This window comes from Marinibacterium sp. SX1, from assembly GCF_050389775.1.
Lineage (GTDB): Bacteria > Pseudomonadota > Alphaproteobacteria > Rhodobacterales > Rhodobacteraceae > Marinibacterium.
Genome location: NZ_CP177144.1, coordinates 4667819 through 4723727 on the forward strand (window position 1 = coordinate 4667819; position 55909 = coordinate 4723727).

The window sequence follows — 55909 nt, forward strand, 5'->3', positions numbered from 1 at the left end:
ACCTGGGCCACGGTCACGGTGCCGACGGTCTCGCGCGAGGGGTTCTTGGCGCCCGACTTCAGCTTGGCGGCCTTCTTCAGGTAATAAGACGCGGGGGGCGTCTTGATGTCCATCGTGAAGGACTTGTCCTGGTAATAGGTGATCACGGTCGGGCACGGAGCGCCGGGCTCCATGTCTGCGGTCTTGGCGTTGAACGCCTTGCAGAATTCCATGATGTTGATCCCGCGCTGACCGAGGGCGGGGCCCACCGGCGGCGAGGGGTTGGCCTGCCCGGCAGGCACCTGCAGCTTCATACTGCCGACGAGTTTCTTGGCCATCTGGCCTCTCCTTATCCAACTCCCGGAACAGCGCGCTGCCCGAGATTTTTCGGCGGAAAAATCTTGTCCGCCGGTTGACCGTGGTCCGGTGCCCGCACGCGTGCGCGCCGCCTCCCACGTCTGCGACTCGCCCCGGGGCGGACCCCGTTGCGATCCGGGGGCGATAGACCATCCCCCCGCGCGATGCAAGGCCCCGCGGCACCGCCCGGCCAATCCGCCTCCGCCCCCGCCCCGCTCTTGCGCCATGACCCGCCGTCGCGCGATCCGCACAGCGCGGACACCCGCCGCGACTGTCGCGCGCATGGGACAGATCGCCACACCCAGACGATCAAGGGGTTACAGCACCGCGTTAACCAGTTGTTAAGAAACCGCTTGTCAGCCAGCCGCTGCCGTTTCAGGGCAGGGCCAGCCATATTGCCGTCGCCCGTGCCCCGCACATCCTCTCACCCCCCGTCGCCGCGGGGCCCTGTTTCGTCATGCCACCTGCCGGCCCCGGCACGCCCTGCCCGCCCATCCACCGGCGCGCCCCGGGACGCAGCCGTGCCTTCCCACGATCCGGCCGCGCCCTGCGGCCCCTGCCGATACGAGTTCTCCCATGCCCCCGCTTCGCCGCCACCTCCTGATCATCCTCATGCTTGTCCTGCTGACCCTGGCCGGCCTGGGCCTGGCCTTCTGGGCCGTCAATTCCTCGTGGCTGGTCGGGCCCTCCGAGAGCGGCGTGACCAAGGTCCTGGCCCATCGCGGCCTGCATCAGGCCGATGCCGGGCACCAGACCGGGACGGACCCAGAGACCGAAGAATGCCGGGCGCGCAGGATCGCCCCGGTGACCCACGAGCACATCGCCAACACCCTGCCCTCGATCCGGGCAGCGGTGACGGCCGGGGCCGATGTCGTCGAACTGGATGTGCAGATGACGGCCGATGGCCATTTTGCGGTGTTCCACGACCTGATGCTTGATTGCCAGACCGACGGCACGGGCCGGATCCGGGCTGCGACCTTTGCCCAGCTGCGCCAGCTGGACCTGGGCCATGGCTTCACCAGCGATGGCGGGGGCAGCTATCCGTTGCGGGGCACCGGGCGCGGGTTGATGCCGTCGCTGACCGAGGTGCTGATGGCCGATCCGGCCGTGCCACTGCTGATCAACCTCAAGAGCGACGATCCGGCCGAGGGCCTGGCCCTGGCCGCCCTGCTGGAGAGGCCCGAATGGCGGGACCGGGTGCTGGGGGTCTTCGGCCCGGCGGGGTCGACCCAGGCCGCGCTTGGCGCCCTGCCCGGGCTGCGGGGCTATGATCGCCAGCAGGTTGTCGATTGCCTCAAGCCCTATGCGGCCATCGGCTGGCTGGGCCGGGTGCCCGAGGCCTGCCACGACACGCTGATCGTCGTGCCGATCAGCCATGTCCGCTGGCTGTGGGGCTGGCCGCACCGGTTCACCCGGCGAATGCATGCCCACGGCACCGAAGTCATCCTGCTGGGCCCCTGGGATAGCAGCGAGCAGGTTAGAGGCATCGACAGCGCCGAGGCGCTGGCCCGGGTGCCGGTCGGGTTCGACGGCTATGTCTGGACCGACCGGATCGACATCGTCGGGCCGCTGTTGGCCGCCCGGCGGTGAATGGTGCCGTGGGCAGGGACTGGCGGGAAAGGTCCCAGCGGCCACTGTCTACCGGTGACTGGGCACTGACCGGCGCTGACCGGCACTGACCGGCACCGACCGGCACTGACCGGCACCGACCGGCACTGACCGGCACTGACCGGCACTGACCGGCACTGACCGGCACTGACCGGCACTGACCGGCACTGACCGGCACTGACCGGCACTGACCGGCACTGACCGGCACTGACCGGCACTGACCGGCACTGACCGGCACTGACCGGCACTGACCGGCACTGACCGGGTCGGGACCATGGCGGCCGGCGAGGGGCAAGCCCCACCGGCCCACACGCCAGGAACGGGCCCGGGCCGCATGGCCCGCGCCCCCATGGTCACTCGGCAGCCATGCCGGCCATGACCTGGCGCCGCTCGGCCAGGGCCTGGCGAAAGATCTGGCTGGCAGAGGACAGGAACAGCCCGGCCATCAGCCCGGCCACGGCCAGGTCGGGCCAGCCCGTGCCGGTGTACCAGACGCCCACGGCGGCCAGCATGACGGCGATGTTGCCGATGGCATCGTTGCGCGAGCACAGCCAGACCGAACGCACGTTGGCATCCCCGTCCTTGTAGCGCATCAGCATGAGCACGCTGGCCAGGTTGGCCGCCAGGGCCAGCACGCCGATGCCGCCCATGATCTGGGCCTCGGGCATGCCCAGGACAAAGACCCGCCAGATCGTCGACCCAAACACCCAGAGCCCCATGAGAAGCAGGCTGGCGCCCTTCAGCATGGCCGCATTGGTGCGCACCCGGACCGACGCCCCGATGACGGCCAGCGACAGGCCATAGGTCATGGCATCGCCGAGAAAATCCAGGGCATCGGCCTGCAGCGCCTGCGAGCGGGCCGCGTGGCCGGCGGCCATCTCGACCAGGAACATGGCGCCGTTCAGGGCGATGACCGCCCAGAGCCTGCGCCGGTAATCCGCCGACATACCGTCGAAACGGGCGTTGTGATTGCAGCATCCGGCCATGGTGATCGGTCCCTTTCGTTCATGCTGCACCCGATGTAGGATCTCTAGCGACTAGAGGTTCAAGAGGAAAAATCGCGGATGTTGTCGATCGGGGAATTGTCGCGGAGGACCGGGGTCAAGGTGCCGACGATCCGCTACTACGAAGAGACCGGCCTGCTGGAGGCCGCGACCCGGACGGCGGGCAACCAGCGGCGCTATGGCCATGAACAGCTGGAAAAGCTGGCCTTCGTGCGCCATGCCCGCGACCTGGGGTTCTCGCTGGAGGCGATCCGGGCGCTGATCGAGCTACAGGACCACCCGGACCGGTCCTGCCAGGAGGCCAACGCCCTGGCCCGCGACCAGCTGGCCGGGGTGCGCGCCCGCATCCGGCGGCTGCAGGCGCTGGAAACCGAGCTGCAGCGCATTGCCGAGGGTTGTGACGGCGAAGGGCGGGCGGCCAGCTGTTACGTGCTGCGCTCACTGGCCGACCACCAGCATTGCGTGACCGATCACCAGCCCGAAGTCGGGCCGGGCCGGGGGTAACGGCAAAGTTTTCGCAAAGGGGCGGATCAGCCGTAGGATGGGTGCAAGCACCCATCCTACCGGGATCACGCGGCCCGGGTCAGCCCTGCTTGGTGACCTGGGTGTATTCCAGCTCGACCGGGGTTTCCCGGCCGAAGATCGAGACCGAGACCTTGAGGCGCTGGTTCTCGTCGTCGACCTCTTCGATCATGCCGTCGAAATCCTCGAACGGCCCGTCGTTGACCTTGACCTTCTCGCCAACCTCGAAATGGATCAGCGTGCGCGGGGCTTCCTCGCCTTCCTGGACCCGGTTCAGGATCTGGTTGACCTCGGCATCGCGCATGGGCATCGGCCGGCCCTGGGGGCCGAGAAAGCCGGTGACCCGGTTGATGTCATTGATCAGGTGATAGCCCCGGTCCGACATTTCCATGTGCACCAGCACGTAGCCCGGCATGAACCGCCGTTCGGTCGACACCTTCTTGCCGCGACGCACCTCGATGACCTCTTCGGTGGGCACCAGCACCTCGTCGATCTCGTCCTCGAGCCCGTTCTCGGCGACAGATGTGCGGATCTGTTCGGCGATCTTCTTTTCGAAATTCGAGAGCACGCTGACCGAATACCACCGTTTCGCCATGACCCGTCGCTTCCTCTTTCCTCCCCCGGGCCGTGAAAGGATGCCGCGGGGTTGTCGTTGTCTCTCTGATATCTGCCCCGGTCCGACCGGAACAAAAACGGGCGTGCAACCGAATCGCCGCACGCCTGCCTTCAATGCTGACCGCTGAAGTAGCCCGCCGGGGGAGATTGATCAAGGCCCGCCTGCGTCGGCTGGACGGCCGGGGCCGGATCCCATGGCAGGGCGCAGGACCGGGATAGCCGGGCGGGCGCACCGCACGATGGGCGCGGCAGAAGCACGGCGCGGACAGGGAACAGGGGCGGCAGGCAAAGGGCCCGGACAGGCGTCCGGGATGCACACCTGGGCGCCGGCCAGGCCGGCACCGGACGGGCTCAGCCGAAGTAGTTCAGCACGCCCTGCAGGCCGGTGCGGATCAGCAGATCGACCAGCGCAAAGAACACGGCCGTCAGGGCAGCCATGACAAAGACCATCAGCGTGGTCAGCAGCGTTTCGCGACGGGTCGGCCAGACGACCTTGGCGATCTCGGCGCGGGTCTGCTGGATGAACTGGATCGGGTTGGTGTTGGCCATGGGGCATCCCTGCTGTCGAATGGGCGGTACATAGCGGGGCCGGCCGGCGGTTTCAAGCCCGCCCCGGCGGCTGGACCTTGGCCCGCACCCACCTATACTTGGCCCTCCGCGCCCGCCCGGCGCGCCGCCTCGCCCTGCCCGCCCCCAGCAAGCCGGACCACCCCCCATGAGCCCCCGACGCGCCACCCGCCCGACGACCATCGCCGATCTCGCCGCCCGCCTGGGGCGGGCCCGGGCCGCCGGGGCCGGACGGCCGGCCGAAGACCGGGCCCGGCGGATGATGGCAGCCTACCTGCAGGCGGCCGAGGCCCATGCCCTGCCACTGGCCGAGGTGGTGCGCGAACTGGCCCGGGGGGTAACGGCCCGCCGGCTGGGCGATGCCAGCCGCGACGCGCTGATGCAGTCCCCGCCCCCGGCCGTGACCGACCGGGCCTGCCGCGACGGCTGTGCCTTCTGCTGCATCCTGCAGGGCGGCGACGGTGGCACGATCACCGAAGCCGAGGCCCGCTCGCTGCATGCCGCCCTGTCGCCGCTGGCCGGCGCACCCGATGGCCGCCAATGGCACCCGTCCGCCTGCCCGGCGCTCGACCCCGAGACCCGGTCATGCCGGGCCTATGACGCCCGGCCGACGATCTGCCGGTCGTTCCTGTCGACCGATGCCACGGCCTGCGAGGTCAATGCGGCGGGCGGTGCGGCGCGGGGCGCGGGGCTGCTGGGCAGTCACCTGGATTACCTGGCCACCCATGCCCTGGCCCGCGACCTGTTGCGCGGGATCACCCGGGTGTCGAGCTTTGCCCTGGCCCGCGTGGCCCGGGGCGCCGTCGAGGGCGAGCCCCTCGAAGACAGCCTGACCGCCGCGCGCCATGGTCCCAAGGCGCTGGAAACCGCCTGCCGCGACGCCGCCCGGGCAGCGGGGGGCTGAGCGCGGATCAGGGCGAATCGCGGGGGCGGGATGGCCGGTCGATCCTGCGCGGGCGACTGCCGGCATCATGGCAACAGCGGGGGCCTGTCGAAAAGGCAGCCCCGCGCGACCAGCATCGCAAAAGCGCACGACGTCACGGCAGGAGCCGGGGCGCAACGGCTGGTTTGGCCGGCGCGAACGCCTAGACGAGCGGCGCCCGGCATCTCGGCACCAGCGGGGGGGGGCATATCGGCCGGCACCCCGGGCGCATCAGCCGACACCGCGGGCACATGGGCCTACAACCTTGACGTGCGGGCGGCCTCGGGACAGCAGTGCAGGCAAGGCGGCAGGCACCTCTTCCCCACAAGCGCCTGAAACTGCGTCCACGGCCCGCATAACGGGGCGCACAAGCAGGCATGCGCATCACGGCGCGGCAGTATATCGACGTCAGGCACGAACCCTGGTCACTGAGCGAGTTTCCCGCCAATCCAGTCAAGGAAGACCGCAAGCCGCCGCAGCCCGGAAATACGCGTCAGGTACAGCGCGGTGATGTCCAGCGGCGCGGCAAGCAGGCGATCGGGGAACAGCGGCACCAAGCGGCCGGCGGCGATATCCTTGGCCACCATGAACTCGGACAGTCGCGCGACCCCCATGCCCCCCAGGATGAGGCTGCGCACCGCTTCTCCGTTCTCTGCCTGGACCGAGGCAGGCACGACGACCGGGGCATCAAGCCCTTCAAACTTCAGAACGTTGATGTGTTGAGGCGAAGTAAAGCGGACCTGATCCAGCCGGGACAGGTCCTGCGGCTGCTCCGGCCAGCCTTCCCGGTCGAGGTAGTCGGGCGTCGCGACCAGCCGCCATGGCGTCTGGCCGAGGGGGCGTTGCAGCAATTCGCTGTCGGACAGCGCGCCAAAGCGGATCGCGACATCGGCATGGCTGTCGATCAGGTCGACCGGCCTGTCGGTCATGTCGAGCGTGACCTCGACATCGGGATATAGCGCGTGGAACTCCGCCAGGTGCGGGGCGATGACATGCAGCGTGAACCCCACCGGCGCATTCACCCTCAGGGGCCCGCGCGGCGCGGCGCCCCGGGCCGCCAGATCCGCCAGCGCCTCGGTCCGCGTGACGATGTCCTGCGCCGCGGCGAGCAGGTCGCGCCCCTCGGGTGTCAGCTCGATGGCCCTTGTGCTGCGCCGCAAGAGCGTCACGCCCAGCTGCCCTTCCAGCCGACTGACCGTCCGGCTGAGCGTCGACGGGGCAACGCCAAGGTGGCGCCCGGCCTCGGCAAAGCCACCAGCCTCGATCACCGCGACGAAGGCGGCCAGCTCCCTGGTCTGAGGTAATTCGTGCATTTTGCGCAACGAGCCTTTGCCAACCTGTCCGTTCACGCAAAAGCCTAGCGGAGCCATCTTGCCGGCGAAAGTCGAAACAGGAGACCTCCCATGCCCCTTGCTCTCTGGGCGCTGACCATCAGCGCCTTTGCCGTCGGCACGACCGAATTCGTGATCGTCGGTCTCATCCCCACCATTGCCGCCGATCTGGGCGTGTCGCTGCCATCGGCCGGCCTTCTGGTCAGCGTCTATGCGCTTGGCGTCACCATCGGCGCGCCGGTCCTGACCGCGCTTGCCGGAAGTGTCCCGCGCAAGACCCTGCTGCTCGCCCTGCTGGCGCTCTTCATCGCCGGCAATGCCTTTGCAGCCGTCGCGCCCGGCTATGACAGCCTGCTGGCCGCGCGGTTCATCACCGGGCTGGCACATGGCGTTTTCTTCGCCATCGCCTCGACCATCGCGACCAATCTCGTGGATCGTAGCAGGGAAAGTTCGGCCATCGCGCTGGTCTTCCTGGGGCTGACCGTTGCGCTGGTGACCGGCGTGCCGCTTGGCACCTGGATCGGCCAGCTTTTCGGCTGGCAATCCGCCTTTCTGGGCGTGGTCGTCCTTGGCGTCATCGGGTTGGTGGCCTCGGCGCTGCTGGTCCCGTCCAACCTGCGGCAAGGCGCGGCACCGAGCCTGCGGGCGCAGGCTCGGGTGCTGACCTCGCCACGGCTGCTGCTGGTCTACCTGATCACTGCCGTCGGCTATGGTGGCAACTTCATCGCCTTCACCTATCTCGCCCCGATGCTGACCGACGTGACCGGCCTTGGCGCCGGGGCGGTCAGCCTGGTGATCCTGCTCTATGGCGCCTCCGTCGCGGTGGGCAACATCCTGGGCGGCAAGCTGGCGGACCGCCTGGGCGCCGTGCCCGCGCTGACGGTGATCTTCGGCGGGCTGACAGTGGTCCTGCTGGCCCTTGGCCTGGTGCTGACCACGCCCATGGCGACCATCGTCGTGGTCGCGGTCTGGGGTGGCTTTGCCTTTGCCAACGTGCCGCCGCTGCAGGTCTACACCGTGCAGATCGCCCGCGAGGTGGCACCGGACGCCATCGACGTTGCCTCGGGCCTCAATATCGGCGCCTTCAACCTCGGGATAGCCATTGGCGCCTGGTCCGGCGGCCTGATCGTCGCGGGCCTGGGCCTGGCCGCTGCCCCGTACCTGGGCGCCGCCGCCGTCGCCCTCGGCGTGCTGCTGACCCGGCTGTCCGGTCGTCTTGACCGGGCCGCGTCCCCTGTCCCCGCAGAATGAAAGGACCAACCCCATGACCATTCGCAACATCGGCCCGGCCGGCATCCCCTCGCTCGGCCTCGGCACTTTCCGCATGAATCCCGGCGAGGCACGAGAGATGACGCTGGCCGCCCTGGCCGAAGGTTATCGCCATATCGACACGGCCCAGGCTTATGAGAACGAGGCAGAGGTCGGTGAGGGGCTGCGCGCCTCTCCCGTGCAGCGCAGCGAGGTCTTCGTCACGACGAAGATCCTGCCCAAGGACTTTGCGCCGGGCGACTTCCGCAAGGCGACAGAGGCATCGCTGAAGGCACTTGGCACCGATTACATCGACCTTCTGTTGCTGCACTGGCCTTCGAAGGAGGTGGCGCTGGCGGAAACGCTGCCTGTGCTGGATGCGCTGATTGCTGAGGGCAAGGTGCGCTTCGGGGGTGTCTCGAACTTCACCATTCCGATGCTGACGGAGGCCGCGGAGATCCTGAGCGCACCGCTGGCCGCCAACCAGGTCGAGATGCATCCGTTCATCGACCAATCCAGGCTGCGGGCATTCCAGCTGGAAAGGGACATCCCCCTTGAGGCCTATGCACCGCTGGCACAGGGCAAGGTGATGGAGGCGCCCGAGCTGGCCGCGATCGCCGAGGCCCACGGCACCAACGTGGCCGCAATCGCCCTGGCATGGTTGCTACACAAGCCGGATACGGTGGCTCTGCCGAAGACCGCAAAGACGGCGCGTCTGGCGGGCAACCTCGCCGCGTCCGAGATCACCCTGAGCGAGGAAGAGATCGCCCGGATCGACGCACTGGCAGGCCCGGATGGACGCATCGTGTCACCGGACGGGCTGGCACCCGACTGGGACTGACAGTCCGCTCCTTGATGACGTCCGACCCGACCTCGTCGGGTCGGACGTCATGCGGTGGGAACAGGTGGCAGCCATTCCGCAGGCGTGCCAGCGAGAGACAGGTCAACCACAGGTGAGAGAGGCGCTAATCCGGCAGTCAGAAGCAGCACTCCTTCGCCCAGGCCGGTTGCCTGCGTCATCCACGATCGCCCTTACAAGCCCGAGATTGCCTCACATCAGATTGTTGCCGCGGGAGGTTTCGAAAAGAAACCAGGCGCGGGTCTCGGTCTCATCGATCCAGGTCTCGATCAAGCTGGTGCTGGCGACATCCGACACCGCGTCACAGATCCCGTGCACGCGGCGCAACTCGGCCAGGACCTGGCGGTTGTCGGCCAACAGTTCGGCCAGCATGTCCTGCGGATCGACATAATCGGCCGTGTTGTCCAGCAGGCTTTGGCGGTTGGTGATGTCCGAGATCGACCGGATCGTGGTCCGGCCCAGCTTGCGCACCCGTTCGGCCAACGGGTCGGTCATGGCGATCAACTGGCCGGCGTGGTCGTCCAGCATCAGGTGCCAGTCGCGGAAATGCGGCCCGCTCAGGTGCCAGTGGAAATTCCTGGTCTTGAGATACAGCGCGAAGGTGTCGGCCAGCAGCCGATTGAGCCCGGCCGCGATATCGTGGGTGGCGTCACCGGCCAGGTCGGTCGGAGTGCCAAGCTTGCGCTCGGCGGCGGTACGCAGGGTCTGGTGTTCAGTCATGGCTCATATCCTTGATTGGTGGGAAATATCGCCGGGATCGGGTGCGCCCGGCGCGGGATATCGCGGCGCAGCGCCCGTCAGACAATGCGCGGGATCGGCCTGGCCCGGCCCGAGGGTGACGAATGTCTGGTGGTCCCGATCATTGTCTGCCGGCATGTCCTGCCTCCGAACTGCGCAACGCCTGGCGGGGGTGGGGCGTCTTCCGCAAACCAATGTCGGTGGGCAGGGCCCGCAACGAAATCATACGGAGGTTTGCCCCCGCGGCCCGACCCCAAACCTGCGTATGATGGAAACCTCGCCGCCGGAGAGCGAGGATGGAAGGGTCGCAACCCTCCGTCACCGGGAGATCTCCGATGGCTCCGCTGCCCCAGCTTCTCACCGGCACATTGCTGCCGCCGCCCGGCACCCCCGGCGCAGCCGCAGAGGCGCACCACCGCATCGCCAACAACCTGCAGCTTGTCTCTGCCCTGATTACCGGCGAGTTGCGCGGCCTGGAGGATGCCGGCGCGCGGGACGCGCTTTACCGGACGCAGGCGCGCATATCGGCAATCGCCGGGGTTCACCGGATGCTGCAAGGCGTGGACGACGAGGCCGAGCTGGACCTGGGCGCATTCCTCGCGACCCTCTGCCACCGGTTCGGCCAGACGCTGCCCGACCACCGGCGATTGCACGTCTCGGCCGATCCCGTCCAGATCGCGGGACAGTCGGTGTCCCTGATCAGCGTCGTGACGATCGAGCTGATCATGAACGCCGCCAAACATGCCTACGGCGCGGTCGAACCGGGCGATATCCACGTCACCCTGCGCAAGACCGGGCCGTCCGGCCTGCGGCTGGCGGTCGAAGATCACGGGACCGGCCCCCGGCAGATGGACGGCTCCGGCCTGGGCTCCATCCTGATCGAGGCCACGTTGCGCCAATTGGGTGGGCAGGCCCGGTGGGAGAACGCCCGGCCCGGGCTTCGGGTCGTCTTGCAGATGTCACCCGGACGGCGATGATGTTAGACCGAAGGCATTCCAGGCCATCCCCGGCCAGGATCAGGACTGCCGTGCGAGAACGTTTGGCCATGATCATGCATGTCGCCGATCACCATCCGGAGGACCGGACCAGCCCCGTCCCCGCGATCATCCACATGGTGCTGGCCCTTGCCTTGGCGCTGATCATCTTCGCGCTGGACGTGATGTCGCCGCTGCAGGGCGCGGTCGCCGTTCTTTACACCATTGTCGTCGTGATCGCCGCCCGGCGGGGTTCGCGCCGGACGGTCCTGGCCGTCGGTGGCATCTCGGCCGGGCTGGCGCTGGCGGGCTACGTGATCAGCCACGGCGGCGATCCGCTGGGCTCGGCCGCGATGCGGCTGGGGGTCAGCCTTGTGGCCATCCTCGTGACCAGCCTGCTGTCGGCCAGCCAGATTTCCGCGGCGCTGGCCCGGCGGCAGGCCGATGCGCGCTATGCCTCGATCTTCAACGCCGCCGGCTTCCCGATCTGGGAATCCGACTGGTCCGGGGCCTTCCGCCTGCTGAAGGGCGGAGCGGAGCCGGGACCGGAGCTGGTCCGCCGGGCAGGCGAAACCTCTTATGTGCGCAATGCCAACCAGCAGGCCGCCAAGCTCTTCGGCTATCGCGGCCGGATCGACCTGATCGGAAGAAGCATCGCCCGGCACTACACGGACGGCGCGTCCGACGCGCAGGCCCGCGTCTTCGGCAAGCTCCTGGCCGGAGAGAACCCCGTCGAGGTCGAGACCCAGTTCGTCAACACCGCCGGAGAGACGCTGGACGTGCTGCTGCGGATCTCGCTGCTGCCCGACACGCATGGCTGGGACCGGGTGCTGCTGACGGCGCTGGACGTCACCGAACGGAACAACGCCCAGCAGCGGTTGGCGGAATCCCATGCCGAGCTGACCCACATGGCCCGGGTGATGACCCTGGGCCAGATCGCGGCCTCCATCGCGCACGAGGTGAACCAGCCGCTGTCGGCCGTCATCAACTATGCCAAGTCTGGCAGGCGCTGGTTGCAACGCGAGGCGCCCGATGCGCTTGAGGTCCGGGATTGCCTCGAACAGATCGCCCATAACGGCGAACGCGCGGCCGAGGTGATCGCAGGGATCCGCGACCTGACCCGCAAGACCACCCCCGTCCGCACGCCCGTCGACATCAACCATGTCTTTGCCGAAACCACAGCGCTCTTGGTGCGCGAACTCAGGGCGGCCGGGGTTGGGCTGCGCGGCGACCTTGCACGCGACCTTCCTAGCGTGATCGCGGACCGGGTGCAGATCCAGCAGGTGTTGATGAACCTTATCCTGAACGCCGGCCACGCCATGACCGACACGCCGCCCGACGACCGTGTCGTCCTTGTCGCGGCCCATCCCCGGGGCGAGCGGCTGGAACTCACGGTCAGCGACCGGGGCGCGGGATTGCAGGGCAAGGACCCCGAGACGCTCTTTCGCCCCTTCTTCACCACCAAGGCGCAGGGCATGGGCATGGGCCTGACGATCTGCCGGTCGATCATCGAACAGCATGGCGGCACCTTGACCGCCGTGGCGAACCCAGGCGGCGGCCTCACGATGCAGTTCAGCCTGCCGCTCAGCCAGGACACGGAAAGGGCAGTGGCATGACCGTTGAGGCGATGACCGGGTGGGTGGACGTGATCGATGACGACGCCGATGTGCGCGGGTCGATCGGCAGCCTGCTGCGTTCCGAGGGCCACCAGGTGCGCCTGTTCGACAGTCCCGCCGCCTATCTCGCGGCCGACGCGCCCCGCACGGCCTGTTGCCTGGTGCTGGACATCCGCCTGTCGGGCGAGAACGGGCTGGATTTCCAGGACCGGCTGATCGCCCAGGCGCGGATGGTGCCGGTGGTCCTGATCACCGGCTTTGGCGACATCCCGATGACCGTGCGCGGCATGCGCGCGGGTGCCGTGGACGTGCTGCCCAAACCCTTCGGCGACGAGCAGCTGCTTCAGGCCGTGGCCAGGGCGCTGACCGCCGATGCCACGCGGCGGGCCGATGCCGAACAGAACGCCGGGCTACACGCGGCCTACGAGACCCTGACGCCCCGCGAACGCGAGGTCATGGCCCTGGTCGTGACCGGGCTGATGAACAAGCAGGTGGCCGGCCACCTCGGCCTCAGCGAGATCACGGTCAAGATCCACCGGGGCCATGTCATGCGCAAGATGGCGGCCCAGTCTCTGGCCGACCTGGTGCGCATGGCCGAAATGCTGGGCGTGCGCGACGAGAGCATCAGCCGGTATAGCATCTAGGTATGCCTGTGCCCGCGCCACGAGCGGCATACATCCAAGGTTCATAGACCCGCGAATGAAGAACAGAGGTCCCAGGCCGTGCAACCCTACCTGATAGCCATCGTCGATGACGACCCCGGCGTGCGCGGCAGCCTTCACAGCCTCCTGCGCTCGGCCGGGATGGACGGGATCGGCTTTGCCGCGGCCGAGGATCTGCTGGGCTACGCCGATCCCGCGCGGCTGGATTGCATCGTCACCGACCTGCACATGCCCGGCATGTCCGGCACCGATCTGCAGGAAGAGCTGGCGCGCCGGGCCTGGGCCAAGCCGGTGATCGTCATGACGGCCTACCCGACCGACGCCGCCCGCGACCGCGCGCTGAGCGCCGGTGCGCGTCAGTTCCTGACCAAGCCCGTCGATCCCGACGCCCTGCTGGACGCCATCGAAGACGCCGTCGGCTGAACCCTGCCGCCAAGCCGAACACCCGGCCGCGGTCGGCCGATCCCTGCGTCCAAGCCCAACACCCGACCGCAGTCGGATAATCCCTGCCGCCAAGCCGAACACCCAATGAAAAGGGGAGAGCGGACCCTCTCCGCTCTCCCCCTCCTGTCGCAGGCATGGCCTGGTCAGCTGCGCACGAAGGCCAGCAGGTCCGGGTTGATCACCGCGGCGTGCGTGGTCAGCATCCCGTGCGGCAGGCCCGGGTAGACCTTCATCTGCGAATTGGCCAGCAGGGCATGCTGTTTCTCGACCGCGTCCCTGTAGGGCACCACCTGGTCGTCATCGCCCTGGATCACGAACATCGGCACGGTGATGGCCTCCAGGTCTTCGGTCTGGTCGGTTTCCGAAAACGCCTTGATGCCCTCGTACTGTGCCAGCGCGCCGCCCATCATGCCCTGCCGCCACCAGTTGCGGATCACCCCGTCCGACACCTTGGCGCCTTCGCGGTTGAACCCGTAAAACGGCCCCGAGGCCACATCCAGGAAGAACTGCGCGCGATTGGCGGCCAGCGCGCTGCGGAAGCCGTCGAAGACCTCCATCGGGGTGCCTTCGGGGTTGGCGTCGGTCTTCAGCATCAGCGGCGGCACCGCGCTGACCAGAACAGCCTTGGCCACACGTCCATTGGGCTGCCCGTACTGCGCGACATAGCGGGCAACCTCGCCGCCGCCGGTGGAATGGCCGATGTGGACGGCATTGGTCAAATCCAGGTACTGCACCACGGCCCAGGCATCGGCGGCGTAATGGTCCATGTCGTTGCCGGTATCCACCTGGCTCGACCGGCCATGGCCGCGCCGGTCATGGGCGATGACACGATAACCGTTGGCCAGGAAGAACAGCATTTGAGCGTCCCAGTCGTCCGACGACAGCGGCCACCCGTGGTGGAACATGATGGGCTGGGCGTCTTTCGGCCCCCAGTCCTTGTAGAAGATTTCCGTGCCGTCTTCGGTGGTGACGTAGCCGCTGGACATGTCGATGTCTCCGTTCTGATTTGCGGGTTCGGGGGATGTCTGGGAAAAGACCGGGCCGGACAGGATCATGCCCGCCAGGCTCGAGGTCGCGACGACGAAGGTCCGGCGCGACAGGGGAAGGGTTGGGTCTGACATGGGGTCTCCACTTGCCTGATCGCAAGACGGGTGCGGACCGGCCGGACGCCACCTCTCCGCGTCGTGACACCGTCACGGGCGGGACCGCTGGCCCGACAAGACCGGCATCGCCGCCTTGACCTCATCCAAGCTAGGGGCCGGGGCAGTGACCCGGAATCATACCAAGGTTTGCGCGCGTCAGATCTGCCCTAACCCTTTGGTATGATTGAGAATGCGAAGTCTCACCGGCGGGACGAGGAACGGGGAACGGGGAATTGATCGAACCTGCCCCGAAGGTGAAAGAGCCCCGAAAACCATCCTCAGATGAGGTCCCTCGCAGTGACGCGGCTGTCGCTGTCCGCCTATCCGCATGAGACAGGCGCACCGCCAAGCCAGATCGACATCACCGACGGGCTCTTCAACTTCGCCAAAGCCGTGAACCAGCGCCGCAATCCGCCCGATCGCATGCCATGCGGGGCCGGCTTGACCGAAGACCGCCGGCACATGTCGATCAACGTCGAGAAGATCGGCAGCGGCCTTGGTTACCGTGAAGGGCTCAGTCAGCATCGAAACGGCAGGGTACATCCGGCAAACCGAAACACCGGCCGTCAGGGTCGGCATTGCCGGCCGGCAACCACACGGCACCTCCCGCACCTCTTTCGCGTTGCAGGCAGGAGGGATGGATTTTCGCTCCGGGCTGCGCCGAGCGATATTCGCCTGCCCATCGGCAACCGCGCTGCCGAGACCGCCATCCGACGGCCACGCGACCGGGCGTGCTCAATCCCGCAGTCGCGCGACTGTCATCGCCAATGCCGGGATTGACCGAAACGTCTCGACACGCTCGGTTCTCCCGACCCGGCCTCGTGCCCCGTCATCGGCCTGTCGTCCCGCGGCGGATCTGCATCAATGTCGCGATGCCGGACAAGACCACCCCGGCCAAGCAGACGGCGCTCCAGCCCGCGGCATGATAGGCCAGGCTGCCGACCGCGGACCCAAGCGCCCCGCCCAGGAACATGGTTCCCATGAACAGCGTCGTTACCCTGGCCCGGATATCAGCCCCAAGAGCGAAGATGATGTGCTGGTTCGACACCAAGGCCCCCTGCACCGCGAAATCCAGCACGATGACACCTGCGACCAGCCCCGCCAGCGACGTCCAGGTGCCGAAGATCACCCAGGACAGGAGCGTCAGCGCCGCACCCGCCAGGACCACGCGTTCCGGCCCGTGCCGGTCTGCCGTCTTGCCGGCCAGCGGCGCCGCCACCACACCGGCAACCCCGATCAGCCCGAAGAGCCCGGCCGCCCCTGCGCCCAGTCCAAAGGCCGGTTCACTCAGGCGCAGCACCAGGACCGTCCAGAACGCCGAGAAGGCGGCAAACAGCAGGGCCTGCGTCGCGGCGGCGTGGCGCAGCACCGGGTGTGCGCGCCAGATCGTTTCGAGCGACCGGATCAGGGGAAGGTATCGCAGGCCGGGCTGCACGGGTTCGAAGGGCAGGCGCATTGCCATGACCACCGCCGCCGCAAGGGCGACAAGAACCCCGATCACGTACATCTCGCGCCACCCGGCGGCATCGGCGACGATCCCGGCGACAGTCCGGCTGAGCAGGATGCCGGCCAGCAGGCCGGACATCACCGTCCCCACGACCGCACCGCGCCGTTCGCTCGTGGCCAGATGCGCCGCGAAGGGCACGATCTGCTGGGCCGCGGTCGCCAGCAGGCCGACCAGCAGCGATGCAAGGACCACGGTCGCCCCGGTCGGGGCCGCCGCAATGGCACCGAGCCCTACGGCAAGAGCCACGAATTGCGCGACAATCAGCTTGCGCCGGGGCACGATGTCTCCCAGCGGGACCAGCAGCAGCAGGCCGAGGGCATAGCCCAACTGCGTCACCGTCGGCACCATCGCCGTCATCCCGGGGCCCAGGTCGCGTTGCATGATCCCGAGCATCGGCTGGTTGTAATAGATATTGGCCACCGCGGCGCCCGCCGCACAGGCCATGGCCAGGACGAGCCCTCTCGAAGGTTCGGTCGCGACCGGCTGGCGGATGGGTGAGGCTTCAATGGACATGCGGGTCTCCGGGTCTGGCTGCATGGATGGCAAGAGCTGCTCTTGCCGAGCTAATGGCGGGCGCGATGCAATTGCAGACATACCTAGGGATGATGGCCTGCAATCGGCGTGGACCCCGGGGCGAAACTGCACGGCAATCGAGCCAGGCCCAGCGCACGGGATCGAAGGGCGGGGCACCGCGCGACCTCGGGACCCTCCCGTGCGGTACCGCCGTTCGGCATGGCTATTCAAGCGCCGACGGGATGGCGGGCTGCAGGTGTCGTCCCAGCCGGATGCCCAGGGTGACCGTCGCATCGTTCTCGTCCCGCCGCTCCCGGTCGTACCCGCCCAGCGCCGCGACGGGGTCCGGCTGTCTCACCAGCCAGTCGCGCAGGGCCATCGCGTCGGCCGCGGCCTTGGCCACGCCCATGGCCGTATGCGGGCGGGCAACAAAGGCCGCGTCGCCCAGCAGGGCGATGCGGCCCGCGGCCATGCGCGGCGAGCGCAGGTCGTGGATTGCCTGGACGAAGGGCGCCGGCTCGGCGCGGACCACCCGGGCAAAGGCCGGGGGCAGCAGCCGCGCGGCATCCGCGCGCAGCTGGTCAACCGCGTGATCGCTCATCGCACCGGGCGGCAGCGAATGGGCATGGCGCTGGCCGTCGCGATCCGTCAGCGCCGCCGCCAGCCCCGCCTGCCCTGGCGCAGGGCGATACCAGACCCAGTTGTATCGTCGCTGCCCCAGCTCGACCGATCCGTCCGCCCCTGGCACGAGATAGCCAAGCGCCTGCGATCCCTGCATTTCGAAGAAGGCGAAGCGCTCGCTCAGCAGGGTCGCCTCGTCGACCAGCGTCGCCTCCGGCACCAGCCCGCGCCAGGCCGCGTAACCGGCATAGACCGGCCGGGCCGACGCCCCGGCGACCGCCGCCCGCAGGACCGAGCCCAGCCCGTCAGCGCCGATCACCAGGTCGGCGCTGACGCGCGCGCCGTCGGCAAAGCGTACCGTCACTTCGTCCGGCCCCTGACTGACCGCTTCGACAACCCGCCCGATCGCATAGCGCCCCTCGGGCAAGGCCGCGCGCAGGCTGTGCCAGATCAGATCCCAGGAAACCTGAGTCTGCGGTGTCCGGTCCCGATGACGAACCGTGCCGTCCCGATCCAGAAAGATCCGCTCCCATGCGGTCACGCCGATGCGTGCCACGTGATCGCAGCCGATCTCTCGCAGCAGGCGGAACACCGGGCGTTGTGCCACCAGCCCCGCGCCGCGGCCATCAAGCCCCGCGCGCGAGCGCTCGAAGACCCGGACGTCGAACCCGGCCCGGTCCAGCAGGACCGCCGCGAAAAGCCCGCCGAGCGAGCCGCCTATGATCGCGATTTTGAGTGCCATGAGAGACTGTGCCTATCCTGTTATGTCTTGTCCTGGGATGTGGATCGCGGGGAATTGCCCGCTGGACTAGCCCGCGCCTGCGTCGCGCAGTGCGGCTGACGTCATCGGCGTGGCCCGCAGACGGGTCCCGGTGGCATCAGCGATGGCATTGGCCAGCGCCGCCGCAGTAGGCCCCTGCGAGGTCTCGCCTGCCCCCAGGAACGGCGCACCGGGCCGGTCGATCAGATGGACCTCGATCGAGCGGGGCGCCTGCGGGAATCGCAGGATCGGATAGCTCGACCAGTCCGTCGTGGTGACGCGGCCAGCGTCGAAGCGGACCCGTTCGAACAGCGTCCAGCTGCTGGACTGGACGATGCCGCCCTCGACCTGGTTGCGCAGGCCGTCGGGGTTGATGATCTCGCCCGAATCCACCGCCGCGACGACCCGGCCGATGCGGGGCCTCTGCGTGTCGGCGTCGATGCCAACCTCCATTGCCACGGCGCAATAGGCCTCGAGGTTCTTGTAGCGGGCGAAGGCAAAGCCATGACCGATGCCGCCTGCGCTGCGCCTGTCGTCCCAGCCATAGTCCCGCGCCGCCCGCGCGATGACATCTCGCGCGCGCGGGTCCTGCATGTGACGCAGCCGGAACGCGACCGGATCCTGCCCCGAGGCACGCGCCAGGTCGTCCATCGTGCTTTCGATGGTCATCACGTTGAGGTAACCGCCGAGCGAGCGCATCGCCGATCCCCGCAGGGGGCCTGACGGCAGGAAATGCTTGACCACCAGCGCGTTGCCAAAGCTGTAGAGCGGCAGCGCGTTGCGGTCGCCGCCGCCGGCGGGCTGAGGCAGCGCGACCGGAGGCGCCGGGGGCGCCGGGTCGGCCTTTGCCCGCGCGGCCAGCAGCGTCCCGGCGGGGCCGGGGCGCATCATGTGCGACTGGCTCCAGACCTCGTGACGCCAGCGGCTTACCGTGCCGTCGGGGCCGGTGGCAGCGTCGATGCGGGTCACCATACCGGGGCCGAAGGGCGCGGCGGTATGCTCCTGCTCGCGCATCCATTGCAGACGGATCGGTCGCCCCGGCATCGCCATCGCGATCAGCGCTGCATCGGCGGCCACGTCATCTGCGCCGTTGTGTCCGTAGCATCCCGCGCCTTCGGCATGAATGCAGCGCACCTTGCCGGGCGGCAGGTCAAGCATCGCGGCAATCGCGTCGCGCAACTCGAAGACCCCTTGCGAATGAGACCATACGGTCAGCCCTTCCAGTTCGGACAAGGCCAGCGCACAGGAGGGACCGATAGAGCCATGGGCAAGATAGGGCCGGAAGAAGGTGACGGCCCCGGCCGACATGGCGCCGACCTTCCCGGTGTTCAGGATCGTGCTGTCCTGCGCGGGCAGCGCCATCAATGCCTCGGCCAGAGCGGTCTCGTCCGGCAATTTTGCGGTCTCGTCCCAGACCAGCGTTTCGGCCAGACGCCGCATCGCCTGGATCGCGGTCCATTCCCGCTCGGCCACCACGGCCAGAAAATCGCCGTTGCGCACCACGCCCACCACCCCGGGTATCGCCTCGACCGGGCCGGTGTCGATACCGCGGAGCCTGGCGCCTGCGCTCGGCTGGCGTAGAACGCGGGCGTGAAGCATGCCTTCGGGGCGCAGGTCCTGGATAAAGGCCGCCCCGCCCGTGACCTTGGCCGGGATGTCGACCCGCTGCACTGGCTCCGACATGACCGTGAAATCGTCCGGTGCGGTCAGCGGCGCGCCGGGGCTGGCCAGAACATGCAGCAGGGTGTCGCTCACCAAGGTGCCATACTCCGCCCGGGCACCGTTCGGGCCGCGCACGACGCCGTCCTTGGCATGGGTCACGGCCGGATCGACCTGCCAGAGCCCGGCCGCCTCTGCCCGCAGGATCTCTCGCACCTGGGCGGCGGCATGGCGGATGGCAGTGCCGGAGTCCTTCATCGAATGGCTGGCAGCGGTATAGCCTTCGTGGGGCGTGCGCCCGGTATCGGCCGTCACCAGGGTGATCCGGTCCATCGGCAGCTTCAGCTCTTCGGCGCAAACCTGCAGCAGCGCGGTCTTCAGCCCCTGCCCCAGCTCGGCCTTTCCGGTAAAAAGCGTGCCGGCACCGGTCGCGTCGATGCGGATCCAGCCGTCGAGCCAGGGTGACGCGGCCAGGTCCGGAGGCAGGCCGTCGGGCAAGGCATCGCTTTCGGCCAGAGCCGGGCGCATCTGGCCAAGACGCAAGGAGACCACCAGCGCGCCGGCGCCCCGCAGCACAGTGCGGCGTGACAGGACCGGGCTCATGCCTGCTCTCCGGCCAGATGCGTCGCCACCGGCTGGCCCGAGGCCCGCATGATCGCGGCAATGATCCGCATGTGGGTGCCACAGCGGCAGAGGTTGGGTTCGAGCGCCGCACGGACCTGCGCTTCGGTCGGCTTCGGGACCCGCCGCAGAAGACCCTCGGCGCGCATGATCATGCCCGCGATGCAATAGCCGCACTGCGCCGCCTGCTCGTCGATGAACGCCTGCTGCAGCGGGCTCGGGGCTTCTGCGGTGCCCAGCCCCTCGATCGTCGTCACCTCGCGGCCCTCGACCAGGTCGAGAGGGGTGACACAGGCAAAGACCGGAGCGCCATCGACCAGCACCGTGCAGGCGCCGCACTGGCCCAGGCCGCAGCCGAACTTGGCCCCGTTGAGGTGCAGATCGTCGCGCAGCACGTAAAGCAGCGGTGTTCCCCGGTCGGACATGACGGTCCGGTCGGACCCGTTGAGGCGAAACTTGGTCATGAAGGTCTCCATTCTGCCGGGCCTTTCGGGGCCGTCGGGGGTGTTGGTCCGGGATCACCGGGTCGGGGGTGTGCCGAACAGGCCCTTGCGCACCCGGGCGATGCTGTCGCCGAGGTCGGTCCAGTCCGGCGCCCCGGTCCGGCCACGCAGGTAGATGGCCAGCGCCTCGAGGTCGGCATCCCCGAGCACCGGAGCAAAGCCCGGCATGATCGGGGCGATGCCTTCCCCCTCGGCGGGGATACCGCCCAGGATCAGCTGCATGAGGTTGTCGGCCCTGGACGCCTGCAGGGGGCCGGACAGGGTAAGCTCCATCGCCCCGAGCGGCAGCGGGCGAGCACCATCGTGACAGGATGCGCAGGTGAGGCGATAGACCTCTGCCCCCCTGCCCCCGGCCAGATCTGGGCCCAGAGCCGGGGCCGGATCGGGCGACAGAGCCGCCTGCCATCCGGCCACCTGTGGGGCAACGACCGGCGCGGCTGCAGCCTGGCCCCGGGCGCCCGGCCCGGCAGGACCATCGCCCAGGTTGGCGATGTAATGCGCCATGGCGGCGACATCGGCGGGTGCGGCCTGTGCCAGGTTCTCGGTCACGGGCTTCATGGGCCCAAGCGCAACGCCATGCCCCGGCGCGAAACCCTTCGTAAGGTACTGGACCAAGCTCTCCTCGGTCCAGGGAATGGCCGAAGTCGAATAGGGACCGAGCCCGACCGCCTGCCAGCCCTCGGCGCTTCCGCCCGCGAAGGGCCGGCTGCGGATCTCTCCCCCCGCCAGATTCCGGGGCGAATGGCAGGAGGAACAATGACCCAGCCCCTCGACAAGGTAGCGGCCCCGGTTCCATTCGGCACCCCGTTCTGGATCATCGACTAGCGGCCTCCTGTCCAGGAACAGCAGGTTCCAGCCGACCACCACCTTGCGAACGCTGATCGGGAACGGCAGATCGTTCCGCGGCGCCTCTGCCCGGACCGGGGGCAGCGACATGACATAGGCATAAAGCGCCTGCAGATCGCCATCGGTCAGGCGGCTGAAATGGTCATAGGGGAAGGCGGGATAAAGATGCCGACCCTCCCGGTCCACGCCCCGGCGCATCGCCCGGTCGAAAGCCGCCTGCGACCAGCGGCCGATCCCGGTTTCGGCATCCGGGGTGATGTTGGTGGAATGGATCGTCCCGAAGGGCGTCTCCAGCGCCACGCCCCCGGAATAGGCAGGCCCGTTCACGGGCGAATGGCAGGTTCGGCAATCGCCGATCAGCGCGAGGTTGCGGCCCGTGGCGACCAGGTCCGGGTCAAAACCCTCGGACGGCGGTGGGGCCATGGGGTCCAGGGCCGGTTCCCAAGCGTACCACAGGGCCCCCAGGCCACCGGCCAGGCCGAGCACTCCGGCGCAGAGCAAAAGGCCGGCCCGCATCAAGACGGCCTCACCGCCCGAATTACGAAAAAGCGCGCGGCCCGCACGGCACCTGGCTCGGCCCCCGAAGACGCCCCGCACGCTCTGCCAGATCCGCTTGTCGTCGTTTGCATGGCCTTGCCCCGCTGCCTTGTCGGACCGCCAACCGAGCGGTCCAGCTTCGCGAGCAACATCAGCGATGCGGCAACAGGAAAACATCATACGTAGGTTTCGGGACACCCGCGGCGCGCGCAGAGCTCCGCAATCCGCGTTGGCACCCGACCCGTTGATCAACGTGTTCCGCCACGGGCCGGGTGATTGGCCCCCATGAGCGCGGGGGTTGGGTGCGGCACCTGTCGCTCCGGAAGCAGGGCGGACCTTTGGTGCCGCGGTGACCGGCGCGCCCAGGTGAAACGGTCGCCAGAATGACCCCCGGCCCGATCCAGCCATTCACGTTGCTCTGCCGCTTCACGCCGGGGCTTGTCGGGCGTCGCACGGGCACGTGGATCAGGTCAGAGGGTATCGGAGCAACGTGACACTCGGCGATGCCGCGCCATTGATCCAAACGCCGATCACGACACACAGGTTTGCCAGCGATCCGAAGGGGCCGGAGCCTGAGACCAAAGTCCACCGTCCGGTGAGCGTGGTTTTGATTGTTCAGGTGAGCACGCTTTTGATTGTATAGTCGGCATCAGGAGAACGTTCCGATGGTCGAGCGACGCCACGTAGAGGAAATCGCGCAGGTGCTGGATGGTCTTGCCACCGGGCGGGACAGCTATGTGGATGCCTCCTGGCGGCGCTGTGTCGAACTCTACGGCATGGATCCCGAACGCAGCGAGCCCGCGCATATCGTCACCGAGGCCGAGTTCCGTGCCCATCGCGACCAGGCCGACTGGATGATCGGCGCGGCCCGCGCCAGCCTGCAGAGCCTCTTCCGGCAGGTCGCCGGACAGAATTACGTGCTGCTGCTGACCGATGCCAAAGGGGTCTGCGTCGACTTCTTCGGCGACAGCCTCTTTGCCGACGAGCTGCGCGGGGCGGGGCTCTATCTTGGCTCGAACTGGTCCGAGGAACTTGCCGGAACCTGTGGCGTGGGCGCTTGCATCGTGACCGGCGAGCCGGTCACGGTTCACCAGGACGACCATTTCGGCAGCGCCCATACCGCGCTTTCGTGCACCTCTGCCCCGATCCATGACAGCCTTGGCCAACTGGCCGCAGTGCTCGACATCTCGTTGCTGCGTTCGCCCTCTGCGAAAAGCAGCCAGAACCTGGCCATGTCGCTGGTGACGGCGGCGGCGCGGCGGGTCGAGATGGCGAACCTGATGGCCGCGAGCCGTCGCGAATGGGTGTTGCGGTTTTCCTCCAGCCCGGAGTTCCTCGATGTGGACCCGGAATGCGCGGTGGCCCTGGACGGGTCGGGCCGGGTGATCGGGGCCACCCATGCAGCAAAGCGGATGCTCTCGCGCGGGGGGCGCCTGATCGGAGAACGGATCGACGGGCTGCTCGGGATCGGCGTCGACGATCTTCCCGACCTGATGCGGGATCGCCCGACCGAGGAGCGTGTGGTGGCCCTTGGCGATGGTGGCGCGGTCTTCGGCCACGCGATCGCGCCCCAGGCCCCGCGCCGGCCGCGCACCGCGCCTTCGCCGGCCGCGCGACCCGGCGGGGGCGTGCTGTCCGGGCTTGCCGGCCACGACCCGGCAATGACCCGATTGCTGTCGCGGGCCGAGCGGTTGGCCGGAACACCCGTCCCGCTGCTGGTCTGTGGCGAGAGCGGCAGCGGCAAGACCAAGCTCGCCCGTGCGCTTCACATGGCTTCCCGCCGCGCCGGCTTCATCACGGTCGACTGCGCCGGGGCGGGGGCTGCCGAGATGGCGTCGGCGTTTGACAGCCAGGCCGGGCCGGCAACGCTTCTCCTGCGGCGCATCGAAGACCTCTCCGCCTCTGCCGCCCGGGCGCTGCCGGGCCTTCTCGACGCGCATCCCGAGCTGCGCCCGGTCACCACGAGCGACCTCGCGCCGACTGCGCTGCTCTCGCACGAAACCCTGCCTTGCGCGCTCTATCACCGGCTCGCCGGGGCCGCCTTCGAGCTGCCGCCGCTGCGCGAGCGGCAGGATCTCGGCTGGCTGATCGACCGGCTGCTGCGGCGGCGCTCCGGTGGCGAGATGCGGTTGACGCCCTCGGCCCGCGCCGAGCTGATGGCCCGCGACTGGCCCGGCAACCTGCGCGAACTGGGCCATGTCCTCGATGTTGCCTGTGCCCTTGCGGAAGGCGCGGTGATCGATCTTACGGATCTGCCCGAGCCGCCGCGGCCATGTGTCGAAGAACAGAGTCTCGAGGCCGTGCTCGACGCCTGCAACTGGAACATGGCCCGCGCCGCGCGGCGGCTGGGCGTGAATCGCTCGACGGTCCTGCGGCGCATCCGCAAGGAAGGGTTGCGCGCGCCGAACTGACGCGTTGCGCGGCGTTGCGTTTGCAACATGCTGCGATGCCGCAACCCCGGAGACCGCCAAATTCGTCCGATCCCGGTGGCGGAATGGCCGTCGGGATCGCCACACTCTCCTCATCACATTGCCTATGAGGAGGATACGCAATGCTCGACACGACCGTCACCGCCGAGGTGCAGGACACGCTCGACCGCCTGAACGCCGCTCTGGAGGAGGGCAACGCGCAGGCCGCCGGCGCGCTTTTTACCACCGACAGCTACTGGCGCGACCTGATCGCCGTCACCTGGAACCTGAAGACCGTGGAAGGCCCCGCCGGCGTGCAGGACATGCTTGCGGCGCAGCTCAGGCACACCAGGCCCGGCCGCTTTGCCATCCAGCCCGGAGAGCTCCCCGGCGAGGAGGGTGGCGTCATCACGGCCTGGGTCACCTTCGAGACCGCTGTCGGCCGGGGGTGGGGGCTGATGCGCCTGAAGGACGGCCGCATCTGGACGTTGCTCACCGCGCTGCAGGAACTGAAGGGCTTCGAAGAGAACCGCGGCAAGCGCCGTCCGATGGGGGCCGAACACGGGGCCGCCAAGAACCGCAGGTCGTGGAAGGAAAAGCGCGAGGCCGAAGCTGCGGACCTTGGGTATGCCGAACAGCCCTACACCGTCATCATCGGCGGCGGCCAGGGCGGCATCGCGCTTGGCGCGCGGCTGCGCCAGCTTGGCGTGCCGACCATCGTGCTCGACAAGCATGACCGCCCCGGCGACCAGTGGCGGTCGCGCTACAAGTCGCTCTGCCTGCACGATCCGATCTGGTACGACCACCTGCCGTACATCAAGTTCCCCGACAACTGGCCGGTCTTCACGCCCAAGGACAAGGTGGGCGACTGGCTGGAGATGTACACCAAGGTCATGGAGATCAACTACTGGACCCGGTCCGAGGTCCAGAAGGCGGCCTATGACGAGGCCAGCGGCACCTGGGAGGTCAAGGTCAACCGCGACGGCCAGGAGGTGACGCTGCGCCCGACCCAGCTGGTTCTGGCCACCGGCATGTCGGGCAAGGCCAACATTCCCACCTTCCCGGGCATGGACAGCTTCAAGGGCGAAATCCAGCATTCCTCGCAGCATGCCGGGCCGGATGACTGGACCGGCAAGAAGGTGGTGGTCGTCGGCTCCAACAACTCGGCCCATGACATCTGCGCCGCGCTCTGGGAAGCGGATGCCGACGTGACCATGGTGCAGCGCAGCTCGACCCATATCGTGCGCTCGGACACGCTGATGGATATCGGCCTCGGCGCGCTCTATTCCGAGGACGCGGTGGCCAGCGGCATGACGACCGAGAAGGCCGACATGGTCTTTGCCTCGCTGCCCTACCGGATCATGCACGAATTCCAGATCCCGCTCTACGACCAGATGAAGGAGCGCGACGCCGAGTTCTACGCCGGGCTCGAACGGGCCGGTTTCGACCTCGACTGGGGCGATGACGGCTCGGGGCTGTTCATGAAATACCTCCGCCGCGGCTCGGGCTATTACATCGACGTGGGCGCCAGCCAGCTCATCATCGACGGCGAGGTCAAGCTGGTGAAGGGGCAGGTCGAGCGCTTCGACGAGACCGGCGTGGTGCTGGCCGACGGCACGCATCTCGATGCCGATCTCGTGGTGATGGCCACGGGCTATGGCAGCATGAACGGCTGGGCTGCCGATCTCATCAGCCAGGAGGTCGCCGACAAGGTCGGCAAGGTCTGGGGCCTCGGCTCGGACACCACCAAGGACCCCGGTCCCTGGGAGGGCGAGGAGCGCAACATGTGGAAACCGACCCAGCAGGAGAACCTCTGGTTCCACGGTGGCAACCTGCACCAGTCGCGGCATTATTCGCTGTACCTGGCGCTGCAGCTGAAGGCCCGGATGGAAGGCATCGACACGCCTGTCTACGGCCTTCAGGAGGTGCATCACCTGTCGTGATGCCCCACTTGGCGCGCCGTCACTGGCGCGCCCCGCGCCCGGCCCTTCCTCCTGCCGGGCGCATCCTTTCTGACATCGGAGAAAAGAAATGAAAGCAGCACGTTGGCATGGCGTGAAGGATATCCGCGTCGAAGACATCGCGGATCCGCAACCCGGCAAGGGCGAGGTGAAGGTCAAGGTCGCCTGGACCGGGATCTGCGGCAGCGATCTGCATGAATACCTGGCCGGGCCGATCTTCGTGCCGGTGGGCGAGGACCATCCGCTGAGCCACGACAAGGCGCCGATCACCATGGGGCACGAATATTGCGGCACGGTTGTCGAACTGGGCGAAGGTGTCACCGATCTTGCGATCGGCGACCGCGTCGCAATCGAGCCGATCTTTTCCTGCGGAACCTGCCCGGCCTGCCTGGAGGGCAAGTACAACCTCTGTGACAGCCTCGGGTTCGTCGGCCTGTCCGGCGGACATGGCGGTTTTGCTGCGCACAGCGTCGTGCCCGCGCGCATGGTCCACAAGATGCCCGAGGGGCTGTCGATGGAACAGGGCGCGCTGGTCGAGCCTGCGGCCGTCGCGCTGCATGCCGTGCGCCTGTCCAGGATCAAGGCCGGTGACAAGGCCGCCGTCTTTGGCGCGGGGCCGATCGGGCTTCTTGTGGTCGAGTCGCTGCGGGTGGCCGGGGCCTCCGAGATCCACGTCGTCGAACCGTCGGACGTTCGGCGGCAAAAGGCGCTGGATCTTGGTGCGACATCGGTGATCGATCCGACGGCCACCGACGCCGTGGCGGACATCTGCGCCGCGACGGGCGGGGTCCATGTTGCCTTCGAAGTGACCGGCGTGCCCCAGGTCCTGCCGCAATGCATCGACGCGACCCGCCACGAAGGACAGGTCCTGGTGGTTTCCATCTGGGAAAGGGACGCATCCTTCCAGCCCAACACGGTCGTGTTGAAGGAACGCCAGGTGCAGGGCACCATCGCCTATCGCAACGTCTATCCGGCGGTGATGGCGCTGATGACCCAGGGGTATTTCAGCGCGGATCAGCTGGTCACAAAACGCATCGCGCTGGAGGATATCGTCACCGAAGGCTTCGAGGCGCTGGTCGCGGAGAAGTCTCACGTGAAGATCCTGGTCGAGGCACCGGACTGACCCCCACCAGGCGACGCCGGCCGCCGCCGTATCGAACGGTGGCCGGCAAGGTGCGACGGGCTGTGCGCAACGCATGCGCCGACCTGCCGGGACGATCTGCAGCGAATGTTTTCCTCGTGCAGGGGCAAACCGCGTTTTCGGATTATGTGTGAGGGCTCGCCCTGCAGGGCCCTGGCCGCTTACGGGTCGTCTGCTGTGCCGGATGTTGCTGTCGTGTGCGCCATGTGCCGCGACGGTGCGGAATTTGTCCGTCTTTCATGATGCTGGGCACCGGACCGAAGGCCTGAACGGGCACGAAGCGGTCATCTGACGGCCCCCCGACTGCATCCGGGACCGGTGTCCCAATACCCTGCTTCCATCGGAAACATTCTGTCAGAAGGCGAAAACCTGGCTCCTGGTGAGCTGGCCGCTGACCTGCCCCCCCGCGGGTCCCTCGTTCATGACGAGCCGGCAAGGTTCTGTCGGAAGGACGGGTGGCAAATCCCTGAACCGGCGTGGCCGGTCACGGTTTCAAGTATCGATTCTGGTGTGGAATGTCCAAATGGCAGGGGCAGCAGGGTTCGAACCCGCGACCTACGGTTTTGGAGACCGTCGCTCTACCAGCTGAGCTATACCCCTAGGACCGGCTTGCTGAATAGGCGGGCCGGCAGGCAGATGCAAGGGGAAACCACAGACTTTCCCCGATTGCCCCGGCGTTCACCCAGCCTCGGCCGCGGCGCGCAGGCGGGCGGGATCGCCGCCGCAGATTGCCGCCTCCTGCGCCAGGATGCGGGCGATGGGCCAATCCCACCAGGCGATGTCCAGCAGGGCCTCGACGGTGGCCGCGTCGAACCGGTGGCGGATCACCCGGCCGGGGTTGCCGGCCACGACCGAATAGGGCGCGATGCGGCCACCGACCACGGCGCCGGTGCCAATGATGCAGCCGCTGCCGATCCGCGCTCCGGGCAGGATGCGCGCGCCCTGGCCGAACCAGACATCATGGCCGATCACCGTGTCGGGATGCGGCCCGTCGGGCAGCGAGGGGCGGTCCGGATCCATGCCGTCGAAGATGGCAAAGGGATAGGTCGAAATGCCGTCGTGACGGTGATTGGCCGATGCGGTGACAAAGGTCACCCCGTCGGCGATCTGGCAGAATCGCCCGAGGATCAGCCGTTCGGGCGAGGCGGGATAGAGATAGGGCGCCAGGTGCATGGCCCAGTCGTCCGGGGGACGGTGGGCCGAGGCATAGGTATAGGCGCCGACCTGCCAGCGCGGATGGTCGATGGCGGCGTTCAGAAAGACGGTGCCCAGGTGGGGCTGGCCGTCGGGCATGATGAGGGGGTGCCGTTCACAGGCTTGGGGAAAGGGCATGACGCTGTCCTTGGCAGGGCGGCCCCGGGCGGGGCGCCGGACGGGAAAAGATCGGGCGGATCAGTTCAGCGTCTTGTCCATGTCACCCTCCGACGGTTGCATGGCTCAAGCTAGGTGCCGGGCGGGCCGGGATCAAGTCCCGCGCCGGGTCTGCCCGTTTGGCGCGGGGTTGCGCTTCGCCATGGTGCGGGTTTGCCCGCCGGTATCGAGCGGGCATCGTCATGGCCCCGGCGTTGGCCCGCAACCGGACCATGCCCCCTTCGAAACCGGCGGACGCCGGCGCAGGAGGACAGGCATCAGATCTGCCCCGGGCGGCCGCAAGTCACCGGACCGTCTCAGGACCACCCCGGCGACAAGGCAGGCAACGCGCGGGCCTCAGCCCGTTGCAGCGGCGGCCCGCAACCGGTCCAGCCGGGCGCCACAGATCGCGGCCTCGTTGTCCAGGATGCGCTCGATCGGCCAATCCCACCAGGCAATGTCGAGCAGGGCCGCGATGGTCTCGTCGTCGAAACGGCGGCGCACCACGCGGGCAGGGTTGCCGGCCACGACCGAATAGGGCGCGACCTCGCCCGTCACCACAGCCCCGGCCCCGATGATCACCCCGGAACCGATCCGCGCGCCGGGCAGGATGCGCGCGTCCTGGCCGACCCAGACGTCATTCCCGATCACCGTGTCCGGCCCCGGATCGGGGTTGGACGGCCGGCCTTTCATCTTGCCGCCCCCGAAGGCCGCGAAGGGAAAGGACGAAAAGCCGTCATAGCGGTGATGGGCCGAGGCCGTGATGAAGAGCGCGCCATCGGCGATCTGGCAGAACTTGCCGATGGTCAGGGTCTCGGGCGAGAAGATGTGCAGGTAGGGCGCCAGCCGAGCGGCCCAGTCGGCCGGCGGATCGAAGGCGCTGGCATAGGTATAGGCGCCGACGCTGATGCGGTGATGGTCGATGGCATTGGCCAGAAAGACCACGCCTTCATGCGCAGTGCCGTCGCGCAGGATCACCGGGTTCAGCGTGTCGGCAGAGGGAAAGGGCGGCGGCATGGGCAAGGGCCTTGGATGGGGACGGAGGGGATCGGACGCGATCGGACGGGGCCATCCTGTCGCCGGGCGGGCCGGGCGGCAAGCCGCAAAGCCCCCTGCCCCGGACCGGCCGATGCGCCGATCAGCGCCCGGGCAAGGCAAAGGGGCGCGCGGATCTCTCCGCACGCCCCCGAATGATGTGTCGCAAGGATCGCCCGGCCCGAAAGGGCCGGACCGACCGTCTTACTCGACGATTTTGGACACCACGCCCGCGCCGACGGTGCGGCCGCCTTCGCGGATTGCAAAGCGCAGGCCCTGCTCCATGGCGATCGGGGCGATCAGCTCGACGCCGAACGACACGTTGTCGCCGGGCATGACCATCTCGGTGCCTTCGGCCAGCGTCACGGTGCCCGTCACGTCGGTCGTCCGGAAGTAGAACTGCGGACGGTAGTTCGCGAAGAACGGCGTGTGACGGCCACCCTCTTCCTTGGTCAGGATGTAGGCTTCGGCTTCGAACTTGGTGTGCGGGGTCACCGAGCCGGGCTTGCAGAGAACCTGGCCGCGCTCGACCTTCTCACGGTCGATGCCGCGCAGCAGGGCGCCGATGTTGTCGCCGGCTTCGCCGCGGTCCAGCAGCTTGCGGAACATTTCAACGCCCGTGCAGGTCGTTTTCTGCGTGTCCTTGATGCCCACGATCTCGATTTCGTCGCCGACGTTGATCACGCCACGCTCGACGCGGCCGGTCACAACCGTGCCGCGGCCCGAGATCGAGAACACGTCTTCGATCGGCATCAGGAAGGGCTGGTCAACGGCCCGCTCGGGCGTGTCGATGTACTCGTCGACAGCGGCCAGCAGTTCCTTGATCTTGTCTTCGCCGATGTTCGCGTCACGGCCTTCCAGCGCGGCCAGGGCCGAGCCGGCGATGATCGGAATGTCGTCGCCCGGGTATTCGTACGATTCCAGCAGCTCGCGGACTTCCATTTCCACCAGCTCGAGCAGTTCCTCGTCATCCACCTGGTCGACCTTGTTCAGGAAGACGACCATCTTCGGGATGCCGACCTGGCGGCCCAGCAGGATGTGCTCGCGCGTTTGCGGCATCGGGCCGTCGGCGGCGTTCACGACCAGGATCGCGCCGTCCATCTGGGCGGCACCGGTGATCATGTTCTTGACGTAGTCGGCGTGGCCGGGGCAGTCGACGTGGGCGTAGTGACGGTTTTCCGTCTCGTATTCCACGTGAGCCGTCGAGATCGTGATCCCGCGGGCCTTTTCTTCCGGCGCGCCGTCAATCTGGTCATAGGCCTTGAAGTCGCCGAAATACTTCGTGATCGCAGCCGTCAGCGTCGTCTTGCCGTGGTCAACGTGACCGATCGTGCCGATGTTCACGTGCGGTTTCGTACGCTCAAACTTTTCCTTTGCCATGTCCGTGGCGCCCTTTTGCGATTTGGGGGTCGCGTTCCCGACCCGGTTTATCTCTGCGCGCGGCACATATTGGGTTCAGGGGTGAAAATCAAGCACCAGTCGTGCCACCCCAAGCCGCTGCACCTTCGTGTGATTCACGGGCGTCACCGGGATCGTGCCGGGCGGACAGGCCGCCCCGCACGGCCCCGGCCGGGGCCCGATGGCATCAGCCCTCGTCCGCCGGGACGGGGACCGTCGTCAAGGCGGAGTCCTGGATCGCCGCCCCCTCGGGCAGGACCCGGGCGGAGGTCGCCGCGCCCGGGCGCGGATCGAACCAGCCCTTGGTCGCGTGCTGTTCGGCCAGCCATTCCTCGACCCGGTCCATGGCATTGTCGGCCAGGCCCTGCATCTGTTCTTCCTTGGTCCGCGAATGGCCGGACCCGACGGCAAACGATTCGCCAGTCGTGTCCTCGAGGATGGTAAACGTCTCGGGCTCGGCATTCAGCTTGGAGGCCGCCGCATCATCCCAGACCGTCACGTTGATGATCAGCGCCGAGCGCGGGTTGTAGACCACCGGCACGCCCGGAGGCGCCAGCATGTAGCCTTCGACGCTGATGCCCAGGTGATAGAGCTGGTTGCCCTCGTAGCGGCCAAACCGGTCGGCCACGGCCGTCTTCAGCGTGTCGACCCATTCCTCGGGCGTGGCATCGCGCGAGATCGGGCCTTTCTTCATCTTCGAGGCAATGACCACATTGTGGCCCAGCCGGAAGGCGCCCAGGTCCTGCGGCGGGCGCAACCCGTCATCGGCGGTACATCCAAGAAGCAGGGCGGACAGCGCCAGGCAGGCAAAAATGCGGATCATCGGGCCTCTCTTGCGGCAATCTACGTTGCCGACAGGCAATAGACCGGCTGGGCGCGGGGTTCAATTCACAGATGCCCGATGGCCCCGGACCCGGGCGAGTCGCCGGCGGGCCGTGGCCAATGGGCCGATACATTGCGATCCCCGCAACAATCCGCCGAAACCGCCGCGCCGTCGGCGAAATGCTGCGCCGAACGGAAGATCCCTCAATTTCGCCACGAGTTTCGGAATAAACCGTCACGCTTTGACCACGTTTTCGCCACGACTTTCGACAATGGTTAACGACGCCCGGCACGGTCCGACCGTCTCCCGGAGTACAGTTTTCGTAACGTAACCAGTGAATTTTCGTTGACCCAGAAAGGTTCATTAATGCCCGTTCTCTCCCTCCAGCCCTGGTCCCAGTTCTCGCGCCCCGATGACGAGGCCCCGCAGACCCCCGGCACGATCGTCTTTCACGGCGGCCCGCCGATGCCCCTGATCCTGCGGGCGCATGGCGGCAGCGGGCTGCTGGAACTGGAACAGGCGGTGGAGATCGACGGCACGGCTTATCCCTGTGGCGCGGTGGTCGGCACCCCGGCGCTGGCCGGTTCCGCCGGCGGCCAGGCCGGCCACGTGCTGACCATCGACGAGGTCGCCGTGGGCATCGCCCCGGGCCCCGACCAGGTGCTGGCGGCCGGCGACCTGCTGGACATCGCCCTGGCGCCCGAGGGCGGCCAGCCCCGGACCGAACCGCATGACGGCATCCTGTGCTTTGCCGCCGGCACCCAGATCGACACGCCCGCCGGGCCGCGCCGGGTCGAGACCCTGCGCCCCGGGGAAATCCTGACGACCGAGGATCACGGGCCGATGCCGCTGCTCTGGACGGGACGGCGCGAGGTGCTCTTTGCCAAGGGCGACGACCGGTTCCGGCCGATCCAGTTCAAGCCCGGCAGCTTGGGCCCGAACAGCCCGACACGCGACCTGGTCGTGGCGCCGCATCACCACCTTGTGCTGCGCGGGCCCGACGTGGCCGAGCTGACCGGCAATACCGCGGCGCTGGCCCCGGCCGGAGCGCTGACCGAGCTGCGCGGCGTGCGCCAGATGCTGGGCAAGCGGCGGATCACCTATGTCCACCTGATGCTGGAAGGCCATGCCGTGCTGCGGGCCGAAGGCGCGGAATGCGAAAGCTTCTACCCGACGCCGGTGGCCCTGGCCGGGCTGGGCGACGATCAGCGGGCGGCGGTCTTTGCCCATGTGCCGGCCCTGCGCATCGCCCCGGAAACCGCCTTTGGCCCCACCGCCCTGCCGATGATCGGCTGGGCCGAGACCCGGGCCCTGGCCGCCGCGCGCAAGGCGCGCAGCAAGGCCGCCGAAGATCTGCCGATGGCCGCGGAATAGGCCCCGCGGCAGGCCCCCATCACCGGCTGTTGCCGGCCCCGGTGCCCGCCCTGTCGGCGGGGCGCCGGCCCGACCGGGGCGCCAGCGCGCCCCGGCGTCGTGTTCAGCCGAACTTGTAGTCGCGGGGGAAGCCGTGGGGCGGCTTCTTGCCCACGCCGGCCCGCTTGCCGACCCAGTCGGACATGTCGGGCTCGTGCCGCGTGCGGCCCCCGCCCATCGGCCAGCTGAGGCCTTCGGCAAAGGTAAAGGTCGTCAGGTCGGACAGCCCGCCATCCAGTTCCAGCGTGCCCTGACGGCCCCGGACCTGGTTGTACTTCTGCAGGCGCACGCCCTTGCCCCGGGTCATTTCGGGCAGATCGGTCAGCGGGAAGACCAGCAGACGGCCGTTCTCCGACACCACCGCCACGTGATCGCCGCGGACCGGGTGACAGATCCGGGCCACGTCGTCCTTGACGTTCAGCACCTGCTTGCCCGCCCGGGTCTGGGCCACCACGTCGGCCTCGGGCACGACAAAGCCGTTGCCCCCCTGCGAGGCCACGATCAGCTTTTCGCCCGGCCGGTGGATGAAGAAATCGACGATCTGGATGTCGTTGGGCAGGTCGACCATCAGCCGCAGCGGTTCGCCCATGCCCCGCCCGCCGGGCAGGTTGGCCGCCGACACCGTGTAGAACCGCCCGTTCGATCCGAAGACCAGCAGGCGGTCGGTCGTCTCGGCGTGGAAAATGAAGCGCGGGCCGTCGCCGTCCTTGAACTTCAGCTCCTGGCCCAGGTCGATATGGCCCTTCATCGCCCGCACCCAGCCCATCTGGGAACAGACCACGGTGATCGGCTCGCGGTCGATCATCGCCTCCAGCGGGACCTCTTCGACCTCGCCGGCCTCGGCAAAGCGCGTGCGCCGGGCGCCGCCGGCGTAATCCTTGCCAAAGGTCTTCTTGGTTTCCTTCAGCTGGTCCGAGATCCGCGCCCATTGCTTGGCCGGGTCTTCCAGCAGGTCTTCCAGCGCGGCCCGTTCGGCCATCAGCTCGGCCTGTTCGCGCAGCAGTTCCATCTCTTCCAGGCGGCGCAGCGAGCGCAGGCGCATGTTCAGGATGGCGTCGGTCTGCACCTCGGTCAGCTCGCCCTCGCCCGGCGGCGGGCTGCGGTAATCGCTTTCGTCGGTGGCCCGCACGAAATCGCGCGACCAATCCTCGCGCATCAGCGCGGCCTTGGGATCGTCATCGTAGCGGATGACGTCGATCACCCGGTCGAGGTTGAGGAAGGCGATGATGAAGCCTTCGAGCACTTCGAGCCGCTTGTCGATCTTGCCCAGCCGGTGGCGCGAGCGCCGTTGCAGCACGTCCTGCCGGTGGTCGAGGAAGGCGCGCAGCACTTCCTTGAGCGAACAGACCTTGGGCGTGACCCCGTCGATCAGCACGTTCATGTTCATCGAGAACCGCACTTCCAGGTCGGAATTGCGGTAGAGCATGCTCATCAGCACGTCGGGATCGACGTTCTTCGACCGGGGTTCCAGCACGATGCGGATGTCGTCGGCGCTTTCGTCGCGCACATCGGCCAGGATCGGCACCTTCTTGGTCTGGATCAGCTCGGCCAGCTTCTCGATCAGGCGCGACTTGGGCACCTGGTAGGGGATTTCCGTGACCACGATCTGCCACTGGCCGCGGCCCAGGTCCTCGATCTCGTAATGCGAGCGCAGGCGGAAGGCGCCCCGGCCGGTGCGATAGGCCTGGGCGATGCTTTCCTTGGGCTCAACGATCGTGCCGCCGGTCGGGAAATCGGGGCCCGGGATGTAGTTCAGCAGCGTGTCCTCGCGGGCGTCGGGCACCTTGATCAGGTGCAGGCAGGCGTCGCAGAGTTCCGAGATATTGTGCGGCGGGATGTTCGTCGCCATCCCCACGGCGATGCCGCTGGCACCATTGGCCAGCAGGTTGGGGAATTCGGCGGGCAGCACGACCGGCTCGGTCAGCGTGCCGTCGTAATTGTCGCGGAAATCGACGGCATCCTCGTCGAGACCCTGCAACAGGGCCTCGGCCACGATGGTCAGGCGGGCCTCGGTGTATCGACTGGCGGCCGGGTTGTCGCCGTCGATATTGCCGAAATTGCCCTGGCCGTCGACCAGCGGGTACCGCACGTTGAAATCCTGCGCCAGGCGGGCCATCGCGTCATAGATCGCGCCATCGCCGTGCGGGTGGTAATTGCCCATCACGTCGCCCGAGATCTTGGCCGACTTCCGGAAGCCTCCGGTGGCCGTCAGCCGCAGCTCTCGCATGGCATAGAGAATGCGCCTGTGCACGGGCTTGAGACCGTCCCGCGCATCGGGCAGGGCCCGGTGCATGATCGTGCTCAGCGCATAGGTCAGGTATCGCTCGCCGATGGCTCGGCGGAGCGGCTCGGGCACCTCGCCGGTGGGGGCGGGGTCCATGTTGGGGTCGTCGACCTTGTCGTTCATGAATGTGGTGATACGCCGCCCGTTCGGGGCCGTAAATCCCCCACGACACATGCGCTGGCGTCAGCCTGGCATGCGCAAAGATACCTATATATCCGCCGTTGGTCCGAATCGGTTACACTCATATGAGACGGAACCAGTCCGCTGCCACGGGCGTTTCCGTTACAATTGATGGCCCGTGATCGGGTCGACATGGTCCTGGGGGATATTGTCGTGCGTTTCGTTCTGATGAGTTTGGTTGTCATGGTGTTTGCCTTCTACGAGCTGAGCGGAGGCAAGGATTTCGTGCCCCGATCGGAAACCCGGCGCATGGCCGCCCAGGCCGAGGGGCTGCCCGGCTTCCCCGATACGCCCGGCACGGCGCGCCGCCCGGCGCAGCTGGCCGCGGCCACGCGGACCGATCTGCCGGTCACGCCGATCCGCAAGACCGCCACGCCCGCGCCCTCGCGGGCCGAGGCCATGGCCGCCGTCGACACCCCGCGCACCCGTGCCACCCCGGCCGAAGCCGCAACCATCGCCTCGGCCGCCGCCCCTGCCGGGCTGTATCCGCGCGCCGATGATGACGTCGCCTCGCCCGGCATCACGCTGGTGTCGCTGGAAGACAACCCGGCGCTCTTTGCCCAGCCGCTGATCCAGGATCGCGCCGCCGAGGAAAGCGACACCGTGACCGTCGCCCCGTCGCTGGCCACCGCCGTGGCCCGGCCTGTCACCGCCGCGCCCGACCCGGCCGCCGCCCCGCGCGACGATTTCATTTCGCCCCAGCGCGACATCCGCAGCGTCAACGGGTCGAGCGTCAACATGCGCAACGGGCCGGGCACCAATTACTCGGTGCTGGCCCGGCTGGGTCGCGATGCCAAGGTCGAGATCATCGCCGATCCGGGCAATGGCTGGGTCCAGCTGCGCCCGCTGCAGGGCGGCCCGGTCGGCTGGATGGCCGATTACCTGCTGACCCGCGGCTGATCCCGCGGGCATGACCGGCGCCGGGTCACGCAGCCCGGCCCGCCGGTGGTCCGGCAGCCATTGACCTGCCGGAACAGAGCCTTCTAGATGCCGGGGTGCGCGGCCATGTCCCGCCCCCGCCCTCGCCCCTCCCTGGCATCAGATCGCGACCGTCCCCCATGAAATCCATCCTGATCACCGGCTGCTCCTCGGGTATCGGCCTCGATGCCGCCCGCACGCTCAAGGCCAATGGCTGGCGCGTCTTTGCCGCCTGCCGCCAGCAGGCCGATTGCGACCGGCTCAAGGCCGAAGGGTTCGACAGCCCGCGGCTGGATTACACCGACCCCGCCACCATCGACAGCGCCATGGCCGAGGTCCTGGCCGCCACCGGCGGCACGCTGGACGCCCTGTTCAACAACGGCGCCCATGCCCTGAGCGGCCTGGTCGAAGACCTGCCCACCGACGGGCTGCGCGCGATTTTCGAGGCCAATGTCTTTGGCTGGCACGAGCTGACCCTGCGCGTCCTGCCCGTCATGCGTGCCCAGGGTCACGGCCATATCGTGCAATGTTCCTCGGCGCTGGGGCTGACCTTCATGCAGTTCCGCGGGGCCTATGCCGCGACCAAACATGCCATCGAGGCCCTGACCGACACGCTGCGGCTGGAACTGCGCGGCAGCGGCATCAAGGTTGTCCTGCTCGAACCCGGGCCGATCACCTCCGAATTCCGGCGCAACGGCATTCCCTGGTTCGAACGGTTCATCGACTGGCAGGGCTCGCCCATGCGGGCCACCTACGAAGACAAGCTGCTGCCCCGGCTTTATGCCGACAACCCGCCGCCCGACCGGTTCGAGCTGCCCGCCAGGGCGGTGTCGGACCGGCTGATGCGCGTGCTGAACAGCGACGACCCGGCGCCGCGCCACTACATCACCACGGCCACCTGGATTGCCGGCATCCTGATGCGCCTGCTGCCCACGCGCTGGGTCGATCGCACCCTGTCGCGGATGTGAGGCGAAACGACCCCTTCGCAATCCGGCCGTCGGGGGCTACATGATGGGGTGTCCCCGATGGAGGCCCGTCCCATGACCAGCGATCCCTTTTTCCTGCTCATCGTCCTTGCCGTGGTTGTCACGGCCCTGATCCTGGCCCTCGGCCTGGGCAATTTCGCACGCAGCGGGGACAAGCACGGCGAACGGTCCAACAAGCTGATGCGCTACCGGCTGATCGCCCAGTTCGTGGCCGTCGTGCTGATCGCGATCTACGTCTACACCAAGTTCTGATCCGCCGGCCCGCCCGGTCCGGCCAACCACGGGAGGCAAAGGATGGTCGTCCTCAGCAAGATCTACACGCGCACCGGCGACAAGGGTGACACCGCGCTTGGCAATGGCGACCGCGTGGCCAAGCATGACCTGCGCGTCACTGCCTATGGCACGTCGGACGAGCTGAACGCCTTTGTCGGCGTGGCCCGGCAGGTGGCCGAGGGCGAGACCGATGTCGCCCTGGCCCGCATCCAGAACGACCTGTTCGACCTGGGCGCCGACCTGTGCCGGCCCGACCTGGCCGGGGATGCCGCCGCCGAATACCCGCCGCTGCGCATGGTCGCCGAACAGACCGACCGGCTGGAAGCCGAGATCGACGTGATGAATGCCGCTCTGACCCCGCTGCGCAGTTTTGTCCTGCCCGGGGGCACCGCCCTGTCGGCGCATCTGCATGTCTGCCGCACCGTGGCCCGCCGGGCCGAACGGCTGGCCGTCGAACTGGCCGCTGCGGCCGAGGTCAATCCACATGCCGTGCGCTATCTCAACCGGCTGTCAGACTGGTTCTTCGTGGCCGCCCGCGTGGCCAATGACAATGGCGCGGCGGATGTGCTCTGGGTGCCTGGCGCCAATCGCTGAGCTTCCGAGGCCTTTCCCGGTCTCCGGGGCCGGGAAAGGCCAGAAACACTGACCTTTCCACCCTCGCCCGACGCCCGCCCCGCGCCGGCATTCGGGCGCCTGCGTTCCGCTCTGCGGAACAGAAATTCACCGACTGGCGCTAACATGTTGCCAACGCAGCGTCGAAAGGCCATGTGACGTCGCTTTTTGCCTGTTTCGACCCCTGCCGTTTCACTATCACATCAGCCAGTGTACATGCCGATGAGAGTCGCCCGGCCCCGGGCGGCGCCAATGAGGAGAGCCACGCATGAAGGTTTTGGTGCCTGTCAAACGCGTGATCGACTACAACGTGAAGGTCCGTGTGAAGGCGGACGGCAGCGGCGTCGATCTTGCGAACGTGAAAATGTCGATGAACCCATTCGACGAGATTGCCGTCGAAGAGGCCATCCGCCTGAAGGAAAAAGGCCTGGCCGAGGAAATCGTCGCCGTTTCGATCGGTGTCAAACAGGCCCAGGAAACCCTGCGCACGGCCCTGGCCATGGGTGCCGACCGGGCGATCCTGGTCGTTGCCGCCGATGACGTGCATACCGATATCGAGCCGCTGGCCGTCGCCAAGATCCTGAAGGGCATCGTCGACGAGGAACAGCCCGGTCTGGTGCTCTGCGGCAAGCAGGCGATCGACAACGACATGAACGCCACCGGCCAGATGCTGTCGGCGCTGCTGGGCTGGTCCCAGGCGACCTTTGCGTCCGAAGTGACCGTCGACGGCGATGATGCCGTGGTCACCCGCGAGGTGGACGGCGGCCTGCAGACGATCAAGGTCAAGATGCCCGCCATCGTGACCGTCGACCTGCGCCTGAACGAGCCGCGCTATGCGTCGCTGCCCAACATCATGAAGGCCAAGAAAAAGCCCCTGGATGAGAAGACCGCCGCCGATTACGGCGTCGATGTCGCGCCGCGGCTCGAAGTGGTGAAAACCGCCGAACCCGAGGCCCGCCAGGCCGGTGAAATGGTGCCCGACGTCGACACGCTGGTCGCCAAACTCAAAGAGAAGGGGATCGTCTGATGGCCGTTCTGCTGCTTGCCGAAGTCACCTCTGGTGAACTCTCGCTCGACGCCACCGCCAAGGCCGTCTCGGCCGCCAAGGCCCTGGGCGACGTGACCGTGCTGTGCGCCGGCGCATCGGCCGCCGCCGCCGGTGACGCTGCCGCCAAGATCGACGGCGTGGCCAAGGTGCTGGTCGCCGAGGATGCCTCGCTGGGGCACCGCCTGGCCGAGCCCACCGCCGCGCTGATCGTGTCGCTGGCCGGCGATTACAGCCATATCGTGGCCCCGGCCACGACGGATGCAAAGAACGTGATGCCGCGTGTTGCTGCCCTCCTCGACGTGATGATCCTGTCGGACGTCTCGGGCGTGGTCGATGCCGACACCTTCGAACGCCCGATCTATGCCGGCAATGCCATCCAGACTGTAAAGTCCAGCGATGAAAAGAAGGTTATCACCTTCCGCACGTCGACCTTCGACGCCGCCGGCGACGGTGGCTCGGCCGCAGTCGAAACCATCTCGGCCGCCGAGAACCCGGCCCTGTCGGAATGGGTCGAGGACAAGGTTGCCGAAAGCGACCGCCCCGAGCTGACCTCGGCCGGCATCGTCGTGTCGGGCGGCCGTGGCGTGGGTTCGGAAGAGGACTTCGCCCTGATCGAGAAACTGGCCGACAAGCTGGGCGCCGCCGTTGGCGCGTCGCGTGCCGCGGTCGATTCGGGCTATGCGCCGAACGACTGGCAGGTGGGCCAGACCGGCAAGGTCGTTGCCCCGGATCTCTACGTGGCCGTCGGCATTTCGGGTGCCATCCAGCACCTCGCCGGCATGAAGGATTCGAAGGTCATCGTGGCCATCAACAAGGACGAAGAAGCGCCGATCTTCCAGGTTGCCGATTACGGCCTGGTTGCCGACCTCTTCGACGCCGTGCCCGAGCTGGTCGAAAAGCTCTGATCGCCACGCGGCGTGACCCGTAGGATGGGTTGTTAACCCATCCTACCGCAAGACACCGAACCCCGCCGCATCCCACGGCGGGGTTTTCCTATCCCACGCGATCTTTCACCGCCTCGGCGATCCGCGCATGGGCCCCCGGCCCGATCAGCTGGGCCGCGGCCGGCCATTCGGTCTGGCCGACGACCATGCCATCCATGTCATCCGCCGGTCCGGCCGCCTGCACGGCCACCTCGACCACGTCGCAGACCATGTCCGCCACTTCCTCGACCATCTCGGGCGTCACCATCAACGGGTCCTCGCCCAGCGGATCGCCTGTTCTGACCTGCAGCCATAACAGCATCGCCGGCCCCGTCACCCCGCGCAGCAAAAGCCGCATCCGGGCCACCCAGGCCCGGCGCAATTCGTCCTCGACCAGGGCAAACCGTTCGGGCGAGCGCTCGCGCAGGCTGCGCAGCATGTGCCGGTTGAAGCTGAAATCGGTGAAATCCACGTCGCCATAGATCGACGACAGCGTCCGCGAGGCATCCAGGAACCGGTCGTTGCGCCGGGGGTGCACCCGGTAGAACCGGTTGGACATGTTCGCCGCGCCCAGCACCTGCAGCACCGACAGCCGCGCCCCGGACATCAGCCGGGGCACCTCGGGGTCACCGACAAAGGCATCCACCCCGGCATTGACCTGGCCCAGGTTCAGGCAGGCCGTCCCGGTGGCCGCCTCGACCAGCGCCGGAAAGGGCTCGGCCACGCAGCGGCCGAATGTCTCGCTTCCGCCCAGGAACGCCACGTAGGGCCCGTCCAGCGCCTGTTTCGGCCCCCGGAACAGCAACCGCGACACCCCGTATCGGCACACCTGGTAATCCAGCGCCGATCTGCTGGCGCGTTCGAAACTCATCTTGTCCCACCATCACACATTCACCCGGGTCCATCTTTGACTCACAAAGATTGCCATTCCCCTAACGCCCGCGAGCCCCTCCGGCCCATCGCCTCAACCGGCCATGCTGCACTTGCGAGCGGCCGCGCCCCGGACGTATGGTGCACCGACATCCGCACAGGGGAATTGAACATGGGCATCGAGACAATTGGCGTGATCGGCGCGGGGCAGATGGGCAATGGCATCGCCCATGTGATGGCCCTGTCCGGCTACAACGTCGTGCTGAACGACATCAGCCAGCCGGCGCTGGACAAGGCGGTCGACACGATCTCGCGCAACCTCGCCCGCCAGGTCGGCCGGGGCAAGGTCTCGGAAGACGACATGAACGGCGCGATGGCCCGCATCCGCACCTCGCTCAGCCTGCCCGAGCTGGGCCAGACCGACCTGGTGATCGAAGCCGCGACCGAGCGCGAAACGGTGAAACAGGCGATCTTCGAAGACCTCGTGCCGCATCTCAAGCCCGAGACGATCCTGACGTCCAACACCTCGTCGATCTCGATCACCCGCCTGGCCAGCCGGACCGACCGGCCTGAGCGCTTCATGGGGTTCCATTTCATGAACCCCGTGCCGGTGATGCAGCTGGTCGAGCTGATCCGCGGCATCGCCACCGATGATGCGACCTACAAGGCCTGCCACGAGGTGGTGAAGAACCTCGGCAAGACCGCCGCTTCGGCCGAGGATTTCCCGGGTTTCATCGTCAACCGCATCCTGATGCCGATGATCAACGAGGCGGTCTACACGCTCTACGAAGGCGTGGGCAACGTGCAGTCGATCGACGAATCGATGAAGCTGGGCGCCAACCACCCGATGGGGCCGCTGGAACTGGCCGATTTCATCGGGCTGGACACCTGCCTGGCGATCATGAACGTGCTCCATGACGGGCTGGCCGACACCAAGTATCGCCCCTGCCCGCTGCTGACCAAGTATGTCGAGGCCGGCTGGCTGGGGCGCAAGACCCAGCGCGGCTTCTACGATTACCGCGGCGAGATGCCCGTGCCGACCCGCTGAGGTCCGCGCCCATTTCCTTCGCAGAAGGAAATGGGCCACCGCGCCGGGCGTCAGCCCGGCGCAATCTCTCACCTCTGCCGGGCGTCAGCCCGCCCCCCCACAAAAGAAAAAGCAGGCCCGAAGGGCCTGCCCCTGCCCCATCATGGGCACGACATCAGGATTTCAGGTTGATCGTGTGCTCGCGCAGCCAGGCCATGAACCCGCGGGGATCGCTTTCCCAGGCCTTCACGTCCTCGTCCGACAGCGGCTGACCGACAATCGGCGCCTGCGGCTTGTTCAGCGAATGCACGATCTCGTGCAGCAGCAGCCCCTGGCGCAGGATCGGCGAGATCTGGTTGGCAATCTGGTAGATCCGCGAATTGGCCCCGGGGAACTTCATCGGCACCACGGTCGCACCCGACCGCCGGATCATCTTGGCCGTGAACGGATTCCACTCGGCCTCGATCGCCGGGCCCCACCAGCTTTCCGAATGGGCCACGACCCCCGACGGGAACAGCGCAACCACGCCGCCCTCGGCCAGGTGATCCATCGCCCGCGCCCGCATCTCGACCATCTTGCGCTGCGCGTCCTGGTCATGCGGGAAGGGCACGGGGATCATGAACGATCCGGCCTCTTCGTCGATATCGGTCAAAAGCGACCGCGTCAGGATCCGGTAATCGGGCCTCACCCGGCCGATCAGATCGGCAAAGATCATGCCGTCGACCATGCCATGCGGGTGGTTGGCCACCACGATCACCGGGCCTTCCTTGGGAATCAGGTCCAGCTGTTCCTGCGGCGTGGTCAGCTCGATGCCCATGACATCGAGACAGGCCCGCCAGAACGCCTGGCCCTTGGGCGCGCCCTTCTTCTCGAACTTGCGGATCAGGCGCAGGATCGTCAGCTTACCCGAGACCAGCTCGATCGCGCGGATGACGCTGGCCTTCCACGGATCCTCGAAGGTGCTCGCATAGGACAGGCTGCGCCGGTCGTACTTGCGAAAATCCACCTGGCCCGGCTTTTGGGCCGGTGCCTGGGCGCGCAAAGGTCGGCTGGTGTGAAAGCTGTCTACCACGGTGCTGTCACCATCGTTGTCATCTGTCGGGCACAAGTCCCTCAGTACCCTTCTCCGAACTTGTCCGCCACCAGAGCGGCAAGCGCATCAGCCAGCTGATCGGCTTCGGGCCCGGACGTTTCGACGTCAATAGTCGTTCCCTTGGACGCTGCCAACATCAAAAGACCCATAATACTGTCACCTGATGCAGACAAGCCATCCCGCGACACCTGGGCCGTGGCGTCATGTTGTTCGACCACTTCGACCAGCTTGGCCGAGGCCCGCGCATGCAGGCCCTTTTCATTCACGATTTCCAGTGTCCGTCGGTTCATCCGCCCTGCCGTTCCCCGTTCCCGTCTTGCCCTGCCTTGCCCGAAGTCATTGATCGACCTAGCAGATGTTCTGTGTGTTGATGTATTTGCGCCCGGCTTCCATGGCCCCGCGCACCGCATCCTGCACCGGAATATGGCGGCTTTTGGCCAGTTTCAGCAACATCGGCAGATTCGCGCCGTAGAGGATGCGCCGGTTGCGCGCCCGGCAGGCATTCAGCGACAGGTTGGACGGCGAGCCGCCGAACAGGTCGGTCACCATGACCACGCCGCTGCCGTCATCCACCGCATCCGCGGCCATGCAGATTTCGCGTTCCTTGGCCGCCCGGTCGTCATCGGGCTCGATCGAAATGGCCCGGATGCCGCTTTGCGACCCGATCACATGTTCGAGCGCGGCCAGATATTCTCTGGCCAGCCCGCCATGTGCGACGATCACTATTCCGATCAATCCGGCCTCACCTTTACCGACTGGCGTTCCAGCTCGCGGTGCCTAATTGACACCTGCCAGCCGTCTTCCGCAAGGGCCGCGCCCACGGATTCGGCCAGCATCACAGAGCGATGTTGCCCTCCGGTACAGCCGAATGCGATGGAAAAATGCGACTTGCCCTCTTCGACATGGGCCGGCAGCAGAAACCGTGTCAGATCCAGCACTTTTCCCCGGAACGCATCGTGGCGCGGATCGCCGGCCACATGGGCAGCGACCGCCGCGTCGCGGCCGTCAAGCGCGCGCAGGGCCGGTTCCCAGTAGGGATTGCGCAGGAAACGGCAATCAAAGGCCATGTCGATGCCCATCGGCAGGCCGCGCTTGTAGGAAAACGATTGCACCGTCACGGCCAGGCTGCGCTGGCCGCCGGGCACCAGCGCCCGTTCCACCTCGGCACGCAGCTGGTGCACGTTCAGATCCGACGTGTCGATCAGCATGTCGGCCAGGTCGCGCACCGGGGTCAGCAGGTCCAGTTCGCGGGCGATACCGATTTCGGGGGTTTCGGCCGGGGCCAGGGGATGGCGGCGGCGGGTTTCCGAATAGCGCCGCAGCAGGACCTCGGACCGGCAATCGAGATACAGCACCGTCAGTTGCAGATCGCGCCGGGCCTGCAGCTCGGCAATGGTGGCCAGCAGGGACCGGGCGGTGAAATCGCGGTTGCGCGCGTCGATGCCCAGGGCCAGGGGCCGGTCGTGGGCCGGGCCTTCCAGCAGGCGCGGCACCAGGCCCAGGGGCAGGTTGTCTATGGTTTCAAAGCCGTTGTCTTCGAGCACGCGAATGGCCGTCGAGCGCCCGGCCCCCGAAGGCCCCGTCACCAGGACCAGCGGCGTGTTGGCATGGGTCGGCTCTGCGGGCGACGCAGCGGGCATCGCGGATGTCTGGGCGCTTGCGGCCTGGGTCATGTCGGGTCCTGGCGTCCGGCCTTGAGGAATAGGATGAGTGCAGCCGCAGCATGCGCTCCCGGCACACGATAGAGCAAGGTTACCGATTGTCCCAGCAATTGCGTCTGCCGCAGGGGGGGCAGGCGGTCCGGTTCGTCCCGGTCCAGGTCGATCACCGCTGCGATGCGGCAATGATCCCGGGCGGCGGCCTTGAGGATGCCCAGACCGCGGGCTTCGATCAGCCCGGCCAGGTTGGGCGCGGCGCGGGCGCGAAGCCCGTCGCCATCGCGGTCCAACAGGATTCGGTCATCGCCGACCAGCTCGGCCCCCAGCGCCATCATCTGCAGGGCCAGGGCCGATTTTCCCGCGCCCGAGGCGCCACGGATCAGCAGCCCGCGGCCGTCAACAGCGACGCAGCCGGCATGCAGGATCACCTGGCCCGGGGGCATGTCCCCGGTCATGGCATGTCAGAGCTGCAGGCCCACGACGAAACGCGCGCCCAGCGGTTCCGAGGTGATGTCGGCTTCGGTCGGGCGGATGTTCTCGGCCCAGATTACCCCGCCATGGGCTTCGACGATCTGCTTGGAAATCGCCAGGCCGAGGCCCGAATTGTTGCCAAAATGCTCCTGCGGGCGCTGCGAATAGAACCGTTTGAAGATCTTTGTCAGCGCCTCGTCGGGGATGCCGGGGCCGGTGTCCTCGACCACGACCAGCACGCGATTCTCGCGCTTGCGGGCCCAGACGCGGATCGCATCGCCGTCTTCGCAGAAGGAAATCGCATTGGTGATCAGGTTGACGAAAACCTGCGCCAGCCGGGCTTCGAGCCCCTGCACGACGATCGGCTCGCGGGGCATGTCGGCGATGTAATCGATGCCCTTGGTCCGCGCGTCCTCGCCCAGGTACTGGTTGAGATTGTCCAGCATGCGCACCAGGTCAAAGGGCTCTTCCTCCTCCTTGACCAGCTCGCTGTCGAGCCGCGAGGCATTGGAAATGTCGCTGACCAGCCGGTCGAGCCGGCGCACGTCATGTTCGATCACGTCCAGCAGCTGCTCGCGCTGTTCTTCCTTCTTGACCAGCCGCAGCGTGCCCACGGCCGAGCGCAGGCTGGCCAGCGGGTTCTTGATCTCGTGGGCGACATCGGCGGCAAATTGTTCGTTGCTGTCGATGCGGTTGTAAAGCGCGGTGACCATGCCCCTGAGCGCGCCCGACAGGCGGCCGATCTCGTCGGGTCGGGCGGTCAGGTCGGGAATGCGAATGCGGCCGGGGTTCATCCGACGGGCATTGCGGTCCCGGCCCAGCTCGGCCGCGGCGGCCAGGTCGGAAATCGGGTTGGAAATGGTCGAGGCCAGCACCAGGCTGAGGCCGACCGAAACCAGAGTGGCGACCAGGAACAGCTGCAAGACGCGTTCACGTTCGCTGCGCACAAGCCGGTCGATCTCGCCCGAGGGGCTGGCCACGGCAACCACACCGACGACGTTGTCGCCCTGCATGATCGGCGTGACGGCCGAAAAGACCGTGCCGCCAGCCGTGTCGATGCCGGTGCGCACGCGGGTCGCGCTGTCGATCGCCGCCGGCACCATGCTGCGCACCTGGTCTTCCAGCGACGGCACCTGCGCCGCCGGCGAGGGCGACAGGAAACCGGACACGGCATTGCCCACACCACTCAGCGCGTCGCTGAGCGGCGTGCGGATGCGTTCGGACGGGGCTAGGGCCGTCAGCGCCGGGCTCTGGTCGGCACCGAAGACATTGCCCACCAGCGTTTCACTGGCATCATAGACATAGACGGTCAGCCCGTTGCGCAGGCTCAGCCGGTCCAGCACCTGCTGGACATCCATGCCTTCGCCGGTGGCCAGGCTGACGGGCGCGCCATCGGGCAGCTGGGCTTCGAACACGTCGGCGATCAACTGCGCCTCGCCCACCAGCGAATTGGTGCGCTGGCGGACCAGGTCATTGTGCGACGCGTTCAGGTAGAGAATCCCCGCGAAGAGGATGGTCAGCGCGATCAGGTTGAAGATGATGATCTTGCGCGTCAGCGGCGAGGCGCGCAGCGCAAAGGGACCGCGCCGGGCCCGGCTGTCGCGCAGCTCGCGCTCGGCCGACGCATCGGGCGCAACCCAGTCATCCCCAAGCACCACGTCACCACCGTGATGCACCGGCCTGACCTCCCTGGAGGTCTCACGCATGAAGGCCCTGTCCGCGAAGCTCATGATTTTGCTTATTCTTCGTTGTAACGATAACCGATCCCGTAAAGCGTCTCGATCGCCGAGAAATCGGGATCGGCGGTCCGCATCTTCTTGCGCAGGCGCTTGATGTGGCTGTCGATGGTCCGATCGTCGACATAGACCTGATCGTCATAGGCCACATCCATCAGCTGGTCACGGCTTTTCACGAATCCCGGCCGTTGGGCCAGGGCCTGCAACAGCAGGAATTCGGTGACCGTCAGCGAGACGTCATTGCCCTTCCAGGTCACCGCGTGGCGCAGCGGATCCATGCTGAGGAAGCCGCGTTCCATCACCTTGGCCTCGGGCCCCTCGCCCACGGCATCGCCGGCCACGGCATCCTGGCGGCGCAGCAGCGCGCGGATGCGCTCGACCAGCAGGCGCTGGGAAAACGGTTTCTTGACGTAATCGTCGGCGCCCATGCGCAGGCCGAGCACCTCGTCGATCTCGTCGTCCTTGGAGGTCAGGAAGATGACCGGCATCGTCGTCTTCTGCCGCAGCCGCTGCAGCAGATCCATCCCGTCCATGCGCGGCATCTTGATGTCGAGCACGGCCATGTCGGGCAGCTTCTTGTTGAACGCGTCCAGAGCGGCCTGGCCATCATTGTAGGTTTCGACTTCGAAGCCCTCGGCCTCGAGCGTCATGGAAACGGACGTCAGAATGTTCCTGTCGTCATCGACCAAAGCGATCTTCGACATGCGGGAGTACCCTTCAACTGCTCAATTATGTTCTTTTTCAGGCATTATGGCCGCGCTCTCCCTTACGAATCAACGACAATATGCGAATCACGCTTTCCGGCGCCGCTATTTGGCCAAAAAACCGTTATCAGATGCTGAACGAACACAGGTCCGCCCCTGCCCCGGGGGCCGCCGGAAAGATGGTTGCGCTAAAGATTGCTGTGGTGGCGCTAACCTTCCCCTCAGGCGCTGTTCATCCGCGCGAGCCTCGTGTTATGACCTCGTTCGTCATCACTTCAGATTGGCACAACCGCCCAATTTGGCGAGATTTTTTTCGACTGGCAGATGTCGGATCACAGGAGACACACGCATGACAATGGGACGGGTCAACCCGCAGTTTCGCCTCGAAGATCAAGGGATCGAGGGGCTGGGCGCCGTCTATTACAACCTGATTGAGTCCGATCTCGTCGAGGTTGCGCTCAAGCGGGGCGAAGGCACCCTGGGCCGCGGTGGCGCTCTTCTGGTGACGACCGGCAAGTTCACCGGCCGGTCCCCGAAGGACAAGCATATCGTCAAGACCGCGGATATCGCCGACAACATCTGGTGGGAAAACAACGCCGAGATGTCGCCGGAAGGCTTTGATGCGCTGCATGCCGACATGCTGGAGCACATGAAGGGCCGCGACTATTTCGTGCAGGACCTGGTCGGCGGCGCGGACCCCACGCAATCGATCAACGCGCGCATGATCACCGAACTGGCCTGGCACAGCCTGTTCATCCGTCACATGCTGCGGCGCCCGGACCGCGAGGACCTGGACGATTACGTGCCCGATTTCACGGTCATCAACTGCCCGACGTTCAAGGCCGATCCGGCCAAGCACGGCTGCAAGAGCGAGACCGTGATCGCGATGAACTTCGAGAAGAAGCTCATCCTGATCGGCAACACCGAATATGCCGGTGAAAACAAGAAATCGATCTTCACGCTGCTGAACTACCTGCTGCCCGAGAAAGGCATCATGCCGATGCATTGCTCGGCCAACCACGCGCCGGGCAACCCGGTGGACACGGCCGTGTTCTTCGGCCTGTCGGGCACCGGCAAGACGACCCTGTCGGCCGATCCCGCCCGCGTGCTACTGGGCGACGACGAGCATGGCTGGTCGGACCGCGGGACCTTCAACTTCGAAGGCGGCTGCTATGCCAAGACGATCAGCCTGAACCCCGAGGCCGAGCCGGAAATCTATGCGACGACGGAGAAATTCGGCACCGTGATCGAGAATATGGTCTTTGACGAAGAGACCAAGGAGCTCGATTTCGAGGATGACAGCCTGACGGCCAACATGCGCTGTGCCTATCCGCTGAACTACATCTCGAACGCCTCGTCGACAGGTCTGGGCGGGCATCCGAAGAACGTCATCATGCTGACCTGCGATGCCTTCGGCGTGCTGCCTCCGATCGCACGGCTGACGCCGGCGCAGGCGATGTACCACTTCCTGTCGGGCTTCACCGCCAAGGTGGCCGGGACCGAGCGGGGCGTGACCGAGCCGCAGCCGACGTTCTCGACCTGCTTCGGCGCGCCGTTCATGCCGCGTCGTCCGGAAGTCTATGGCAACCTGCTGCGCGAGAAGATCGCCCAGCATGGCGCAACCTGCTGGCTGGTCAACACCGGCTGGACCGGCGGCGCCTATGGCACGGGCCAGCGGATGCCGATCAAGTCGACCCGCGCGCTGCTGACCGCCGCGCTGGACGGCAGCCTGGGCAAGGTGACCTTCCGCAAGGATCCGAACTTTGGCTTTGAAGTGCCGGTGTCGGTGCCGGGTGTGCCGGACCTGCTGCTGGATCCGCGCCGGACGTGGGGCGACCCCGAGGGCTATGACGCGCAGGCGGCCAAGCTGGTGCAGATGTTTGCCGACAATTTCGAGCAATACGTGCCGTTCATCGACGATGATGTGAAAGCCGCGGCGATCGGCTGAATCCGTTGAAAACAAGACATGATGTGGGCGCCTTCGGGCGCCCATTTCTTTTGTCAGGGGGGCGTTGCCCCCGTCCTGCCGGGGCAGGACTCCCCCAGGGATACTTGGAAAGAGAAAGAAGCAGGATCAGCCGGCGAGGCCGCGCCAGATGAGGCTGAGGCCGGCGATGGTGAGCACGGCCAGGGTGGCGCGGCGAAAGACGTCCTGGTCGATGCGGTCGTGCAGGGCCTGGCCGATGAAGAGGCCGGTGACGGCGGGCAGGATCATGATGGCCGAGAACGGCAGCGTTTCGGCACGCAGCACGCCCGAGGTGAGATGGGCGGCGGTCAGGGCAACGGCGCCGAGCCCGTAGATCACGCCCTGGACGCGCATCTGCTCGGATTTCTCGGTGTTCAGGGCCGTCAGGTAAGCTACGGTCGGCGGGCCCCAGACCCCCGAGAAGCCGCCGATGAACCCGGCAATGGCGGCGACGATGGCCTCGGTCCGGGCGCTGGGGGAAGACAGGCGCAGTTGGCGGCCCAGTAGCTGCGACGCGGCGAAGAGGGTGATGGGCAGGCCGATCATCAGCAGCATGACCGAGCCCGGCAGGACCCGCACGAGCTGGGCGCTGGAGAACAGGAAGACCGCGCCGATTCCCAGGAAGATGCGGAAACGCCGAACCGAGGCCCAGGCCGCGCCGAGCCCCTGGCGCAGGGCCTGTATGCCATTGGTGACAAGGGTCGGCAGGATCAGCCCGGCCAGGGAAATATCCGTTGGCAGGAAGAGGTTGAGCCCCGAGACCAGGACCATCGGCATGGCAAAACCGACCAGGCCCTTCACCGTGCCGGCGACCAGGCCGACGAGAAAGGCAAGCACCAGCTGGGCGGGGGAGAGGAAGGGAATGAAATCGGCCATGGGCAAGGCTTTAGCATCGCAGGGCGGGGAATGCCGCAGAAATCAGGTGCGCAATTTTAGATCATCAAAATTGCCGTTCGTGAATTTTTGTTGCGCTGCAACTGCGAACGTCCTAGATGGGTCAGCGCGAGAAAAGGATGTGATTCATGGCTCATGACGGACAGATCGACCCGACTTCCGAAGCACAGGTGCTGCTGCCTGATCTCCTGACCCTGACCGGCGCGGCGGTGGCCCCGGCCGAGAAGATCCTGGACCGTGCCCGCGAGACGCTGCGGGCGCTGGTGTCGGACGGCGGGCGGGTGTCGGCCCGGCTGGTCGAGACGCACCAGACGGCCAGCCACGGCTTTGCCTGGCTGGCGACCTATGTGCAGGTGCTGCGGCAGATGCAGGCCTGGGCCGAAAAGCTGGTGGCCGAGGGCAAGTTCGGCGAGATGGAGCAGTTGATGCACCAGATCGCCTTTGGCGAATACCTGGGCCAGATCCAGGGCGGCATCCCGATGAGCCAGGGCGAGATCCTGCGCCTGCAGGATCTTGGGCTGGGCGCGCAGGACATGGACGGGCTGTCGCAGGCGGCCGTGGTGACCCTGAGCCGGTCTGGCAACAGCCAGGCGGCGCGGATGCGGCTGGTCGAGCTGATGCGCGAACGCCAGGCCGAGACGATCTTTGGCGCGTCGGGGCTGGATGAAGAGCTCGAGATGATCCGCGAGCAATTCCGCCGCTATGCCGTCGACAAGGTCGAGCCGCATGCCCATGAATGGCACCTGAAGGACGAGCTGATCCCGATGGATGTCATCGAGGAGCTTGCCGAAATGGGCGTCTTCGGGCTGACCATCCCGGAAGAGCACGGGGGCTTCGGCCTGTCCAAGGCATCGATGGTCGTGGTGTCCGAAGAGCTGTCGCGGGGTTATATCGGCGTCGGCAGCCTGGGCACGCGGTCGGAAATCGCGGCCGAGCTGATCATGGCCGGGGGGACCGAGGCGCAGAAGGCCAGCTGGCTGCCGCGGCTGGCCAGCGGGGAAATCCTGCCGACGGCCGTTTTCACCGAGCCGAACACCGGGTCGGACCTGGGGTCGCTGCGGACGCGGGCGGTCAAGGACGAGAACGGCGATTACAAGGTGACCGGCAACAAGACCTGGATCACCCATGCTGCGCGCACCCATGTCATGACCCTGCTGGCGCGGACGGACCCGGACACCACCGATTACAAGGGCCTGTCCATGTTCCTGGCCGAAAAGACGCCGGGCACCGACGACGCCCCCTTCCCGACCGAGGGCATGACCGGCGGCGAGATCGAAGTGCTGGGCTACCGGGGCATGAAGGAATACGAGCTGGGCTTCGACGGCTTCCACGTGAAGGGCGAGAACCTGCTGGGCGGCGAAGAGGGCAAGGGCTTCAAGCAGCTCATGGAGACCTTTGAATCGGCCCGCATCCAGACCGCGGCACGGGCCATCGGGGTGGCGCAATCGGCGTTGGACATCTCGATGCAATATGCCGAGGAGCGCAAGCAATTCGGCAAATCGCTGATCGAATTCCCCCGCGTGGCCAACAAGCTGGCCATGATGGCCGTGGAAATCACCATCGCCCGCCAGCTGACCTATTTCTCGGCCTATGAAAAGGATCACGGCCACCGCTGCGATGTCGAGGCCGGCATGGCCAAGCTGCTGGGCGCACGGGTTGCCTGGGCGGCGGCCGACAACGGGTTGCAGATCCACGGGGGCAACGGGTTCGCGCTGGAATACAAGATCAGCCGCGTGCTCTGTGACGCCCGCATCCTGAACATCTTCGAAGGTGCGGCCGAGATCCAGGCCCAGGTCATCGCCCGGCGCCTGCTGGGCTGATCCGGCCAACCCGCCCGACGACAAAAGCCGCGCTGGCGGCTTTTGTCCGTTCTCCCCCCCTGCCCCGGCGGAGGTCAGCCCCGGGCCGGGCTGGCCGCGGCGCGGCAGTGGCAGGTCCAGATTCCCAGGGCCATCAGCCCGGGCAGAAAGATCCCCAGCGCCATGGCCAGGCCGTTCGAACTGCCGCCCAGGGCCACGCCGGCGGAACAGAGGAAGGCCACCGAGAACTGGATGCCGCCCAGCAGGGCCGAACCGACCCCGGCGCCTTCGGTGCTGGCCTCCATCGCGATGGCCATCAGGTTGGCCGACAGCAGCCCGACCAGCCCGATGGCCAGCCACAGCGGCACGGCAAAGACCCACAGCAGGCTGATGCCCGACAGCAGCACCAGCGCGCCGCCGGCCAGGGCAAAGAGCGGCAGGGCCAGGCCGACGATGGCCGCCGGGGCGTGGCGATCGAGCAGCCGGGTGTTGAGCTTGCCGGCCAGCAGCAGGGCCGTGGCGATCAGGGCGAAGAACAGGCCATAGCCCGTGCTGGACAGGCCGAACCCGCCCTGGAACAGGCCCGACGACCCGGTGATGAAGGCAAACATCGCCGCCTGGACCAGCGCCGCCGTCAGTGCTGGCAGGATGAACCCCCGGCGGGTCAGCAGGTCGCGGGCCACGGCCAGGGCACGGCGGGCCGGACGCGGGGCGCGGGCGTCAACCGGCAGGGTTTCGGGCAGGATGAACCGGGCCAGCAGAAAGGCCAGCACGCCCAGGGCGACCATCAGGCCAAAGATCGATTCCCAGCCGAAGGCCGTCAGCATCAGGCTGCCCAGGAAGGGCGACAGGATCGGCCCCAGGGTCATCAGCATGACCAGCAGGGTCAGCACGCGGGCGGCCTCGCGGCCCTTGTAGAGGTCATTGACCACCGCCCGGCCGACGACCATGCCGGCGCAGGCACCGATGGCCTGGAAGAACCGCAGGGTGTTGAACAGCACCACGTCGCGGGTCAGCAACAGCAGGATCGACGTGACGGTGAACAGCGCCACCCCGGCCAGCAGCGGGCCCTTGCGCCCGAACCCGTCGATCAGCGGCCCCATGATCAGCTGGCCGACGCAAAGCCCCAGAAAGAACAGCGACAGCGACATTTCGGTCGCCGCATCAGAGGCGTTCAGCGCGTGGGACAGATCGTCCATCGCCGAAAGGTACATGTCGGTGGCCACCGGCGGAAAGGCCGACAACAGGGCAAGAACGGCGGTGATCAGCCCGGCTCGGGCCGGGGGAGACGAAGGGAGAGGATTTGGCATCAAGAGGCTCTGGTATCGAAGGACGGGGCCGGGCTACACCGGCGTTGGATGCTATTTATAGACTACGGTCTATTATTCAAGCGCAAGCGGGCACAGCCCTTGCGCATATGGGCACAGTGACCCGGACGGGGCGTTTGCCCCGGGATCGGGCAGGAAAGTGAAGGGAGCGTGAAGTGACCGAGAAATCACCGGGCCGGCCGCGCGATGCCGGGGCATCGGCCCGCCTGAAGGCCACCGCCCTGCGGCTGGTGCGCGAACGGGGCTATGCGGCAGTGAGCATCAGCGCGATCATCGCCGAGGCCGGGGTGTCGCGCCAGACGCTCTACAACCGCTGGAAAACCAAGGCCGAGCTGGTGCTCGACGCCTTCCACGACGACAGTTTCGCCCATGTTCCCGCGCCGGTGGCCGATCCTGACCACCACACCGCGCTGCTGCGCTTCCTCGAAGCGCTCTTTGTCCACCTGGCGCGCGATGGCGACACGCTACGGGCGGTGATCGCCGCAGCCCAGGAAGATCCGGCCTTCCGCGCGACCTTCCGCGACCGCTTTGTCCTGCCGCGCGAGGCCATCGTGACCGAGCTGTTGCAAGAGGCCCAAGCCTCCGGCGAACTGGCCGCCGACCGGGACACCGGGATGCTGTCGGCCTTCATCCACGGGGCGTTCTGGTATCGGCTGCTGAACGATCAGCCGCTCGACGCCGCCCTGGCCCGGCGCATCACAGACGAGGCCTTCCGGGCCTGAGCGCCCTAGCCGCGCCCGCGGTAGGGTGGCACGCCCTGGTCGGGAATCCAGACATCCTGCGGCAGGGGCCCGGTCTGCCAGAAGACATCGATGGGAATGCCGCCGCGCGGATACCAATAGCCGCCGATGCGCAGCCATTGGGGTTCGAGGAATTCGGCCAGCCGGCGGCCGATGGATATGGTGCAATCCTCGTGAAAGGCGCCATGGTTGCGGAAGGACCCGAGGTAGAGCTTGAGCGACTTGCTTTCCACCAGCCAGGGCCCGGGCACGTAATCGATGACCAGATGGGCAAAATCCGGCTGGCCGGTCATCGGGCAGAGCGAGGTGAATTCCGGGGCGGTGAAGCGCACGCAATAGGCCACGTCACCCTGGGGGTTCTGCACGCGCTCCAGCTCGGCCGCCTCGGGGCTGTCGGGCAGGCGGGTATCGCCGCCCAGCTGTTTCAGATCGCCATAGATCGATTCCATCGGGATGTCCTTGCTGCGGGGGCCCGGGGCGCGGGCGCCTGGACCGCAAGGGTAACGCCCGGGGCAAGCGCCGACAATCGGCGGCGGAACGGCCCGGCGTGGGGCCGCGCGGTGCTATCAATCCGGCGGCCATTTGCTAGGATACCGGCGACATCAACGATCGGACCGGATGCCATGCCCCTGCACAATGTTCTTGTCACCGGCGCGACGGGCTATATCGCGCGCCACATCATCCGCATGTTGCTGGACGATGGCCATCATGTCGT

53 protein-coding genes and 1 tRNA gene (2 of these 54 cut by a window edge) are annotated in these 55909 nt (G+C 67.2%); 25 read left to right on the top strand and 29 right to left on the bottom strand.

Annotated features, from left to right (window positions below; translation table 11 throughout):
- Positions 1 to 317, bottom strand: the 5' portion of a protein-coding gene (gene rplK / locus ACK3BB_RS21180; protein WP_428926617.1) for a 50S ribosomal protein L11. 109 nt of this gene lie to the left of the window's left edge; the window shows 317 of its 426 coding nt (coding positions 1-317); its start codon is at positions 315 to 317; the stop codon falls past the left edge of the window.
- 595 nt (positions 318 to 912) lie between these two features.
- On the opposite strand from rplK, the gene ACK3BB_RS21185 reads away from it, so the two are divergent.
- Positions 913 to 1926, top strand: coding sequence for a glycerophosphodiester phosphodiesterase family protein (locus ACK3BB_RS21185; protein ID WP_428926618.1), 1014 nt, complete (start codon positions 913 to 915; stop codon positions 1924 to 1926).
- Positions 1927 to 2297: 371 nt separating this feature from the next.
- Here ACK3BB_RS21185 and ACK3BB_RS21190 read toward each other — a convergent pair whose 3' ends face one another.
- A complete protein-coding gene (locus tag ACK3BB_RS21190; RefSeq protein ID WP_428926619.1) occupies positions 2298 to 2930 on the bottom strand; it encodes a cation transporter in 633 nt (210 codons plus the stop codon).
- A 78-nt stretch (positions 2931 to 3008) separates the two neighbouring features.
- Here ACK3BB_RS21190 and ACK3BB_RS21195 point away from each other — a divergent pair, with 78 nt between their 5' ends.
- Complete coding sequence (locus ACK3BB_RS21195; RefSeq protein ID WP_428926620.1) at positions 3009 to 3452, top strand: MerR family transcriptional regulator; 444 nt, start codon at positions 3009 to 3011, stop codon at positions 3450 to 3452.
- A 79-nt stretch (positions 3453 to 3531) separates the two neighbouring features.
- Here ACK3BB_RS21195 and nusG read toward each other — a convergent pair whose 3' ends face one another.
- Positions 3532 to 4065 carry a transcription termination/antitermination protein NusG gene (gene nusG, locus ACK3BB_RS21200; RefSeq protein ID WP_428926621.1) on the bottom strand — a complete coding sequence of 178 codons (534 nt, stop codon included), beginning with the start codon at positions 4063 to 4065 and terminating at the stop codon, positions 3532 to 3534.
- A 371-nt stretch (positions 4066 to 4436) separates the two neighbouring features.
- Complete coding sequence (secE, locus tag ACK3BB_RS21205) at positions 4437 to 4634, bottom strand: preprotein translocase subunit SecE (RefSeq protein WP_428926622.1); 198 nt, start codon at positions 4632 to 4634, stop codon at positions 4437 to 4439.
- A gap of 166 nt (positions 4635 to 4800) precedes the next feature.
- Here secE and ACK3BB_RS21210 point away from each other — a divergent pair, with 166 nt between their 5' ends.
- Positions 4801 to 5556, top strand: coding sequence for a YkgJ family cysteine cluster protein (locus tag ACK3BB_RS21210; RefSeq protein WP_428926623.1), 756 nt, complete (start codon positions 4801 to 4803; stop codon positions 5554 to 5556).
- A 443-nt stretch (positions 5557 to 5999) separates the two neighbouring features.
- Here the strand turns inward: ACK3BB_RS21210 and ACK3BB_RS21215 are convergent, their stop codons facing one another.
- Entirely contained in the window at positions 6000 to 6923 is a 924-nt protein-coding gene (locus tag ACK3BB_RS21215; protein ID WP_428926624.1) for a LysR family transcriptional regulator, read from the bottom strand.
- Between the two features lie 54 nt (positions 6924 to 6977).
- Here ACK3BB_RS21215 and ACK3BB_RS21220 point away from each other — a divergent pair, with 54 nt between their 5' ends.
- Positions 6978 to 8156, top strand: coding sequence for an MFS transporter (locus ACK3BB_RS21220; protein WP_428926625.1), 1179 nt, complete (start codon positions 6978 to 6980; stop codon positions 8154 to 8156).
- 13 nt (positions 8157 to 8169) lie between these two features.
- Complete coding sequence (locus tag ACK3BB_RS21225; RefSeq protein WP_428926626.1) at positions 8170 to 8994, top strand: aldo/keto reductase; 825 nt, start codon at positions 8170 to 8172, stop codon at positions 8992 to 8994.
- Between the two features lie 210 nt (positions 8995 to 9204).
- On the opposite strand, the gene ACK3BB_RS21230 is transcribed toward ACK3BB_RS21225, so the two are convergent.
- On the bottom strand, positions 9205 to 9732 hold the full coding sequence (locus ACK3BB_RS21230; protein ID WP_428926627.1) for a Dps family protein: 528 nt from the start codon (positions 9730 to 9732) through the stop codon (positions 9205 to 9207).
- A gap of 353 nt (positions 9733 to 10085) precedes the next feature.
- Between ACK3BB_RS21230 and ACK3BB_RS21235 the strand changes: the two genes are divergently transcribed.
- The 4 genes from ACK3BB_RS21235 (at position 10086) to ACK3BB_RS21250 (ending at position 13425) form a co-directional block, all read left to right on the top strand.
- Positions 10086 to 10727 carry a sensor histidine kinase gene (locus tag ACK3BB_RS21235; RefSeq protein ID WP_428926628.1) on the top strand — a complete coding sequence of 214 codons (642 nt, stop codon included), beginning with the start codon at positions 10086 to 10088 and terminating at the stop codon, positions 10725 to 10727.
- 50 nt (positions 10728 to 10777) lie between these two features.
- Positions 10778 to 12340 carry a sensor histidine kinase gene (locus ACK3BB_RS21240; RefSeq protein WP_428926629.1) on the top strand — a complete coding sequence of 521 codons (1563 nt, stop codon included), beginning with the start codon at positions 10778 to 10780 and terminating at the stop codon, positions 12338 to 12340.
- Positions 12337 to 12984, top strand: a complete 648-nt coding sequence (locus ACK3BB_RS21245) for a response regulator transcription factor (RefSeq protein ID WP_428926630.1) — start codon at positions 12337 to 12339, stop codon at positions 12982 to 12984. Before ACK3BB_RS21240 ends, ACK3BB_RS21245 begins: the two co-directional genes overlap by 4 nt.
- A 78-nt stretch (positions 12985 to 13062) precedes the next feature.
- A complete protein-coding gene (locus ACK3BB_RS21250; protein ID WP_428926631.1) occupies positions 13063 to 13425 on the top strand; it encodes a response regulator transcription factor in 363 nt (120 codons plus the stop codon).
- Positions 13426 to 13589: 164 nt separating this feature from the next.
- Here the strand turns inward: ACK3BB_RS21250 and ACK3BB_RS21255 are convergent, their stop codons facing one another.
- A complete protein-coding gene (locus ACK3BB_RS21255; protein WP_428926632.1) occupies positions 13590 to 14567 on the bottom strand; it encodes an alpha/beta fold hydrolase in 978 nt (325 codons plus the stop codon).
- A gap of 318 nt (positions 14568 to 14885) precedes the next feature.
- Here ACK3BB_RS21255 and ACK3BB_RS21260 point away from each other — a divergent pair, with 318 nt between their 5' ends.
- Complete coding sequence (locus tag ACK3BB_RS21260) at positions 14886 to 15368, top strand: hypothetical protein (protein WP_428926633.1); 483 nt, start codon at positions 14886 to 14888, stop codon at positions 15366 to 15368.
- Positions 15369 to 15417: 49 nt separating this feature from the next.
- Here ACK3BB_RS21260 and ACK3BB_RS21265 read toward each other — a convergent pair whose 3' ends face one another.
- The 5 genes from ACK3BB_RS21265 to ACK3BB_RS21285 form a co-directional block, all read right to left on the bottom strand.
- On the bottom strand, positions 15418 to 16608 hold the full coding sequence (locus tag ACK3BB_RS21265; RefSeq protein ID WP_428926634.1) for an MFS transporter: 1191 nt from the start codon (positions 16606 to 16608) through the stop codon (positions 15418 to 15420).
- Between the two features lie 223 nt (positions 16609 to 16831).
- Positions 16832 to 17971, bottom strand: coding sequence for an FAD binding domain-containing protein (locus ACK3BB_RS21270; RefSeq protein WP_428926635.1), 1140 nt, complete (start codon positions 17969 to 17971; stop codon positions 16832 to 16834).
- A gap of 66 nt (positions 17972 to 18037) precedes the next feature.
- Positions 18038 to 20251 carry a molybdopterin cofactor-binding domain-containing protein gene (locus ACK3BB_RS21275; protein WP_428926636.1) on the bottom strand — a complete coding sequence of 738 codons (2214 nt, stop codon included), beginning with the start codon at positions 20249 to 20251 and terminating at the stop codon, positions 18038 to 18040.
- The gene (locus ACK3BB_RS21280) at positions 20248 to 20733 is read right to left on the bottom strand and encodes a (2Fe-2S)-binding protein (protein WP_428926637.1); all 486 of its coding nucleotides are present in this window, start codon (positions 20731 to 20733) and stop codon (positions 20248 to 20250) included. Before ACK3BB_RS21280 ends, ACK3BB_RS21275 begins: the two co-directional genes overlap by 4 nt.
- A gap of 54 nt (positions 20734 to 20787) precedes the next feature.
- Positions 20788 to 22041 carry a c-type cytochrome gene (locus tag ACK3BB_RS21285; protein WP_428926638.1) on the bottom strand — a complete coding sequence of 418 codons (1254 nt, stop codon included), beginning with the start codon at positions 22039 to 22041 and terminating at the stop codon, positions 20788 to 20790.
- 779 nt (positions 22042 to 22820) lie between these two features.
- Between ACK3BB_RS21285 and ACK3BB_RS21290 the strand changes: the two genes are divergently transcribed.
- From ACK3BB_RS21290 to ACK3BB_RS21300, 3 genes are all read left to right on the top strand, one after another.
- Positions 22821 to 24566, top strand: a complete 1746-nt coding sequence (locus ACK3BB_RS21290; protein WP_428926639.1) for a sigma-54-dependent Fis family transcriptional regulator — start codon at positions 22821 to 22823, stop codon at positions 24564 to 24566.
- Between the two features lie 140 nt (positions 24567 to 24706).
- A complete protein-coding gene (locus tag ACK3BB_RS21295) occupies positions 24707 to 26506 on the top strand; it encodes an NAD(P)/FAD-dependent oxidoreductase (RefSeq protein WP_428926640.1) in 1800 nt (599 codons plus the stop codon).
- Between the two features lie 88 nt (positions 26507 to 26594).
- Positions 26595 to 27647 carry a 2,3-butanediol dehydrogenase gene (locus ACK3BB_RS21300; protein ID WP_428926641.1) on the top strand — a complete coding sequence of 351 codons (1053 nt, stop codon included), beginning with the start codon at positions 26595 to 26597 and terminating at the stop codon, positions 27645 to 27647.
- A 542-nt stretch (positions 27648 to 28189) separates the two neighbouring features.
- Here the strand turns inward: ACK3BB_RS21300 and ACK3BB_RS21305 are convergent.
- From ACK3BB_RS21305 to ACK3BB_RS21325, 5 genes are all read right to left on the bottom strand, one after another.
- A tRNA-Trp gene (locus ACK3BB_RS21305) sits at positions 28190 to 28265 on the bottom strand.
- Between the two features lie 78 nt (positions 28266 to 28343).
- A complete protein-coding gene (locus ACK3BB_RS21310; protein ID WP_428926642.1) occupies positions 28344 to 28997 on the bottom strand; it encodes a CatB-related O-acetyltransferase in 654 nt (217 codons plus the stop codon).
- Positions 28998 to 29372: 375 nt separating this feature from the next.
- Positions 29373 to 30032, bottom strand: a complete 660-nt coding sequence (locus ACK3BB_RS21315; RefSeq protein ID WP_428926643.1) for a CatB-related O-acetyltransferase — start codon at positions 30030 to 30032, stop codon at positions 29373 to 29375.
- Positions 30033 to 30254: 222 nt separating this feature from the next.
- Complete coding sequence (gene tuf / locus ACK3BB_RS21320; protein WP_428926602.1) at positions 30255 to 31430, bottom strand: elongation factor Tu; 1176 nt, start codon at positions 31428 to 31430, stop codon at positions 30255 to 30257.
- Positions 31431 to 31635: 205 nt separating this feature from the next.
- Positions 31636 to 32271: a hypothetical protein gene (locus tag ACK3BB_RS21325; protein ID WP_428926644.1), complete on the bottom strand. Its 636-nt coding sequence runs from the start codon at positions 32269 to 32271 to the stop codon at positions 31636 to 31638.
- A gap of 366 nt (positions 32272 to 32637) precedes the next feature.
- Here ACK3BB_RS21325 and ACK3BB_RS21330 point away from each other — a divergent pair, with 366 nt between their 5' ends.
- Positions 32638 to 33645: a Hint domain-containing protein gene (locus ACK3BB_RS21330; RefSeq protein ID WP_428926645.1), complete on the top strand. Its 1008-nt coding sequence runs from the start codon at positions 32638 to 32640 to the stop codon at positions 33643 to 33645.
- A 103-nt stretch (positions 33646 to 33748) separates the two neighbouring features.
- Here ACK3BB_RS21330 and parC read toward each other — a convergent pair whose 3' ends face one another.
- The gene (gene parC / locus ACK3BB_RS21335; protein WP_428926646.1) at positions 33749 to 36091 is read right to left on the bottom strand and encodes a DNA topoisomerase IV subunit A; all 2343 of its coding nucleotides are present in this window, start codon (positions 36089 to 36091) and stop codon (positions 33749 to 33751) included.
- Between the two features lie 210 nt (positions 36092 to 36301).
- Here parC and ACK3BB_RS21340 point away from each other — a divergent pair, with 210 nt between their 5' ends.
- The 6 genes from ACK3BB_RS21340 (at position 36302) to ACK3BB_RS21365 (ending at position 40890) form a co-directional block, all read left to right on the top strand.
- Positions 36302 to 37048 (top strand): SH3 domain-containing protein, encoded by a 747-nt coding sequence (locus tag ACK3BB_RS21340; RefSeq protein WP_428926647.1) that lies wholly within the window; start codon positions 36302 to 36304, stop codon positions 37046 to 37048.
- 158 nt (positions 37049 to 37206) lie between these two features.
- Positions 37207 to 38034 carry an SDR family NAD(P)-dependent oxidoreductase gene (locus tag ACK3BB_RS21345; RefSeq protein ID WP_428926648.1) on the top strand — a complete coding sequence of 276 codons (828 nt, stop codon included), beginning with the start codon at positions 37207 to 37209 and terminating at the stop codon, positions 38032 to 38034.
- 72 nt (positions 38035 to 38106) lie between these two features.
- Positions 38107 to 38304 (top strand): twin transmembrane helix small protein, encoded by a 198-nt coding sequence (locus tag ACK3BB_RS21350; protein ID WP_428926649.1) that lies wholly within the window; start codon positions 38107 to 38109, stop codon positions 38302 to 38304.
- Positions 38305 to 38346: 42 nt separating this feature from the next.
- Complete coding sequence (locus ACK3BB_RS21355) at positions 38347 to 38919, top strand: cob(I)yrinic acid a,c-diamide adenosyltransferase (RefSeq protein WP_428926650.1); 573 nt, start codon at positions 38347 to 38349, stop codon at positions 38917 to 38919.
- 286 nt (positions 38920 to 39205) lie between these two features.
- Positions 39206 to 39964 (top strand): electron transfer flavoprotein subunit beta/FixA family protein, encoded by a 759-nt coding sequence (locus tag ACK3BB_RS21360; protein ID WP_428926651.1) that lies wholly within the window; start codon positions 39206 to 39208, stop codon positions 39962 to 39964.
- A complete protein-coding gene (locus tag ACK3BB_RS21365; protein ID WP_428926652.1) occupies positions 39964 to 40890 on the top strand; it encodes an electron transfer flavoprotein subunit alpha/FixB family protein in 927 nt (308 codons plus the stop codon). Before ACK3BB_RS21360 ends, ACK3BB_RS21365 begins: the two co-directional genes overlap by 1 nt.
- A gap of 88 nt (positions 40891 to 40978) precedes the next feature.
- Here ACK3BB_RS21365 and ACK3BB_RS21370 read toward each other — a convergent pair whose 3' ends face one another.
- Positions 40979 to 41779 carry a DUF6473 family protein gene (locus ACK3BB_RS21370; RefSeq protein ID WP_428926653.1) on the bottom strand — a complete coding sequence of 267 codons (801 nt, stop codon included), beginning with the start codon at positions 41777 to 41779 and terminating at the stop codon, positions 40979 to 40981.
- 171 nt (positions 41780 to 41950) lie between these two features.
- Between ACK3BB_RS21370 and ACK3BB_RS21375 the strand changes: the two genes are divergently transcribed.
- The gene (locus ACK3BB_RS21375) at positions 41951 to 42826 is read left to right on the top strand and encodes a 3-hydroxybutyryl-CoA dehydrogenase (RefSeq protein WP_428926654.1); all 876 of its coding nucleotides are present in this window, start codon (positions 41951 to 41953) and stop codon (positions 42824 to 42826) included.
- A 154-nt stretch (positions 42827 to 42980) separates the two neighbouring features.
- Here ACK3BB_RS21375 and ACK3BB_RS21380 read toward each other — a convergent pair whose 3' ends face one another.
- The 7 genes from ACK3BB_RS21380 to ACK3BB_RS21410 form a co-directional block, all read right to left on the bottom strand.
- Positions 42981 to 43847 carry a lysophospholipid acyltransferase family protein gene (locus tag ACK3BB_RS21380; RefSeq protein ID WP_428928782.1) on the bottom strand — a complete coding sequence of 289 codons (867 nt, stop codon included), beginning with the start codon at positions 43845 to 43847 and terminating at the stop codon, positions 42981 to 42983.
- A 71-nt stretch (positions 43848 to 43918) separates the two neighbouring features.
- Positions 43919 to 44188 (bottom strand): HPr family phosphocarrier protein, encoded by a 270-nt coding sequence (locus ACK3BB_RS21385; protein ID WP_428926655.1) that lies wholly within the window; start codon positions 44186 to 44188, stop codon positions 43919 to 43921.
- A gap of 58 nt (positions 44189 to 44246) precedes the next feature.
- Positions 44247 to 44633: a PTS sugar transporter subunit IIA gene (locus ACK3BB_RS21390; protein ID WP_428926656.1), complete on the bottom strand. Its 387-nt coding sequence runs from the start codon at positions 44631 to 44633 to the stop codon at positions 44247 to 44249.
- Entirely contained in the window at positions 44630 to 45538 is a 909-nt protein-coding gene (gene rapZ, locus ACK3BB_RS21395; protein ID WP_428928783.1) for an RNase adapter RapZ, read from the bottom strand. Before rapZ ends, ACK3BB_RS21390 begins: the two co-directional genes overlap by 4 nt.
- A 29-nt stretch (positions 45539 to 45567) precedes the next feature.
- Positions 45568 to 46011, bottom strand: coding sequence for an HPr kinase/phosphorylase (locus tag ACK3BB_RS21400; protein WP_428926657.1), 444 nt, complete (start codon positions 46009 to 46011; stop codon positions 45568 to 45570).
- A 6-nt stretch (positions 46012 to 46017) separates the two neighbouring features.
- Positions 46018 to 47733 carry a sensor N-terminal transmembrane domain-containing protein gene (locus tag ACK3BB_RS21405; RefSeq protein ID WP_428926658.1) on the bottom strand — a complete coding sequence of 572 codons (1716 nt, stop codon included), beginning with the start codon at positions 47731 to 47733 and terminating at the stop codon, positions 46018 to 46020.
- Positions 47734 to 47765: 32 nt separating this feature from the next.
- Positions 47766 to 48467, bottom strand: a complete 702-nt coding sequence (locus ACK3BB_RS21410) for a response regulator transcription factor (protein ID WP_428926659.1) — start codon at positions 48465 to 48467, stop codon at positions 47766 to 47768.
- A 349-nt stretch (positions 48468 to 48816) separates the two neighbouring features.
- Between ACK3BB_RS21410 and ACK3BB_RS21415 the strand changes: the two genes are divergently transcribed.
- Positions 48817 to 50415: a phosphoenolpyruvate carboxykinase gene (locus ACK3BB_RS21415; RefSeq protein ID WP_428926660.1), complete on the top strand. Its 1599-nt coding sequence runs from the start codon at positions 48817 to 48819 to the stop codon at positions 50413 to 50415.
- A gap of 126 nt (positions 50416 to 50541) precedes the next feature.
- Here ACK3BB_RS21415 and ACK3BB_RS21420 read toward each other — a convergent pair whose 3' ends face one another.
- Positions 50542 to 51309, bottom strand: coding sequence for a sulfite exporter TauE/SafE family protein (locus ACK3BB_RS21420; protein ID WP_428926661.1), 768 nt, complete (start codon positions 51307 to 51309; stop codon positions 50542 to 50544).
- 146 nt (positions 51310 to 51455) lie between these two features.
- Here ACK3BB_RS21420 and ACK3BB_RS21425 point away from each other — a divergent pair, with 146 nt between their 5' ends.
- The gene (locus ACK3BB_RS21425; RefSeq protein WP_428926662.1) at positions 51456 to 53147 is read left to right on the top strand and encodes an acyl-CoA dehydrogenase family protein; all 1692 of its coding nucleotides are present in this window, start codon (positions 51456 to 51458) and stop codon (positions 53145 to 53147) included.
- Positions 53148 to 53221: 74 nt separating this feature from the next.
- Here ACK3BB_RS21425 and ACK3BB_RS21430 read toward each other — a convergent pair whose 3' ends face one another.
- On the bottom strand, positions 53222 to 54436 hold the full coding sequence (locus ACK3BB_RS21430) for a multidrug effflux MFS transporter (protein ID WP_428926663.1): 1215 nt from the start codon (positions 54434 to 54436) through the stop codon (positions 53222 to 53224).
- Positions 54437 to 54609: 173 nt separating this feature from the next.
- Here ACK3BB_RS21430 and ACK3BB_RS21435 point away from each other — a divergent pair, with 173 nt between their 5' ends.
- Entirely contained in the window at positions 54610 to 55176 is a 567-nt protein-coding gene (locus tag ACK3BB_RS21435) for a TetR/AcrR family transcriptional regulator (RefSeq protein ID WP_428926664.1), read from the top strand.
- A gap of 5 nt (positions 55177 to 55181) precedes the next feature.
- Here ACK3BB_RS21435 and queF read toward each other — a convergent pair whose 3' ends face one another.
- Positions 55182 to 55643, bottom strand: a complete 462-nt coding sequence (gene queF / locus ACK3BB_RS21440) for a preQ(1) synthase (protein ID WP_428926665.1) — start codon at positions 55641 to 55643, stop codon at positions 55182 to 55184.
- A gap of 174 nt (positions 55644 to 55817) precedes the next feature.
- Here queF and ACK3BB_RS21445 point away from each other — a divergent pair, with 174 nt between their 5' ends.
- On the top strand, positions 55818 to 55909 hold the 5' portion of the coding sequence (locus ACK3BB_RS21445; RefSeq protein ID WP_428926666.1) for an NAD-dependent epimerase/dehydratase family protein. Its footprint extends 949 nt past the window's final position; the window shows 92 of its 1041 coding nt (coding positions 1-92); it begins with the start codon at positions 55818 to 55820; its stop codon lies off the right edge, out of view.

Bases quoted from the DNA above. Each gene is read 5' to 3' on its own strand.
- ACK3BB_RS21185 (WP_428926618.1), top strand. From the start codon at position 913: ATGCCCCCGCTTCGCCGCCACCTCCTGATCATCCTCATGCTTGTCCTG.
- ACK3BB_RS21190 (WP_428926619.1), bottom strand. From the start codon at position 2,930: ATGGCCGGATGCTGCAATCACAACGCCCGTTTCGACGGTATGTCGGCG.
- ACK3BB_RS21195 (WP_428926620.1), top strand. From the start codon at position 3,009: ATGTTGTCGATCGGGGAATTGTCGCGGAGGACCGGGGTCAAGGTGCCG.
- nusG (WP_428926621.1), bottom strand. From the start codon at position 4,065: ATGGCGAAACGGTGGTATTCGGTCAGCGTGCTCTCGAATTTCGAAAAG.
- secE (WP_428926622.1), bottom strand. From the start codon at position 4,634: ATGGCCAACACCAACCCGATCCAGTTCATCCAGCAGACCCGCGCCGAG.
- ACK3BB_RS21210 (WP_428926623.1), top strand. From the start codon at position 4,801: ATGAGCCCCCGACGCGCCACCCGCCCGACGACCATCGCCGATCTCGCC.
- ACK3BB_RS21220 (WP_428926625.1), top strand. From the start codon at position 6,978: ATGCCCCTTGCTCTCTGGGCGCTGACCATCAGCGCCTTTGCCGTCGGC.
- ACK3BB_RS21225 (WP_428926626.1), top strand. From the start codon at position 8,170: ATGACCATTCGCAACATCGGCCCGGCCGGCATCCCCTCGCTCGGCCTC.
- ACK3BB_RS21230 (WP_428926627.1), bottom strand. From the start codon at position 9,732: ATGACTGAACACCAGACCCTGCGTACCGCCGCCGAGCGCAAGCTTGGC.
- ACK3BB_RS21235 (WP_428926628.1), top strand. From the start codon at position 10,086: ATGGCTCCGCTGCCCCAGCTTCTCACCGGCACATTGCTGCCGCCGCCC.
- ACK3BB_RS21245 (WP_428926630.1), top strand. From the start codon at position 12,337: ATGACCGTTGAGGCGATGACCGGGTGGGTGGACGTGATCGATGACGAC.
- ACK3BB_RS21255 (WP_428926632.1), bottom strand. From the start codon at position 14,567: ATGTCAGACCCAACCCTTCCCCTGTCGCGCCGGACCTTCGTCGTCGCG.
- ACK3BB_RS21265 (WP_428926634.1), bottom strand. From the start codon at position 16,608: ATGTCCATTGAAGCCTCACCCATCCGCCAGCCGGTCGCGACCGAACCT.
- ACK3BB_RS21270 (WP_428926635.1), bottom strand. From the start codon at position 17,971: ATGGCACTCAAAATCGCGATCATAGGCGGCTCGCTCGGCGGGCTTTTC.
- ACK3BB_RS21275 (WP_428926636.1), bottom strand. From the start codon at position 20,251: ATGAGCCCGGTCCTGTCACGCCGCACTGTGCTGCGGGGCGCCGGCGCG.
- ACK3BB_RS21280 (WP_428926637.1), bottom strand. From the start codon at position 20,733: ATGACCAAGTTTCGCCTCAACGGGTCCGACCGGACCGTCATGTCCGAC.
- ACK3BB_RS21285 (WP_428926638.1), bottom strand. From the start codon at position 22,041: ATGGCCCCACCGCCGTCCGAGGGTTTTGACCCGGACCTGGTCGCCACG.
- ACK3BB_RS21290 (WP_428926639.1), top strand. From the start codon at position 22,821: ATGGTCGAGCGACGCCACGTAGAGGAAATCGCGCAGGTGCTGGATGGT.
- ACK3BB_RS21295 (WP_428926640.1), top strand. From the start codon at position 24,707: ATGCTCGACACGACCGTCACCGCCGAGGTGCAGGACACGCTCGACCGC.
- ACK3BB_RS21300 (WP_428926641.1), top strand. From the start codon at position 26,595: ATGAAAGCAGCACGTTGGCATGGCGTGAAGGATATCCGCGTCGAAGAC.
- ACK3BB_RS21310 (WP_428926642.1), bottom strand. From the start codon at position 28,997: ATGCCCTTTCCCCAAGCCTGTGAACGGCACCCCCTCATCATGCCCGAC.
- ACK3BB_RS21315 (WP_428926643.1), bottom strand. From the start codon at position 30,032: ATGCCGCCGCCCTTTCCCTCTGCCGACACGCTGAACCCGGTGATCCTG.
- tuf (WP_428926602.1), bottom strand. From the start codon at position 31,430: ATGGCAAAGGAAAAGTTTGAGCGTACGAAACCGCACGTGAACATCGGC.
- ACK3BB_RS21325 (WP_428926644.1), bottom strand. From the start codon at position 32,271: ATGATCCGCATTTTTGCCTGCCTGGCGCTGTCCGCCCTGCTTCTTGGA.
- ACK3BB_RS21330 (WP_428926645.1), top strand. From the start codon at position 32,638: ATGCCCGTTCTCTCCCTCCAGCCCTGGTCCCAGTTCTCGCGCCCCGAT.
- parC (WP_428926646.1), bottom strand. From the start codon at position 36,091: ATGAACGACAAGGTCGACGACCCCAACATGGACCCCGCCCCCACCGGC.
- ACK3BB_RS21345 (WP_428926648.1), top strand. From the start codon at position 37,207: ATGAAATCCATCCTGATCACCGGCTGCTCCTCGGGTATCGGCCTCGAT.
- ACK3BB_RS21350 (WP_428926649.1), top strand. From the start codon at position 38,107: ATGACCAGCGATCCCTTTTTCCTGCTCATCGTCCTTGCCGTGGTTGTC.
- ACK3BB_RS21355 (WP_428926650.1), top strand. From the start codon at position 38,347: ATGGTCGTCCTCAGCAAGATCTACACGCGCACCGGCGACAAGGGTGAC.
- ACK3BB_RS21360 (WP_428926651.1), top strand. From the start codon at position 39,206: ATGAAGGTTTTGGTGCCTGTCAAACGCGTGATCGACTACAACGTGAAG.
- ACK3BB_RS21365 (WP_428926652.1), top strand. From the start codon at position 39,964: ATGGCCGTTCTGCTGCTTGCCGAAGTCACCTCTGGTGAACTCTCGCTC.
- ACK3BB_RS21370 (WP_428926653.1), bottom strand. From the start codon at position 41,779: ATGAGTTTCGAACGCGCCAGCAGATCGGCGCTGGATTACCAGGTGTGC.
- ACK3BB_RS21375 (WP_428926654.1), top strand. From the start codon at position 41,951: ATGGGCATCGAGACAATTGGCGTGATCGGCGCGGGGCAGATGGGCAAT.
- ACK3BB_RS21385 (WP_428926655.1), bottom strand. From the start codon at position 44,188: ATGAACCGACGGACACTGGAAATCGTGAATGAAAAGGGCCTGCATGCG.
- rapZ (WP_428928783.1), bottom strand. From the start codon at position 45,538: ATGCCCGCTGCGTCGCCCGCAGAGCCGACCCATGCCAACACGCCGCTG.
- ACK3BB_RS21400 (WP_428926657.1), bottom strand. From the start codon at position 46,011: ATGACCGGGGACATGCCCCCGGGCCAGGTGATCCTGCATGCCGGCTGC.
- ACK3BB_RS21405 (WP_428926658.1), bottom strand. From the start codon at position 47,733: ATGCGTGAGACCTCCAGGGAGGTCAGGCCGGTGCATCACGGTGGTGAC.
- ACK3BB_RS21410 (WP_428926659.1), bottom strand. From the start codon at position 48,467: ATGTCGAAGATCGCTTTGGTCGATGACGACAGGAACATTCTGACGTCC.
- ACK3BB_RS21415 (WP_428926660.1), top strand. From the start codon at position 48,817: ATGACAATGGGACGGGTCAACCCGCAGTTTCGCCTCGAAGATCAAGGG.
- ACK3BB_RS21420 (WP_428926661.1), bottom strand. From the start codon at position 51,309: ATGGCCGATTTCATTCCCTTCCTCTCCCCCGCCCAGCTGGTGCTTGCC.
- ACK3BB_RS21425 (WP_428926662.1), top strand. From the start codon at position 51,456: ATGGCTCATGACGGACAGATCGACCCGACTTCCGAAGCACAGGTGCTG.
- ACK3BB_RS21430 (WP_428926663.1), bottom strand. From the start codon at position 54,436: ATGCCAAATCCTCTCCCTTCGTCTCCCCCGGCCCGAGCCGGGCTGATC.
- queF (WP_428926665.1), bottom strand. From the start codon at position 55,643: ATGGAATCGATCTATGGCGATCTGAAACAGCTGGGCGGCGATACCCGC.